The 56409-nt window shown below is 33.9% G+C and carries 63 protein-coding genes and 1 pseudogene (1 of these 64 cut by a window edge); 34 read left to right on the forward strand and 30 right to left on the reverse strand.

Annotated features, from left to right (window positions below; all coding sequences use genetic code 11):
* The first annotated feature begins 206 nt into the window (after positions 1-206).
* A complete protein-coding gene (locus FEZ18_RS10190; RefSeq protein WP_153268209.1) occupies positions 207-404 on the forward strand; it encodes a hypothetical protein in 198 nt (65 codons plus the stop codon).
* A 205-nt stretch (positions 405-609) separates the two neighbouring features.
* Here FEZ18_RS10190 and lysS read toward each other — a convergent pair whose 3' ends face one another.
* A complete protein-coding gene (lysS, locus tag FEZ18_RS10195) occupies positions 610-2301 on the reverse strand; it encodes a lysine--tRNA ligase (RefSeq protein WP_153268210.1) in 1692 nt (563 codons plus the stop codon).
* A gap of 361 nt (positions 2302-2662) precedes the next feature.
* Between lysS and FEZ18_RS10200 the strand changes: the two genes are divergently transcribed.
* From FEZ18_RS10200 to ureC, 10 genes are all read left to right on the forward strand, one after another.
* Positions 2663-2821 carry a YqaE/Pmp3 family membrane protein gene (locus tag FEZ18_RS10200; RefSeq protein WP_153268211.1) on the forward strand — a complete coding sequence of 53 codons (159 nt, stop codon included), beginning with the start codon at positions 2663-2665 and terminating at the stop codon, positions 2819-2821.
* Positions 2822-2927: 106 nt separating this feature from the next.
* Positions 2928-3653, forward strand: coding sequence for a lipoyl(octanoyl) transferase LipB (lipB, locus tag FEZ18_RS10205; protein WP_153268212.1), 726 nt, complete (start codon positions 2928-2930; stop codon positions 3651-3653).
* 519 nt (positions 3654-4172) lie between these two features.
* A complete protein-coding gene (locus FEZ18_RS10210; RefSeq protein ID WP_153268213.1) occupies positions 4173-4925 on the forward strand; it encodes a LytR/AlgR family response regulator transcription factor in 753 nt (250 codons plus the stop codon).
* Between the two features lie 558 nt (positions 4926-5483).
* Positions 5484-5855 carry a hypothetical protein gene (locus FEZ18_RS10215; protein ID WP_153268214.1) on the forward strand — a complete coding sequence of 124 codons (372 nt, stop codon included), beginning with the start codon at positions 5484-5486 and terminating at the stop codon, positions 5853-5855.
* Positions 5856-5954: 99 nt separating this feature from the next.
* Positions 5955-6311, forward strand: a complete 357-nt coding sequence (locus tag FEZ18_RS10220; protein ID WP_153268215.1) for a hydrogenase maturation nickel metallochaperone HypA — start codon at positions 5955-5957, stop codon at positions 6309-6311.
* Entirely contained in the window at positions 6298-7008 is a 711-nt protein-coding gene (gene hypB / locus FEZ18_RS10225; RefSeq protein ID WP_153268216.1) for a hydrogenase nickel incorporation protein HypB, read from the forward strand. Before FEZ18_RS10220 ends, hypB begins: the two co-directional genes overlap by 14 nt.
* An 8-nt stretch (positions 7009-7016) precedes the next feature.
* Positions 7017-7931, forward strand: coding sequence for an urea transporter (locus tag FEZ18_RS10230; RefSeq protein WP_153268217.1), 915 nt, complete (start codon positions 7017-7019; stop codon positions 7929-7931).
* 86 nt (positions 7932-8017) lie between these two features.
* Positions 8018-8320 (forward strand): urease subunit gamma, encoded by a 303-nt coding sequence (locus FEZ18_RS10235; protein ID WP_153268218.1) that lies wholly within the window; start codon positions 8018-8020, stop codon positions 8318-8320.
* A gap of 18 nt (positions 8321-8338) precedes the next feature.
* A complete protein-coding gene (locus FEZ18_RS10240) occupies positions 8339-8659 on the forward strand; it encodes an urease subunit beta (RefSeq protein ID WP_153268219.1) in 321 nt (106 codons plus the stop codon).
* A 22-nt stretch (positions 8660-8681) separates the two neighbouring features.
* Entirely contained in the window at positions 8682-10400 is a 1719-nt protein-coding gene (ureC, locus tag FEZ18_RS10245) for an urease subunit alpha (RefSeq protein ID WP_194269471.1), read from the forward strand.
* Positions 10401-11223: 823 nt separating this feature from the next.
* Here ureC and coaD read toward each other — a convergent pair.
* On the reverse strand, positions 11224-11679 hold the full coding sequence (coaD, locus tag FEZ18_RS10250) for a pantetheine-phosphate adenylyltransferase (protein WP_153268221.1): 456 nt from the start codon (positions 11677-11679) through the stop codon (positions 11224-11226).
* 100 nt (positions 11680-11779) lie between these two features.
* Positions 11780-12760 (reverse strand): D-alanine--D-alanine ligase, encoded by a 981-nt coding sequence (locus tag FEZ18_RS10255; RefSeq protein WP_153268222.1) that lies wholly within the window; start codon positions 12758-12760, stop codon positions 11780-11782.
* Between the two features lie 141 nt (positions 12761-12901).
* On the opposite strand from FEZ18_RS10255, the gene FEZ18_RS10260 reads away from it, so the two are divergent.
* The 4 genes from FEZ18_RS10260 to FEZ18_RS10275 all read left to right on the forward strand — a co-directional run bounded on the left by FEZ18_RS10260 (position 12902) and on the right by FEZ18_RS10275 (position 16856).
* Positions 12902-13462, forward strand: coding sequence for a PASTA domain-containing protein (locus tag FEZ18_RS10260; RefSeq protein ID WP_153268223.1), 561 nt, complete (start codon positions 12902-12904; stop codon positions 13460-13462).
* Positions 13463-13502: 40 nt separating this feature from the next.
* Positions 13503-14540 carry an RluA family pseudouridine synthase gene (locus tag FEZ18_RS10265; RefSeq protein WP_153268224.1) on the forward strand — a complete coding sequence of 346 codons (1038 nt, stop codon included), beginning with the start codon at positions 13503-13505 and terminating at the stop codon, positions 14538-14540.
* Positions 14541-15247: 707 nt separating this feature from the next.
* Entirely contained in the window at positions 15248-16006 is a 759-nt protein-coding gene (gene yaaA, locus FEZ18_RS10270; RefSeq protein ID WP_153268225.1) for a peroxide stress protein YaaA, read from the forward strand.
* Between the two features lie 121 nt (positions 16007-16127).
* The gene (locus tag FEZ18_RS10275; protein ID WP_153268226.1) at positions 16128-16856 is read left to right on the forward strand and encodes a hypothetical protein; all 729 of its coding nucleotides are present in this window, start codon (positions 16128-16130) and stop codon (positions 16854-16856) included.
* 4 nt (positions 16857-16860) lie between these two features.
* On the opposite strand, the gene FEZ18_RS10280 is transcribed toward FEZ18_RS10275, so the two are convergent.
* A complete protein-coding gene (locus FEZ18_RS10280) occupies positions 16861-16995 on the reverse strand; it encodes a 30S ribosomal protein THX (protein WP_153268227.1) in 135 nt (44 codons plus the stop codon).
* Positions 16996-17061: 66 nt separating this feature from the next.
* Between FEZ18_RS10280 and FEZ18_RS10285 the strand changes: the two genes are divergently transcribed.
* From FEZ18_RS10285 to FEZ18_RS10305, 5 genes and pseudogenes are all read left to right on the forward strand, one after another.
* Positions 17062-17742 (forward strand): uracil-DNA glycosylase family protein, encoded by a 681-nt coding sequence (locus tag FEZ18_RS10285; protein WP_153268228.1) that lies wholly within the window; start codon positions 17062-17064, stop codon positions 17740-17742.
* A 330-nt stretch (positions 17743-18072) separates the two neighbouring features.
* Entirely contained in the window at positions 18073-19359 is a 1287-nt protein-coding gene (locus FEZ18_RS10290; RefSeq protein ID WP_153268229.1) for a DEAD/DEAH box helicase, read from the forward strand.
* 50 nt (positions 19360-19409) lie between these two features.
* A pseudogene (locus FEZ18_RS14715) lies at positions 19410-19577 on the forward strand (DUF6500 family protein).
* Complete coding sequence (locus FEZ18_RS10300) at positions 19578-19787, forward strand: VF530 family DNA-binding protein (protein WP_153268230.1); 210 nt, start codon at positions 19578-19580, stop codon at positions 19785-19787. It begins immediately after the preceding pseudogene.
* Positions 19788-20031: 244 nt separating this feature from the next.
* Complete coding sequence (locus tag FEZ18_RS10305; protein ID WP_153268231.1) at positions 20032-20496, forward strand: hypothetical protein; 465 nt, start codon at positions 20032-20034, stop codon at positions 20494-20496.
* Positions 20497-21012: 516 nt separating this feature from the next.
* Here FEZ18_RS10305 and FEZ18_RS10310 read toward each other — a convergent pair.
* The 9 genes from FEZ18_RS10310 to FEZ18_RS10350 all read right to left on the reverse strand — a co-directional run bounded on the left by FEZ18_RS10310 (position 21013) and on the right by FEZ18_RS10350 (position 28815).
* Positions 21013-21465, reverse strand: a complete 453-nt coding sequence (locus tag FEZ18_RS10310) for a tRNA (cytidine(34)-2'-O)-methyltransferase (RefSeq protein ID WP_153268232.1) — start codon at positions 21463-21465, stop codon at positions 21013-21015.
* Positions 21465-22229, reverse strand: a complete 765-nt coding sequence (gene trpA, locus FEZ18_RS10315) for a tryptophan synthase subunit alpha (protein WP_153268233.1) — start codon at positions 22227-22229, stop codon at positions 21465-21467. The genes FEZ18_RS10310 and trpA overlap by 1 nt, the downstream gene beginning before the upstream one ends.
* 55 nt (positions 22230-22284) lie before the next feature.
* Entirely contained in the window at positions 22285-22569 is a 285-nt protein-coding gene (locus FEZ18_RS10320) for a GIY-YIG nuclease family protein (RefSeq protein WP_153268234.1), read from the reverse strand.
* Between the two features lie 44 nt (positions 22570-22613).
* Complete coding sequence (gene trpB, locus FEZ18_RS10325; RefSeq protein WP_153268235.1) at positions 22614-23795, reverse strand: tryptophan synthase subunit beta; 1182 nt, start codon at positions 23793-23795, stop codon at positions 22614-22616.
* Positions 23796-24040: 245 nt separating this feature from the next.
* Positions 24041-24724 carry a phosphoribosylanthranilate isomerase gene (locus FEZ18_RS10330; RefSeq protein WP_153268236.1) on the reverse strand — a complete coding sequence of 228 codons (684 nt, stop codon included), beginning with the start codon at positions 24722-24724 and terminating at the stop codon, positions 24041-24043.
* A gap of 111 nt (positions 24725-24835) precedes the next feature.
* The gene (gene trpC, locus FEZ18_RS10335) at positions 24836-25618 is read right to left on the reverse strand and encodes an indole-3-glycerol phosphate synthase TrpC (protein WP_153268237.1); all 783 of its coding nucleotides are present in this window, start codon (positions 25616-25618) and stop codon (positions 24836-24838) included.
* Between the two features lie 66 nt (positions 25619-25684).
* Positions 25685-26677 carry an anthranilate phosphoribosyltransferase gene (trpD, locus tag FEZ18_RS10340; RefSeq protein WP_153268238.1) on the reverse strand — a complete coding sequence of 331 codons (993 nt, stop codon included), beginning with the start codon at positions 26675-26677 and terminating at the stop codon, positions 25685-25687.
* 93 nt (positions 26678-26770) lie between these two features.
* Entirely contained in the window at positions 26771-27334 is a 564-nt protein-coding gene (locus tag FEZ18_RS10345) for an anthranilate synthase component II (protein ID WP_153268239.1), read from the reverse strand.
* 83 nt (positions 27335-27417) lie between these two features.
* Positions 27418-28815 carry an anthranilate synthase component I family protein gene (locus FEZ18_RS10350; protein WP_153268240.1) on the reverse strand — a complete coding sequence of 466 codons (1398 nt, stop codon included), beginning with the start codon at positions 28813-28815 and terminating at the stop codon, positions 27418-27420.
* A gap of 259 nt (positions 28816-29074) precedes the next feature.
* Between FEZ18_RS10350 and FEZ18_RS10355 the strand changes: the two genes are divergently transcribed.
* The 4 genes from FEZ18_RS10355 to FEZ18_RS10370 all read left to right on the forward strand — a co-directional run bounded on the left by FEZ18_RS10355 (position 29075) and on the right by FEZ18_RS10370 (position 31064).
* On the forward strand, positions 29075-29614 hold the full coding sequence (locus tag FEZ18_RS10355; RefSeq protein ID WP_153268241.1) for a TlpA disulfide reductase family protein: 540 nt from the start codon (positions 29075-29077) through the stop codon (positions 29612-29614).
* Between the two features lie 5 nt (positions 29615-29619).
* A complete protein-coding gene (locus tag FEZ18_RS10360) occupies positions 29620-30240 on the forward strand; it encodes a thioredoxin family protein (RefSeq protein WP_153268242.1) in 621 nt (206 codons plus the stop codon).
* Positions 30241-30341: 101 nt separating this feature from the next.
* A complete protein-coding gene (locus FEZ18_RS10365) occupies positions 30342-30659 on the forward strand; it encodes a rhodanese-like domain-containing protein (RefSeq protein ID WP_153268243.1) in 318 nt (105 codons plus the stop codon).
* Positions 30660-30668: 9 nt separating this feature from the next.
* Complete coding sequence (locus tag FEZ18_RS10370) at positions 30669-31064, forward strand: rhodanese-like domain-containing protein (protein ID WP_153268244.1); 396 nt, start codon at positions 30669-30671, stop codon at positions 31062-31064.
* A gap of 153 nt (positions 31065-31217) precedes the next feature.
* Here FEZ18_RS10370 and FEZ18_RS10375 read toward each other — a convergent pair whose 3' ends face one another.
* The 4 genes from FEZ18_RS10375 to FEZ18_RS10390 form a co-directional block, all read right to left on the reverse strand.
* Positions 31218-31487: a hypothetical protein gene (locus FEZ18_RS10375; RefSeq protein ID WP_153268245.1), complete on the reverse strand. Its 270-nt coding sequence runs from the start codon at positions 31485-31487 to the stop codon at positions 31218-31220.
* Positions 31488-31541: 54 nt separating this feature from the next.
* Complete coding sequence (locus tag FEZ18_RS10380) at positions 31542-33350, reverse strand: PspC domain-containing protein (protein ID WP_153268246.1); 1809 nt, start codon at positions 33348-33350, stop codon at positions 31542-31544.
* Positions 33343-33687: a PadR family transcriptional regulator gene (locus FEZ18_RS10385; protein ID WP_153268247.1), complete on the reverse strand. Its 345-nt coding sequence runs from the start codon at positions 33685-33687 to the stop codon at positions 33343-33345. The genes FEZ18_RS10380 and FEZ18_RS10385 overlap by 8 nt, the downstream gene beginning before the upstream one ends.
* A gap of 200 nt (positions 33688-33887) precedes the next feature.
* Positions 33888-34334, reverse strand: a complete 447-nt coding sequence (locus tag FEZ18_RS10390) for a DUF4870 domain-containing protein (protein ID WP_153268248.1) — start codon at positions 34332-34334, stop codon at positions 33888-33890.
* Positions 34335-34477: 143 nt separating this feature from the next.
* Here FEZ18_RS10390 and FEZ18_RS10395 point away from each other — a divergent pair, with 143 nt between their 5' ends.
* From FEZ18_RS10395 to FEZ18_RS14720, 3 genes are all read left to right on the forward strand, one after another.
* Positions 34478-34933, forward strand: coding sequence for a DUF4442 domain-containing protein (locus tag FEZ18_RS10395; RefSeq protein WP_153268249.1), 456 nt, complete (start codon positions 34478-34480; stop codon positions 34931-34933).
* A 150-nt stretch (positions 34934-35083) separates the two neighbouring features.
* Positions 35084-35884, forward strand: a complete 801-nt coding sequence (locus tag FEZ18_RS10400; protein WP_153268250.1) for a TIGR00266 family protein — start codon at positions 35084-35086, stop codon at positions 35882-35884.
* A gap of 121 nt (positions 35885-36005) precedes the next feature.
* On the forward strand, positions 36006-36203 hold the full coding sequence (locus FEZ18_RS14720; RefSeq protein ID WP_153268251.1) for a hypothetical protein: 198 nt from the start codon (positions 36006-36008) through the stop codon (positions 36201-36203).
* 24 nt (positions 36204-36227) lie between these two features.
* On the opposite strand, the gene FEZ18_RS10410 is transcribed toward FEZ18_RS14720, so the two are convergent.
* Positions 36228-37169 carry a LysR substrate-binding domain-containing protein gene (locus FEZ18_RS10410; RefSeq protein ID WP_153268252.1) on the reverse strand — a complete coding sequence of 314 codons (942 nt, stop codon included), beginning with the start codon at positions 37167-37169 and terminating at the stop codon, positions 36228-36230.
* Positions 37170-37273: 104 nt separating this feature from the next.
* On the opposite strand from FEZ18_RS10410, the gene FEZ18_RS10415 reads away from it, so the two are divergent.
* On the forward strand, positions 37274-37753 hold the full coding sequence (locus FEZ18_RS10415; protein WP_153268253.1) for a Dps family protein: 480 nt from the start codon (positions 37274-37276) through the stop codon (positions 37751-37753).
* Between the two features lie 107 nt (positions 37754-37860).
* Here the strand turns inward: FEZ18_RS10415 and FEZ18_RS10420 are convergent, their stop codons facing one another.
* The 5 genes from FEZ18_RS10420 to FEZ18_RS10440 form a co-directional block, all read right to left on the reverse strand.
* Entirely contained in the window at positions 37861-39192 is a 1332-nt protein-coding gene (locus FEZ18_RS10420; protein WP_153268254.1) for a DUF58 domain-containing protein, read from the reverse strand.
* Positions 39193-39340: 148 nt separating this feature from the next.
* On the reverse strand, positions 39341-40408 hold the full coding sequence (locus FEZ18_RS10425; RefSeq protein ID WP_153268255.1) for an AAA family ATPase: 1068 nt from the start codon (positions 40406-40408) through the stop codon (positions 39341-39343).
* Positions 40395-41615: a DUF4350 domain-containing protein gene (locus FEZ18_RS10430; RefSeq protein ID WP_153268256.1), complete on the reverse strand. Its 1221-nt coding sequence runs from the start codon at positions 41613-41615 to the stop codon at positions 40395-40397. The genes FEZ18_RS10425 and FEZ18_RS10430 overlap by 14 nt, the downstream gene beginning before the upstream one ends.
* Positions 41615-42322: a hypothetical protein gene (locus FEZ18_RS10435; protein WP_153268257.1), complete on the reverse strand. Its 708-nt coding sequence runs from the start codon at positions 42320-42322 to the stop codon at positions 41615-41617. The genes FEZ18_RS10430 and FEZ18_RS10435 overlap by 1 nt, the downstream gene beginning before the upstream one ends.
* Positions 42319-43308: a stage II sporulation protein M gene (locus FEZ18_RS10440; RefSeq protein ID WP_153268258.1), complete on the reverse strand. Its 990-nt coding sequence runs from the start codon at positions 43306-43308 to the stop codon at positions 42319-42321. Before FEZ18_RS10440 ends, FEZ18_RS10435 begins: the two co-directional genes overlap by 4 nt.
* 158 nt (positions 43309-43466) lie before the next feature.
* Between FEZ18_RS10440 and FEZ18_RS10445 the strand changes: the two genes are divergently transcribed.
* Positions 43467-44186 (forward strand): RDD family protein, encoded by a 720-nt coding sequence (locus FEZ18_RS10445; RefSeq protein WP_153268259.1) that lies wholly within the window; start codon positions 43467-43469, stop codon positions 44184-44186.
* 108 nt (positions 44187-44294) lie between these two features.
* Complete coding sequence (locus FEZ18_RS10450; protein WP_153268260.1) at positions 44295-44897, forward strand: trimeric intracellular cation channel family protein; 603 nt, start codon at positions 44295-44297, stop codon at positions 44895-44897.
* Positions 44898-45066: 169 nt separating this feature from the next.
* Here FEZ18_RS10450 and FEZ18_RS10455 read toward each other — a convergent pair whose 3' ends face one another.
* The 5 genes from FEZ18_RS10455 to FEZ18_RS10475 all read right to left on the reverse strand — a co-directional run bounded on the left by FEZ18_RS10455 (position 45067) and on the right by FEZ18_RS10475 (position 50753).
* Positions 45067-45639 carry a pseudouridine synthase gene (locus tag FEZ18_RS10455; protein WP_153268261.1) on the reverse strand — a complete coding sequence of 191 codons (573 nt, stop codon included), beginning with the start codon at positions 45637-45639 and terminating at the stop codon, positions 45067-45069.
* Positions 45640-45762: 123 nt separating this feature from the next.
* Positions 45763-48054 carry a type IA DNA topoisomerase gene (locus FEZ18_RS10460; RefSeq protein WP_153268262.1) on the reverse strand — a complete coding sequence of 764 codons (2292 nt, stop codon included), beginning with the start codon at positions 48052-48054 and terminating at the stop codon, positions 45763-45765.
* A gap of 382 nt (positions 48055-48436) precedes the next feature.
* Positions 48437-48985: a hypothetical protein gene (locus FEZ18_RS10465; protein ID WP_153268263.1), complete on the reverse strand. Its 549-nt coding sequence runs from the start codon at positions 48983-48985 to the stop codon at positions 48437-48439.
* 257 nt (positions 48986-49242) lie between these two features.
* Positions 49243-50049, reverse strand: a complete 807-nt coding sequence (locus FEZ18_RS10470) for a lysophospholipid acyltransferase family protein (RefSeq protein WP_153268264.1) — start codon at positions 50047-50049, stop codon at positions 49243-49245.
* 62 nt (positions 50050-50111) lie between these two features.
* Positions 50112-50753, reverse strand: coding sequence for an NUDIX hydrolase (locus FEZ18_RS10475; protein ID WP_153268265.1), 642 nt, complete (start codon positions 50751-50753; stop codon positions 50112-50114).
* A 5-nt stretch (positions 50754-50758) separates the two neighbouring features.
* On the opposite strand from FEZ18_RS10475, the gene FEZ18_RS10480 reads away from it, so the two are divergent.
* The 3 genes from FEZ18_RS10480 (at position 50759) to FEZ18_RS10490 (ending at position 54275) form a co-directional block, all read left to right on the forward strand.
* Positions 50759-51466, forward strand: coding sequence for a peptidylprolyl isomerase (locus tag FEZ18_RS10480; protein WP_153268266.1), 708 nt, complete (start codon positions 50759-50761; stop codon positions 51464-51466).
* A 159-nt stretch (positions 51467-51625) separates the two neighbouring features.
* Positions 51626-53785, forward strand: a complete 2160-nt coding sequence (locus tag FEZ18_RS10485) for a M3 family metallopeptidase (RefSeq protein ID WP_153268267.1) — start codon at positions 51626-51628, stop codon at positions 53783-53785.
* A gap of 178 nt (positions 53786-53963) precedes the next feature.
* Positions 53964-54275, forward strand: a complete 312-nt coding sequence (locus tag FEZ18_RS10490) for an HPF/RaiA family ribosome-associated protein (RefSeq protein ID WP_153268268.1) — start codon at positions 53964-53966, stop codon at positions 54273-54275.
* 229 nt (positions 54276-54504) lie between these two features.
* Here the strand turns inward: FEZ18_RS10490 and FEZ18_RS10495 are convergent, their stop codons facing one another.
* Positions 54505-55140, reverse strand: coding sequence for a hypothetical protein (locus FEZ18_RS10495; RefSeq protein WP_153268269.1), 636 nt, complete (start codon positions 55138-55140; stop codon positions 54505-54507).
* Between the two features lie 4 nt (positions 55141-55144).
* The gene (locus FEZ18_RS10500; protein WP_153268270.1) at positions 55145-55639 is read right to left on the reverse strand and encodes an RNA polymerase sigma factor; all 495 of its coding nucleotides are present in this window, start codon (positions 55637-55639) and stop codon (positions 55145-55147) included.
* A 679-nt stretch (positions 55640-56318) separates the two neighbouring features.
* Between FEZ18_RS10500 and FEZ18_RS10505 the strand changes: the two genes are divergently transcribed.
* A protein-coding gene (locus tag FEZ18_RS10505) for an energy transducer TonB (protein WP_153268271.1) crosses the window boundary here: on the forward strand, positions 56319-56409 show its 5' portion. The gene runs 635 nt beyond the window's last position; the window shows 91 of its 726 coding nt (coding positions 1-91); it begins with the start codon at positions 56319-56321; its stop codon lies off the right edge, out of view.

Genomic DNA, 56409 nt, shown 5'->3' on the forward strand with positions numbered 1-56409 from the left:
ATTCACGAACTCGTTATTTTACTATATATGGGCGTGAGCTAAAATCAAAGCATAGCCTGAGTTATGGTTTTATTTTATACCGAAATATGGGCGAAAAAGAACTGCGAATTTACGGTTTAATCGTTATGATATGAAAGAAACGAAGGATGATGATGCCGAAATGACCGTAAGACCAACCCTGTTGGAATCTTTGTTAAATGAAACTTATGCACTGGTTTATTTTAAAGGATGGTGAAGCGGTTTTAAATGGTGTGGTACGGTATATAGTTAAAAAGGGAGGGGAACAAAAGGCCTCGTATTTGGTTTATAAGTATCTGCCTTTAAAGCGTTTAGTTTTATTGGAATTAGACCGCTTAAACTCGATTTGCTTTATTAATTTAAATCAATTCTTAAAAAAAGCATAAATCATTGATTTTAAGCGTTAAAAGTTTCTAAAAGGTAAGGCTTGGTAGAGATTTTTGTTTTTAATTTGTACCAGTTAAGAATTGAGACTATTAACATAGTTTTCATAGAATTAGTTTAGTTAAGTTTGGTTAGTAAAAAAAGCCAGTAATTTTTAAAATTACTGGCTTTTTGTTTTAGTAAAACAGCGTTTATCTAACGAATTAATTATAAAATCTCAACCATTAAATCGTTGTCTATTTTTTCAACCTTAGCTAATTTGTTTTTAGTAAGTTCTTTAATGGTTTTGTCCCATTTTTTATTTGATAAGCCCGATTGAGTCTTTAAATCATTTAAAGTTAATTTCTCAGCTTCTTTTAATATTTTTAAAATAGCCTTGGCGTCGTCACTAATAGCAACAGATTTTTTTTCTGGTCGCATTTGTGGGAAAAACAGTACCTCTTGTATGGATTGATTATTGGTTAAAAACATAATTAAGCGATCCATACCAATTCCCATACCCGAGGTAGGTGGCATGCCGTACTCTAAAGCACGAAGAAAATCGTAGTCTATAAACTCAGTAGCTTCGTCGTCGCCTTTAGCAGCAAGTTTTAATTGGTCTTCAAAACGCTCACGCTGGTCAATAGGATCGTTTAATTCAGAATAGGCATTGGCAATTTCTTTACCGCAAACCATAAGTTCAAAACGTTCGGTTAATTCAGGATTATCACGATGTTCTTTACACAGTGGACTCATTTCTTTAGGGTAATCGGTTATAAAGGTGGGTTGAATGTAGTTGCCTTCACATTTCTCTCCAAAAATCTCGTCAATTAACTTGCCTTTACCCATGGTCTCATCGACTTCAACACCCAGTTCTATGGCCGCTTTTCTTATCTCGTCTTCGGTTTTTCCCGTGATATCGAATCCTGTAAAGTGTTTTATAGAATCGGCCATGGTAACTCTAGCATAAGGCGCTTTAAAATCGATTTCATGATCGCCAAATGTAGCTTTAGTCGTGCCGTTTACTGCAATAGCACAATGTTCTAATAAGGTTTCACAGAAATCCATCATCCAGTTGTAATCCTTATACGACACATATATTTCCATAGCGGTAAACTCTGGATTGTGCGTGCGATCCATACCTTCGTTTCTAAAGTTTTTCGAAAACTCGTAAACCCCATCAAAACCACCTACAATTAGCCGTTTTAAATACAGTTCGTTAGCAATTCGCATGTATAGCGGGATATCTAGAGCATTATGGTGTGTAACAAATGGACGTGCGGCCGCACCACCAGGAATGGGTTGTAAAATTGGTGTTTCAACCTCAAAATAACCAGCATCGTTAAAAAAGTTACGCATGGCATTAAACAATTTGGTTCGCTTAATAAAAACCTCTTTTACATGTGGGTTTACTACGAGATCTGCGTAACGTTGTCTGTAACGTTGTTCAGGATCGGTAAAGGCATCGTATATTTTTCCGTCTTTTTCTTTTGGTACAGGCAAGGGTTTTAAGGCTTTGCTGAGTAGCGTAAAATCTTTCACCTTTACTGTTTTTTCACCAACCTGTGTTGTAAATAGTTCGCCTTCAATCCCAATAAAATCACCAAAATCTAGAAGCTTTTTAAAAACATCGTTATATTTTGATTTGTCCTCATCTGGGCAAATTTCATCACGATTAAAATACACTTGTATACTACCTTCAGCATCTTGTAGTTGAGCAAAACTTGCCTTACCTTGCACTTTTACCTGCATGAGTCTTCCGGCAATAATTACCTTTTTATCTTCTTGAAACTGCTCTTTCACCTGTTTAGAGGTGTGGTTTACTGGATATAAATCTGCTGGATAGGGATTAATTCCTAATTCACGTAATTTTACTAACTTTTCTCTGCGTATAAGCTCCTGCTCTGATAATTGCGACATATTATAAATGCTATGTAAATTAAAAGTTGCAAAGGTACTATTAAAAGATTTCTTATAAAATTTATTTTTTTGTTGTTACTGCAAGAGCCATCCTATATATTACAGTCTTTAATTTTGGTTTTAAAAAAAATAATTTTCTCTGCTTTCCTTATAAGCGGCGGCCATTCGGGGTATTAAGACCTATTTGTTGCGACCTATAAATAGGAAGAAACGAAATACAGAGTTCTTTCTAATATTTAGGTTAAGCGTTTTAGTTAAAAGGTAAATGATGTTAGTCTGTAACAAAAAATATAATTTTACGTCAAATAACTAAAATCATCAATCATTCTGAAATGATATTCAGATATAAAATTAAAAACAAATGAGTTTCTGGAGAGCTTTATTATCTATTATTTGTCCGCCACTAGCTGTACTAGACAAAGGCTGTGGTTCTATTTTAATCACTTTTTTATTGTGGCTTTGCGGTTGGGTACCAGGCGTAATTGCCGCTTTGGTGATAAATAACAATCCTAAAAATTAATTTTTATTGAGAGCGATATCAATGTGGTTTCAAATTCAAAACTTTATTACGAAACTGTTGTTATTGCTTGTGTACCTATAAAAAAAATAGCTTAATTTTGCAGTCTATGAATAAAACAATAGAGCTTCAAGATTTAGGCTACAAAGACTATAAGGAAACTTGGGATTACCAAGAACAACTTTTTAAAGGTATTGTAGATGCTAAAATAAAAAACAGAAGGGAAGACGCTGGTTTAAAAACGACCAATTATTTTCTTTTTGTAGAGCATCCACACGTATATACTTTGGGTAAAAATGGAGATGCTTCAAATTTACTCTTAAGCACAGACCAATTAACCGAGAAAGGTGCATCATTTTATAAAATTAACCGAGGTGGTGATATTACTTATCACGGTCCTGGACAGGTTGTTGGTTATCCTATTTTAGATCTCGAGAATTTTTTTACAGATATACACAAATATCTGCGATTTCTAGAAGAGATTATAATCTTAACACTTGCAGAATACGGTTTAAAAGCCAGTCGAAGTCCTGGTGAAACAGGTGTTTGGTTAGATGTTAACACTCCGTTTGCACGCAAAATATGTGCAATGGGCGTTCGCGCGAGTCGTTGGGTAACGATGCATGGCTTTGCACTCAATGTGAATTCTAATTTAGGATACTTTGATAACATTATACCTTGCGGTATTCGCGGTAAGGCTGTAACTTCGTTAAATGTAGAATTGGGTGTTAGAGAGGTTTCAGTTCAAGAGGTGAAAGAAAAGTTAATTAAACATTTTATTGCGCTTTTTGAGGTTGATCATGTAGAAGGAAACCTTAAGGAGACGCACTTTTAGGGGTTTAAACGAATTGAGAAGAAGGTTGTTTTTTTGTGAACTAAACTATTTGGTTTTTATTAAAGTTTCGATTTTTAAAATTAAAAATAATACTACAAAAAATGACATCTATCATGTTTTAAAGCCTGATCCTTTAATACTTTTGTCAAGTTTTTTATTTCGATTAAATAAAGTGTTTTATTTGTACGGTTTAAATTTTAAAATTTTACCTTTAAGCATGTGATAGTGAGAACTACGAGTTTAAATCCATAACAATACTAAATGTGTTTTAATAAAACTATAAATGTTTGTATTAAGTATATAAATTGTAAAAAAAAACTTGGTGTTTGTAGGGTAGAATGTTTTATCTTGTTAACATTAGCTATACAGCACAAATAATATGAAGAATTCAATTATATTTACACAAAATTTAATTTTTGTAACAAGTTTTAAAAACACTAATATTTCAAGGCGCTTTTAAATAAAGACTTGAGGTTTTAGTAAATTTGATTAAGCACTAAATAAATAATATAGAATACAATGACTAATGCTGTAATTATTGATGATGATGAAGACAATATTAAACTCTTAAAACTCTTAATAAAGGGAAGTAATTTACCAGTAAATATTCTTGGCTGTTCAAGTACTAAACAAGAGGCTGTCGAATTGATAAATCAAAGCCATCCGAATCTTATTTTTATGGATATTAATTTGGATAAAGACAATACTGGTTTTGATGTGTTAGATGAGGCCGATCAATTTGATGCCAAAGTTATTTTCATTACCTCTCATGATAATTATGCAATTAAGGCTTTCGATTATAATGCCGTCGCTTATATTACCAAACCCATAGAGAAAATGGATCTCATCTTAGCTGTGAATAAAGCGGTTACAGAGATTAAAAAAGAAGAATTTACTCAAAGTAATCAAATAAAAAGCCTACGAGATGCTTTAAATCAGGAGTCTTTTCAAATTATTGCGGTCCCTACTGTAAAAGACATTGAGCTTATTAAGGTAAAGGATATTATTTATTTATCTTCAGATGGTGGCTACACAAATTTCTTTTTAAAAGGCGGTAAGCATATTGTGTCTTCAAAAAATCTCGCTAAATATGAGAAATTAATTCAAGGCAGTTTTTACAGAATACACGCTAAATACTTTGTGAATTTAAATTTTATCAATAAAATACACAAAGATTCTGGTGCGGCGTATTGCGAAATGGAGACAGGCGATTTATTGTCGGTATCGCAACGTAAATATCCAGACTTTATGAAGTTTTTAAATTTAAAATAGCACAGATTAGATTTTGAAGGTTATAGAGCAGCATAATTTTCAGTTTAAGAATACTGTCTAAATTGACGTTTAAAGCTCATGGTTGGTTGTAGTGTTTTTAGTTAAAATAATTCTTTGCTGGCATTAACTTTCACAACATCCTATTCCAGAGAATAAGTAAAGTTTGAGTTAAAACTCAAAATGGTCTTTTAATATTGGGGATATAGTTTTTTTATATATTGTCATTATTTAGTACACAAATTAACGCGAAGTAAACTATCATAAATGATGGACTTTGTGTAAGTATCTTTAACATATAATAATTAGGAGTTGGGGCATCATAACATTTTACCGCAAAACCAATCGTTTTTGTTGATTTTTATGCGAATTCAAACGTTTTCGTATCGGTTATGTTGTTTTTCGCTTCGGTTTTACTGGTTTAAGCTTCGTTTATTGCTTTGCTCTGGGTTAGTTCGTTATTATGTGTTATTTTTACACTGTAAAGAAAACAAAAGTCGATTAAAATGCGTGTTCTATTGAGCACGTTTAAATTTTTGATTAAATAGAAATATGATCAACGTGAATAACTTTAACGCTTCCTTAGTCTTTAAGACGATTTCTTTGGGGTTGATTGTGTTGGTTTCTTTTTACCCAATTATAGACGATAGAGTTGGGGAAAAGCAGTTTGATCAAGATGTTGTGGGCTTGTGGGTTTCAGAGCACGATTTTGTTTTTTATAGCTCGACATTAGAGGGTTCGAGTGCTTACGATTCTTTTGCTTACTCCAAGCAACTTGATAACTATTTTGTATCTACAACAAATAATAGTTCTAGTGTCTTTTCAATTAATTGTTCTAGTTTTATTGAGAGCACATTTGGTTTTTTAAAGACCCCTAAAGTTGGATTGTATATACTATATTCAACTCTAAAAATATCTCCTTTTATTATATAAATAGTTTATTTCCGTTTGGTGATGCTGGCGGAAAAGATTGACCTATTGGTTATATAAGTTTTGTTTTATAATTGAATCCCATTAATTATATCTATCTTAATGCACGAAATATATTTAATTCGAAATACTTTCGAAAGAATAGAGGAAGAGTTTCCAGAAAAGTTTAAAAGAGTTTCAGAAATACATTTAAAAGTTGGTTTGTTAAGTAATGTTCAGCCAATTTTAATTACCAATGCTTTTAAAGCGTTTGTAATGGAGTTTCCGGAATATTATAACACCCAGCTAATCGTAGATACTTTAGATGTCATAATAGAGTGCGAGTGTGGCGCAAAAACTGTAATTGAAAAAAACCGCTTTGTTTGTAAAAGCTGTAATAAGCCCTGTAGAAATATAATTCAGGGAGAAGAACTGTATATTAACGAAATTAAATTTAATAATAACAATGAATACAACTAAACCAAAATCATCCAAAATTACTGCTGGAAGTATCGATACCGAGAAGGTGTCTTTAAACTTATTAAGAGCAAACGATTTTGTAGCCGAAAAAATCAGAGAGCGTCTAAAAGACATCTTGGTTATTAATGTGTGTTCTTCTCCAGGTAGTGGGAAAACAACCTTAATGCAAAAAACGGGAGAATTGCTTAAGGGCAAGCTAAACATGTCTGTTTTAGTAGGTGACCCAGAAACAGATAGGGATGCTGTACGAATGAAGGAAGTGGGTATTGATGCTCTGCAAATTGTAACTGGTGGTATGTGCCACATTGAGTCTCAAATGGTTTTGCAGGCCATCGATGTTATCGACCTTGAAAACACCGATGTGTTATTTATTGAGAACGTGGGTAACTTAATGTGTCCATCGTCATTCGATTTAGGTGAGGATTACCGCGTAACACTTATATCTACCACGGAAGGTGATGATAAGCCTTTGAAGTATCCAAAAATGTTTTTAACGAGTGAATTAATGTTGGTATCTAAAACAGATTTATTACCATACTTACCATTCTCTGTTGAGGCTGTAACCAAAGATGCGAGAGACGTAAACCCAGACATTGAAGTTATGGAAATATCAACACTTAAAAACATAGGTCTAGATAATTGGATTAACTGGATTGAAGAAAAAGTAACCGAAAAAAAGAACAAAAACAATAAATAATTTTTTTTATGGACTTAGCTAAAATAATTAAAACAAGTTTTGTAGGAGTTGGGCAAATATTTTTACAAGACAACGGTTGGGCTGGATTATTAATTACAATTGGTATGTTTTTTAGCCATTGGACACTAGGGGTTACTTGTATATTAGGGGCGCTTGTGGGTACCCTAACGGCAAAAGCTTTTAAATACAAAGAAGATGATATCTTATTTGGTTTATACGGCTTTAATGGTAGTTTAGCTTACATGTGTGTATTCTTTACATTTGGATTGACTGAAGGTGACGCTGCAAATCCTTTACTTTGGGTTTTAGGTGCTGTTTCGGCAATTATTTCTACTGTAGTGATGAATCTTTTTGTTAGAAATGGTAAGGTAGCCTATACATTCCCGTTTGTTGTAACTTGTTGGTTTACTTGTTGGGGTGTTGCTCAATTAGGACTTTTCGGATTAGAACAAACTACACCAGCGCTTCCAGATTATACAGGTACTGTAGACGCTATTCAAGGACCGTTTTTTGCATGGGCAGAAGTTAACTTTGGAGCGAACTTTATTACCGGTATATTAATATTTTTAGGGATTGCGATTGCAAATCCTGCGGCAGCTATGTATTCTACAGCGGCGGCAACAGTAGGAGCTTTGTTTGCACATTATATCCTAGGAATTGATCCTAATGTTTTAGCTAATGGTATTTATGGGTTCTCTCCTATATTAGTAGCTTGTGCTTTTGTAGGACCAAGAATTGTAGACTTTATTTATGTTATTGTGGGTGTTCTACTAGCCGTGTTAATACATTATGCTTTTAGTCAGTTTATAGCAACATATACTATTGGTTTTATTGTAGGAAGCTGGATTATGCTTGTAGTAAAAGGCAATATCGAAAAAGCAAATATGGATACGTCTAAACTGGTAAGATACCTTAATCCATAAAAGCTTAAAAAATTGAAATGTTAAGTAGTTATACTTATGTTTATAAAGAAAATAAATTATTAATTATTAATTCTAAATTTTAAATTATGCATTTAGTACCAAGAGAATCAGAGAAATTACTACTTTACCTAGCAGGTACAGTAGCAGAAGACAGAAAAGCGAGAGGTTTAAAACTTAACCACCCAGAATCTGTAGCTTTTATCGCAAAACGTCTTATCGAAGGCGCACGCGACGGTAAATCAGTAGCAACCTTAATGCAAGAAGGAACTACTTATTTAAAGCGTAGTGACGTTATGGATGGAATTGCTGAGATGATACATGATGTACAAATCGAAGCAACTTTCCCTGACGGAACTAAGTTAGTAACTGTACACAATCCAATTTCTTAATCTTAAAAATCAAAAATTATGAGCGATAAAAAAAATTATGTTGTTCCTGGCGAGTATGTTTTCGCAAAAGGGGATATTGAGTTAAATGCTGGTAAAAAAGCGACTAAGCTTAAAGTTACCAACACAGGAGATAGACCTATTCAAGTAGGTTCGCACTTTCACTTCGGAGAGGCTAATAACGCTTTAGAATTCGATAGAAAAGCAGCAGCAGGAAAGAGATTAAACATTCCGGCTGGTTTATCAATTCGTTTTGAGCCAGGTGAAACTAACAATGATGTTGAAGTTATCCCATTTGGCGGTATCGGAAGAGTTAGAGGATTTAGCTTAAAAAAGAAGTAATTAATTTTAAAAATATAATATTATGACAAAAATATCAAGAAAGCAGTACGCTTCAATGTACGGTCCTACTGCCGGAGATAAAATTCGTTTAGGAGATAGTGCCTTATTTGCTGAAATTGAAAAAGATCTTACCGTTTACGGTGAAGAAAATAAGTTTGGTGGTGGAAAGACTATTAGAGATGGTATGGCACAGTCTGCTTCTCACACACGTGATGAAGGAGTGTTAGATTTAGTAATTACAAACGCTATTATTATTGATAGCTGGGGTATTATCAAGGCAGATATCGGTATCAAAGATGGTAAAATCTCTGGTATTGGTAAAGCTGGTAACCCAGATACCATGGATGGTGTTACTTCTGGTATGAATATTGGTGCTTCTACTGAAGCTTTAGGAGGTGAAGGTCATATCTTTACTGCTGGTGCAATTGATGCGCATATTCACTTTATCTGTCCACAATTAATCGATACGGCTTTATACGGTGGTATTACAACTATGATTGGTGGTGGTACAGGTCCAAACCACGGTACTTTAGCAACTACAGTTACTCCAGGTGCATGGCACATGGAAACTATGTTACAGTCTCTTGATGCTTTACCATTAAACTTCGGTTTATTCGGAAAAGGTAACTCGACTTCTGAAGCAGCTATTATCGAGCAAATTGAAGCAGGTGCTTTAGGTTTAAAACTTCACGAAGACTGGGGTTCTACGCCATCTGCAATCGATACTTGTTTAAGAATTGCCGATAAGTATGATGTTCAAGTAGCAATACATACTGATACATTAAACGAAGGAGGATACTTAGAAGATACTATCGAAGCTATCGGTGGTAGAACTATCCATACATTCCATACGGAAGGTGCTGGTGGTGGACACGCTCCTGATATAATCAGTATTTCTGGTTTACCAAACGTATTACCATCTTCTACTAACCCAACTAGACCATTTACAGTTAACACTGCAGATGAGCACTTAGATATGTTAATGGTATGTCACCACTTAGACAAGAACGTAAAGGAAGATGTTTCTTTTGCAGATTCTCGTATTCGTCCAGAAACTATTGCAGCAGAAGATATCTTACATGATATGGGAGTATTCTCTATGATGAGTTCAGATTCTCAAGCCATGGGTAGAGTTGGAGAAGTGGTTTGTCGTACTTGGCAAACTGCCGATAAGATGAAACAACAGTTTGGTTTCTTAGAAGAAGATAAAGGTAGCGGTAACGATAACTTTAGAATTAAGAGATACGTTGCTAAGTACACTATTAACCCGGCGATTTCTCACGGTATTAGTAACCACGTAGGTTCTATTGAGGCTGGTAAAATGGCAGATTTAGTAATGTGGAGACCAGACATGTTTGGTGCTAAACCAGAATTAATCATCAAAGGTGGTATGATTTTAGGTTCTAAGATGGGTGATGCTAACGCGTCTATTCCAACACCACAGCCTGTAATTTACAAGCCAATGTTTGGTTACTACGGTAAAGCTATGCAAGCGACTTCTGCATTATTCGTTTCTCAAATTTCTATCGAGAAAGGTATTGTTGAAAAATACGGTTTACAGAAGAAAGTTCTTCCAGTATTAAACTGTAGAGACCTTAGCAAAGCGGATATGGTACTTAACAGTGCTACACCACACATTGAGGTGAATCCAGAAACATACGAAGTTAAAGTTGATGGTAAAGCAATTACTTGTGAGCCTATCGATGTTGTGCCAATGGCTCAGAGATACTTCATGTTCTAATAACAGTTATCAATTTAATTGATAGAGTTTTAAAGCCATGTTGGTTGCTTGTAAAGAGTAACCAGCATGGTTTTTTTTATTAATCTAGATAGTAGATTTTATGCTGTTTTTAAAATGTAATCCTAATTTAATTTTGAAATGTCGTTTTGTTAATTCGGTATAAGATAGCTGTTTATTTGATTAAAAATACTGCTGTTTTTTTTGGGTTTGTAGCTTGATGCATTCCATGTAACTTTAATAACTATTTTTTTTGATAAAATGCGTGTTTTTGTGAATCGACCCCCTAAATTTATAGAACACTAAGAATTCAAATGTTGAAATGATATCTGCTTAGTTGTTAATTTTATAGTTTGGATGCCGTCTCCTGATTCTTTTAAATCAATATTGGCGGGTAACAAAGCCTATTGGCTTTTGGTGCTACAAATTATACTAAACTAAGCCTACCCATAATGTTCATGATATTCTTGTTTCGAAATACTCTGAGGAAAGGCAAATTATACCAATTTAGTTTTGAAATGTCGTATTATTAATTTGAATTATTTTTTGTTCAGATGAGATAGAAAATCAAAGCATAGCCTGAGTTATGGTTTTATTTTATACCGAAATATGGGCGAAAAAGAAACAAATTATATGCGGCATGACATGGCTAATTTGGTATAAAGTAAGTGTGTGCTAAAACTCGAGTTTGATATAATGTGAAGTATAGAGTTGTTTCCTTTTAAGTTATTAAACTTAGGGAATTTCAAATTTATACAAATCTGTGCAAAAATGTGAGGCCTCTTAAAATTTAGTGCTAGAATCGTATCGATACCATCCTCTTAATTTACTTCACTCTTACATTGTCTGGAACTAACTTCGTATAATCTCCGTTGTTTCTTATTACATCTCTAATAATGGATGATGAGATATAAGATGTTTTAGCGGAAGTTAACAAGAAAACGGTTTCAATTGGTGCTAAATCCCTATTGGTGTGCGCTATGGCCTTTTCAAATTCAAAGTCAGCAGGATTACGAAGACCGCGTAATATGAATTCCACATTAATATCTTTACAAAAGTCGACCGTCATCCCTTCGTAAGTCATCACTTTTATTTTAGGCTCATCGGCAAACGCATCTTTAATAAACTGTTTGCGTTCCTCTAAAGAGAACATGTATTTTTTATCTGCGTTTATACCTATAGCAACAATTATTTCGTCAAACAGGGTGATACCTCTTTTAATAATATCGTAGTGTCCTAAGGTGATGGGATCAAAAGATCCTGGGAATATGGCGCGTTTCATTGTTTATAAAGCCTTTACAGTTGTGAAAGGAGGGTTTTTAGTGATACTTAATATCAAATATACACTTTTCTATCATGAAAAGTGTTTTTCGATTTTATATTTAGTTTGAAAGAAGCGCAGTTTCAATGGCGTTTTCAAACAATTCTTCTAAGGTTATGCCTGCGGCTAAAGCTTGTTGGGGTAAAATACTCTCTTTAGTTAAACCAGGTACGGTATTTATTTCCAATAAGTGAGGCTCTCCATTTTTAAAAATATACTCGCTACGGCTAAAACCTTTCATTTTTAAAATTTCGTATACGTTTTTGGCTATTGTATTTACCTTTTTTTCTTGTTCTTTAGTTAATCTAGCCGGTGTGATTTCTTGAGATTCACCTAAATATTTTGCTTGGTAGTCGAAAAAATCATTGTCTGTAACTATTTCGGTTATTGGCAATACTTTTGTTTCTCCTCTGTAAGATATTACACCAACAGAAACCTCTATACCGTCTAAAAAAGATTCAATAATAATTTCATCATCTTCCTTAAAAGAATTTTGAATGGCACTTTGTAAGGTTTCTTTTTTATACACTTTGGTTATACCAAAACTACTGCCGGCTTTGTTTGCTTTAACAAAGCAGGGTAATCCCACTTTCTCTATTATAGCGTCTTCATTTATGGGGTCGCCTAGGTTGAGATAAAACGATTCGGCAGTTTTAATACCATAAGGTTTAAGCACGCTTAAGCAATCACGTTTATTAAAAGTCACAGCAGCTTGATACATACCACTACTCGTATGTGGCATATTTATCAATTCAAAATAACCTTGCATAAAGCCATCTTCTCCAGGCGATCCATGAATGGCGTTAAAGACACAATCGAAGGTGATTTTTCTGTTTTTCACGGTCACCGAGAAATCGTTTTTATCAATGGGGTATTCGTTATGATCTGTGTCGACATAAACCCACTTATCTTTAAAAATGTGTATTCTATAAGCGTTGTATTTTTCTGGGTTTAGGGTTTCGAAAACCACGTTTCCACTTTTTAATGAGATTTTGTATTCACTAGAAAATCCCCCCATAATTATGGCTATATTTTTTTTCATTGATGCTTAAATAAAATGTCCTTAAGACTAAAGTTTTATAATATACCGTTGGTAATAATAGTGAGGCTAAAATATCATATATATTGCGAAACAAAAAACAGTTCTGTTTTTATATCTTTGCGGTATTGAAAATTTTAAAAAATGAACCTATTTAAATTCTTAGTAAGTAAAGTATTTTTAAAGCAAATTGCCTTGGCTGTAGTGGCTACGGTTGTTTTAGTTTTTTTGGCTTTAAAATGGCTAAAATCTTCTACTAATCATGGCGATTTTGAAACCGTTCCTCAACTTACCGGAAAATCTATAAGTGTGGCCGAAATTGAACTAAAAGAAAACAATTTAGTCATGCAAATTCAAGATTCTGCAAATTTTAATCCAGAATATCCTAAGTTCTCTGTTATAGAACAAGAACCTCCAGTTGGTGCAAAGGTTAAAAAAGGTAGAAAAGTATACATCACGTTAAACCCTTCAGGCTTCAGAAAAGTTCGAGTTCCCGATTTGTTAGAAAGCACTTTGAGGCAAGCGAAACCAACATTAGAGGCTCTGGATTTTAAAGTAGGAAAATTAACGTATGTAGATAATATAGGTAAGGACATTGTACTGGGAATGAAACACAAAGGACAGACTATTTCGGCTGGTGATATGCTACCCAAAACAGAAACAATCGATTTAGTTTTAGGCAACGGCAGACAACCACAAAACTAATATGTAATTAAAACAGATCAATACGCATTGCTATATTAAAATGAAAGACTACACACCACAATTGCCCGACGAGGATAATTTATACGAACATTATGCTTTTACGGTAGATAAAGGGCAAACTCCCTTACGTATTGATAAATACCTAATGAATTTTGTTGAAAATGCCACTCGGAATAAAATTCAAGCCGCAGCAAAAAACGGCAGCATTTTTGTAAATGATAAAGCAGTAAAATCTAATTATAAAGTAAAACCTTTTGATGTTATAAGGGTTTTATTCACCCACCCACCTTTTGAAAACCTCTTGGTTGGAGAAGCTATGGATATTGATGTTGTCTTTGAAGATGACGAACTTTTAGTAGTTAATAAACCAGCAGGTATGGTGGTGCATCCTGGGCATGGTAATTATTCTGGAACCTTAATAAATGGGTTAATCTACAGATTTGATAACTTACCAAATAATTCAAGTGAGCGCCCAGGTTTAGTACACAGAATTGATAAAGATACTAGCGGACTTCTAGTGGTTGCTAAAACTGAAAAAGCCATGACTCATTTATCTTTACAGTTTGCCGAAAAAACGAGCGAGCGTGAGTATGTTGCTTTAGTTTGGGGTAATGTAACAGAAGATGAGGGTACCATTGAAGGTAATATTGGAAGACATCCCAAAAATCGATTACAAAACACCGTTTTTTATGGCGATGATGCCGAAAAAGGAAAACCCGCTGTAACACACTACAAAGTATTAGAACGTTTAGGTTACGTCACTTTAGTGTCTTGTAAATTAGAAACAGGGAGAACACACCAAATACGGGTTCATATGAAGCATATTGGGCATACCTTGTTTAATGATGTGCGCTATGGTGGCGAAAAAATACTAAAAGGAACCACGTTTACAAAATACAAACAGTTTGTAGATAATTGTTTTAAATTGTTGCCAAGACAAGCCTTACATGCCAAAACCTTAGGTTTTAAACACCCAAAAACAAATGAGTATATGCGCTTTGAAACTCCAATACCCCAAGATATGCAGTTGTGTATAGAGAAATGGAGAACCTATTCTAAGCATCAAGAAATGAGGTAATTTATTTAGACTGAATTTACCAGATCTAAAGCTTACGAATTCAAAACACCAAATGGCCTTTTACTTAATTGGCAGTTTATGCTTATGGAGCGTAGTTTATAAAACAAAGAAGAGACACATTGTTTTTCAAAATAACCTACTGCAAGCAGATTATGAGTGTTTTTCGAATTGATCATACCCCAAGAAAAATCTTAAAAACAAATATTATACTATTAAAGCTTTGGCTTACAGTTCTGGATATAAAAGTAAAAGTGCTTATAATAGGGCATTAAAAACATGACGGCGAAACCCCTTCAGAATATCGCATAGCCTGTAAACATTTAGCTCTATTTAAATATAACAAGAACCATTTCACGAAACTACGGGTATGTGCATCATACCATGCGAATTTAAGAGCTTAGAACTAAGGCTTGAAAATCAAATAAATAAGTAGAAAAAAACCTTGAGGTATGAGTTGTTTTTTAACTCATTTTCGTGATGTTGACATGTTCTATCCTAAGGGTTTAAAAAACAAGCTGAATAATGTTGAAAAGTATAAATGACTTTATAAAAGTGCTAGGTATTATCCTGGTTATAAAGTTTTTAACTATCAATTTCATTTATAAGTATATTATTAATAATTGTTAACTTCTATTTTTAATATGGATTAGTAATCGTAAATTTGAAATAAATTATAAAATATCTCTTAACGGACTAAAATTGGACTTATGAAACTTGTCTTATCTCCTGCAAAATCTTTAGATTTTGAAACAAAAATACCAATCGATTATGCGACACAGCCTTCTTTTTTGAAGCAAGCTGCACTTATAAATAAATCTTTAAAAGACGAATCGCCTAAAAGCTTATCAAAACTTATGAAGATTTCAGATAATTTAGGGCAATTGAATTATCAACGAAATCAAGACTGGCAGCTTCCGTTCACAAAAGATAATTCGCGTCAAGCCGTTTATGCCTTTAGCGGTGATGTGTATAGAGGCTTAGATGCCTATACCATTCCAAAAGATAAAATTGAAACACTACAAAACACCGTACGTATTCTTTCAGGTTTATATGGTTTATTAAAACCAACCGATTTAATACAACCGTACCGCTTAGAAATGGGCACAAAATACGCAGTAGGTAACAATAAGAACCTTTACGAATTTTGGAGAGACGATATTACCAAAGCATTAAATGAAGAATTGGAAGACGACGAGGTGTTTTTAAACTTAGCGAGCAACGAGTATTTTAAAGCGATTGATACCAAAAAGTTAAAAGTTCCTGTGATAACTGCTAATTTCAAAGATTTAAAAAATGGTGAATATAAAATCATAGCATTTTATGCCAAAGCAGCGCGCGGTTATATGGCCCGCTATATTGTAGATACCAATGCCAAAACTATAGACGATTTAAAAGGATTTAATTACGAAGGTTATAATTTTAGCGACCCCCTAAGCACAGAAACCGAACTTGTTTTTATAAGATAAATTCAAGAGGCAAAAGTACCTTAAAGGTCTTGATTATGTCGCTATATTAAGATAGTTTTACAAAAATTATAAAATTTTCGGAATCGGATTACTATTAAAACAACAACATCAATAAAATAAAATGTCTTACTACTTAATATTAGCGCTTCAAGGCTATTGTATCTATCATTTGTTAAAACATAGAAAGCAATACTATTGGATTTTTTTAATTGTTTTTATACCGGTTATTGGAAGCATTATTTATATCATCACACAGGTTTACAATAGACAAGATGTTAAGAAAGTAACCAGTGAAATCACAACCGTCGTAAATCCTACAAAAAGAATAAAGGATTTAGAAAAACAACTTGAGTTTTCAGAATCTTACCAAAATAGAGTTAATCTTGCCGATGCTTATTTAGAAAATAAAGATTATGATAGTGCGATTCCTTTGTACTTAAAGTCTATTGAAGGTAATCCTACCAATGATCTTTATGTTAAAAAGCAATTAATTGAGGCTTATTTTAATATTGAAGATTATAACAATGTGGTCGTTTATGCCAAAAAAATAGAGAAGCATCCCGAATTTAATAAGTCAAGGTCACAATTTATATACGGCTTAGCATTGGAAAAAATCGGTGATTTTGAGCAGGCAGAAGCCAATTTAAGAGCCATCGATATTCGCTATTCGTTTTATAACGAACGATTAATTTTGGCCAAATTTTTAATAGATAGAAATAAAGAAGCTGAAGCCAAAGGTATTTTAGAAGAAATTATAAGCGAGTCTCTACACATGACAAAACCCAATAGAGCCTTGTTTAATACCACCATACAAGAAGTAGAAAAGCTTTTAAAAAGCCTAAATAAGTGATGTTTTATTTAGGCTTGGCTTTATTACCAGCGCTAATTTTGCTTTCAACCGAAGGTTTCTTTTTAATTCGGGGTCTACGAGCACCAAAAGTGCCTCGATTTATTTTGCCGCGTTTTGTTTTTTTGTCACCTTTTCCCATAATAAAATTTATTTTTTGCTTAAATTTTAATATACTCAATTTTAACTTAAAAGCCTAAAAAAAAAGCTGTTTAAACACGAGCATCCATATAAACCATTTATTTATAAAGATACTACAAAATTAATAGTGGGTACCTTGCCACCGCCTCGCTTTTCTATTGGCGAGCTTCTAGAAAAGGATGTCGATTTTTGTTATGGGAGTTATTACAATTCATTATGGTTATTTATTGATAATATTCATGATTTAAATTTCCGTTATGATAATTCTATTGAAGCTGTCGAACAAAGAAAACATTTCTTAATAAAACATAAAATTGGAATTTGTGATATTGTAGAAAGTGCCGAACGTGAAAAGGTGGATGCCTCAGATTTAGGTTTGAAAAACATTAAATTACGCAATATTATTGGCTATTTAAATCAATATCCCAGGATTACCACCTTGTTGTTTACTGGCGGAAATAGCAAAAATGGTCCCGAGTATTTTTTTAGAAAGCACCTCAAAGATTACAATATTAAATTAGAATTGCTCAATAATGAAGTGCCTAGAGTCCATCAATTTAAATTACCAACCAACTTAAACCATAATGCACTCAAGGCCAGAACAATTAAAACGGTGTGCTTAACATCCAGCTCTGGAGCAGCAAATATTTCAATAAGCAGAATGCCTCTTTACAAACAGTTAAAAGCTACAAACCCTAAATTTAATACCTTCGATTTTAGAGTGATGCAGTATCGAGAGTTTCTTTAATACCAAATTAACCATGATGTCGCCTATAATTCGTTTACTCACATCTTTTTATTTTATAAATAGGTGTTCATGATGTGCTTCGCAGTTCTTTTTAGCCCATATAATAGTAAAATAACGAGTTCGTGAATCTGTGGTTTCTATCTCATCTGAACAAAAAAGAATCCAAATTAATCATACGACATGTCAAAATTAAATTGGTATAAAACGTTTTATAACGCACTATTTAAACTATAATCATTAAATAAGACGTACATTTGCGACTTAATTAGAAAGAGATGACCTATAATTTATCATCTCATAGACCCCTATTAGGGATACCAAAAATTTTATATGTCATTTAACGCTTTAGGCCTATCCGAAGCCTTGCTAAAAGCTATTAGCAAAAAAGGATACACATCTCCTAGTCCCATTCAACAAAAAGCCATTCCACCAATTTTAGAGGGGAAAGATGTTTTAGCATCGGCACAAACAGGAACTGGAAAAACGGCAGGATTTACATTACCTCTTTTACATATACTTTCTGAAAATTCGCAGGAAAGACGGCGAGCTATTCGTGCTTTAATATTAACACCCACACGCGAACTAGCAGCACAAGTGTATGCTAATGTTAAAGAATATAGTGAGTTTCTAGATTTAAGAAGCACCGTTATTTTTGGCGGCGTAAACCAAAAACCTCAAGTAGCAACCATTCGTCAAGGTGTTGATGTTTTGGTGGCAACTCCAGGCCGTTTATTAGATTTACAAAACCAAGGCTTATTGTCGTTAAAACATGTAGAAATTCTGGTTTTAGATGAGGCCGATAGAATGCTAGACATGGGTTTTTTACGTGATATTGAGCGTATAATGAAGCTAATGCCTACAAAACGTCAGAATTTGATGTTTTCGGCAACCTTTTCAAAAGATATTAGAAAACTGGCAAACGGTATTTTAAATCATCCCGTACGAGTTGAAGCCACCCCAGAGAATACCACAGTAGAGGCGATTAGCCAGAAAGTTTACCGGGTTGCAAAAGGTTTAAAAACGGATTTGATCATCAAATTAATTTCAGACGATAATTGGAAACAAGTATTGGTGTTTACACGAACTAAACACGGTGCGAATAAACTGTGTAAAAAAATGGTAAGTGCCGGTATTACGGCTGCTGCCATACATGGTAATAAAAGTCAAGGTGCAAGAACAAAGGCTTTAGCAGGTTTTAAAAGCGGCAGTGTTCGCGTTTTAGTGGCGACCGATATTGCTGCCCGCGGACTCGATATCCCATTATTACCACACGTTATAAATTTTGAATTGCCTAATATTTCTGAAGATTATGTACACCGTATTGGTAGAACAGGTAGAGCAGGAGCAAGCGGTCAAGCTATATCTTTAGTAAGCGCAGACGAAACTACGTTTTTACGCGATATTGAAAAATTGGTTGGTATGAAAATACCAGTAGAAATTGTTGAAGGTTTTGAACCCGATCCAAACGCATCGACAGTACCTATAAAGCCAGGACAGAACCGTTCTCAAAGACCTCGAAACAATAACAAATCTTCAAGTTCTAATAGAAAAAGGGATAATTCTAAAAAAAGACCAAGTCGCCAAACCACTAGAACGTCTAGCGACAGAAGGCATTAACCATGTAAAAGGCACTTAAAGACAAAATTATTGAAGTTTGTAATCGAAAAATAGACCAAAAAGGCTCAAACGTTGGTTTATCATTTTATGCTTTTTTTGCGAACAAGAATGATGATCCAGAATTGCTTATGGAAATGACCACATGGTAGATTTTAACTGAAAAGTTAGACCATTTTGAAAAAGCGGTAAAGATTAAGAAATTAGTGTCACGTTTATAAATGGAAACACAACCTAACAACCCATTACACGGTATAAAACTAGAGCAGATTATAAACGATTTGGTCGCGCATTACGGGTGGGAATATATGGGTTACACCATTAAAATTAAGTGTTTTACCGATAATCCTTCGGTAAAGTCGAGCTTAAAATTTTTGCGACGCACCCCTTGGGCCAGAACCAAAGTGGAAACTATGTATTTAAAGATGTAGAGGAGTAAAGCAAGGTGAACTATTAAGCATCTTATTTAAAAATCTTAATACAGCTTGTTTGACGGTCTTCTTGAAAAGTAGCGTGTAAAGAAACGCATACTTTTCCGATAAAAATAACGTTAATAAATGAGCGATACAATAATATTTGGCTCAGAATTAGCTATTTTTTATGTGCGTTGCTAGCCATAGTTATTTATATTTGTTTATTATTTTGTAAATTCACTTTATAAAACTGTTTTTCGAGATGGAATGTTTATCACATAATTCAGAAATTGTTAACACTTTTTCTAATATCAGAAGTTTTTCTTACCAAGAGAAGAAAACTCCTTTAATAGACGAAAAAAGAGTGAATTCAATTTTGGACGCTATTCTTGATTTTAAGAATAGTTTAAAAGAAAAGACCAATAAGATTTATAATATCAATGAAAAAATTGAAAAAATTACTTGGTTTAATGAGTTAGACGAAGAAAGTTTAATGCTTTTGAATGATTTAATTTCATCTGCTAAAGATTTAAGAACTTCTTTAATCCGACAATTTATTTCAATGAATTCTTTAAGAAGAAAAGGAATTGCTAAAGAAGAAATAAAAGATTTCAAAAATTCTATTGATGAATTAAAAGAGTCCTATGAGGATTTAGAATCTGTATTTTTCTTTCTTCCAGAAATGCCAGATTTTGTTGAAACTACTTCAAAACTTTCTCTTGTGTAGATATGGAATTGTATTCTTTACAAGATTTTAAGATTGAATTTGATAAATTAAAATCTAAAAAATCCTATAAAACAATAGAGCAAGAATCATCAATTATTTTTTTGGAAAATCAACGGACCAGCTTTGTTCTGGTGTACGATTAAATCACAGTATTGATGTTCCATATATAAAAAAGAGATTAGGTGGTCGTGGTGGTTTTAGATTTTACTTTTTATTAGTAATCAAAAATGATTCTCTATATTTAATGTTTGTCCATCCTAAAACGGGTTCTCTAGGTTCCGATAACATTACAGATGAGTCAAAAGTTTATTTATATAAAAAAGTTTTAGAGTGTATACAATCAGAAGATTTATATAAATTGTCTTTAGATGGCTCCAAAAAAACAATCAAATTCGATAAATTAGTTAGTGTAAGGTCATAATTATGGCCAATGGTTCGTAGATATGCATTGTTTTAATGACTTGTATCCAAAGTTAAACGAAGTTATCGTTTTTTTCTTACAATATCATACCTATCTTAATTCATCTTTTTTAACCCCTCATAAACCACAACACTCACGGCATTTGCTAAATTTAAGCTTCTAACATGGGTACTATACAATGGTATTTTATACAGTTTATCTGGATGCGTTTCGGTTAGCCATTTGGGTAAACCAACCGATTCTTTTCCAAATATTAAGAACATATTATCTTTAAAAGGAATATCCCAATGGTTTTTAGTGCCATGGCTGGACAAGAACGCAAAATTTTCATCTTTATTTATTTCGAAAAATTGCGCGATATTATCATAATAGGTGACCGACAAATGTTGCCAATAATCTAAACCAGCACGTTTTAACCTGGCATCGTCAATTTTAAAGCCAAAGGGTCTAACCAAGTGTAATTTTGAGCCCGATGCCAAGGCCAATCTACCAATATTACCCGTGTTATTTGGTATTTCGGGCTCTATTAAAACGATATTTAAAGCCATTAGTTTAAAATTGTTTCAACAAATTTATCAATACTATCAATGCCTTCTTTGGTAACATGCTTTACAAAAGCACTGCCAATAATAGCTCCTTTGGCGTATTGCGTAGCTTGTGTGAAGGTATCGTTGTTACTTATTCCAAAACCTATAATTTGAGGGTTTTTCAAATTCATTTCAGCAATACGTTTAAAATACTGTGTTTGTTCTTCACCAAAACCAGCTTGTGCGCCTGTGGTACTGGCACTGCTTACCATATAAATAAATCCGTTTGAAACCGAATCTATATATCTTATACGCTCTTCGGTGGTTTGTGGTGTTATTAAAAATACATTAATCAACCCGTATTTCTCGAAAACAGCTTGATACTTTTCATGGTAAACATCAACAGGTAAATCTGGAATTATTAAACCATCAATTCCGGTTTCTTGGCACTTTTTACAAAACGCTTCCACACCGTATTGAAGCATAGGGTTAAAATACCCCATAATGATTAAAGGGATACTCACCGTTTTTCGAATGTCTTTTAATTGATTAAAAAGCAGCTCACTGGTCATACCGTCTTTTAAAGCCTGTGTAGAGCTGGCTTGAATAGTGGGACCATCGGCCAACGGGTCGCTAAAAGGCAAGCCTATTTCTATCATGTCAACGCCGTTTTTCTCCAAATTCTGGATAATGGGAACCGTGTCGTTGGTGTTTGGATATCCTGCTGTAAAGTATATGGATAATAACTTTTTATCTTCTTGTAGTTTTTGATTTATTCTGTTCATTGTAAATGAATAGTTTTTTCACTCCCTCGAAGGAGGGAATCATTTAATGTTTGTTTTAAATATATTCTGATAGATCTTTCCAATCTGGATTCATATCCTTAATTAAATTCTCTTTCCATGCTCTATTCCATTTTTTTATTTGGCGTTCTCTTTTAATTGAATTGTTTACATATTTTGTCGTTTCAAAATAGACGAGTTTATACACATTATATCGACCTGTAAAAGTTTTTAAATTATTGTTTTTGTGTTGTTTTAATCTTTTTTTTAATTGTTTTGAACGACCTACATAAAGCACAGTATGGTTTTTATTTGTTAATATGTAAACGTAGTGTAAATCCACTTTGAATTAATAAGATTTCCGCCTTCGCGGAAATGAAAAACAAACTATATGTTAAAATACTCAATATAATTCTCTAAATCTTTATCGCCGCGACCCGATAAACTCACCACTACAATATCGTCTGGTTTAAAGGTTTTATGCTCGAAAATAGCCAAAGCGTGCGAACTTTCAATGGCCGGGATAATGCCTTCTAGTTTGCATAAATCCAGACCAGCCGTCATGGCATCATCGTCTGTAATAGCTATAAATTCGGCACGTCCAGTTTGGCATAAATGGGCATGCATGGGACCAACTCCAGGATAATCTAATCCTGCCGAAATGGAATAAGGCTCGGTTATTTGTCCGTCGTTAGTCTGCATCAGTAAGGTTTTACAACCGTGAATAATGCCTTCTTTGCCTAAAACCGATGTGGCTGCACTTTCGCCAGAATCGACACCTAAACCTGCGGCCTCCACAGCGATAATATTCACGTCTTTTTCGTGTAAATAGTGGTAAAAGGTACCAGCAGCGTTACTGCCACCGCCAATACAGGCCACAACATAATCTGGGTTTTCTCGACCTTCGTGTGCGTTTAATTGCCATTTAATTTCTTCTGAGATTACCGCTTGAAAGCGCGTTACCATATCTGGATAAGGGTGCGGACCAATGGCTGAGCCAATAATGTAATGCGTGTTTACAGGGTTGTTTATCCAATCGCGAATGGCTTCGTTGGTGGCGTCTTTTAAGGTGCGACTTCCAGACATGGCAGGCACTACTTTTGCGCCTAACATTTTCATTCTAGCCACGTTTGGCGCTTGTCGTGCAATATCGATTTCACCCATATAAACAATGCATTCAAGACCCATTAAGGCACAGACCGTGGCCGTTGCCACACCGTGTTGTCCAGCGCCGGTTTCGGCAATAATTCGGGTTTTACCCAAACGTTTTGCCATGAGGATTTGACCAATGGTGTTATTTATTTTGTGCGCCCCTGTATGGTTTAAATCTTCGCGTTTTAAATAAATCTTGGTGTTGTATTTTTCTGAAAGACGTTTTGCAAAATAGAGCGGTGAAGGCCTGCCCACATAGTCTTTTAGAAGTTTATCGAACTCTGCCTTAAAATCTGGTTCGGCCATGATTTTTAGATAGTTTTGGCGTAATTCTTCTACGTTTGGGTACAGCATTTCTGGTATGTATGCACCTCCAAATTCGCCGTAATAGCCTTTTTCGTTTACGTTATAATTCATTTTTTTTATTTTTTATTTATGTTCATTTTGCCTTGATGCAAAAAGAACCAAAAAATCATATCAATCTGAGGGAATTCCTGCGGAACATTCACTCTCGGAAATTCGTGCTTAAAGCTTCGCTTTGCATCTTCATTCCTTCGCTCACTATTCCTTCAGATTGATGATTCCGACGGTGTCGAAACTTGGGTATTGATTTTTTTGTTAAATTTATTTTTTATTTATGAGTTCTTTTACTTTTCTAAAATCTAAACTTGTTTGTTGTTTTTAAATGCTCTTAATTTCTCAATATCTTTTAATCCTGGTTCTATTTCAAATTTACTGTTTATATCGATAGCGTAACAATATTTTGAGGCTTTGCTTTGCTGAAAGGTCTTTAGATTTTCAATTTCTTCCAATCCTATACCACCACTTAAAAAATAGGGTTTTGTGGATGGGTAATTGTTTAAAACATTCCAATTGAAGGTGTAACCGTTGCCTCCTGGTAATTTTCCTTTGGTATCGAATAAAAAGTAATCGCAAACGACTTCAAAAGGTTTTAAAACATCAAAATTGAATTCGTCTTTAATTGAGAATACTTTGATGATTTCCAAATTTTCGTCATGGTGAGACTTTTTATGTAAGTCGTGTACATCTGGTTTTTGCGATGAGATGACGTCGTTGCTTTGCTCCTTGTAATGGCGTTTCAAGCTGTTACAATATTCTGGTGATTCATTGCCATGTAATTGAACGGCTTGTAACTGGTGCGTCTTTATTTTTTTTAAAACAAAATCTAATTCTGCATCAACAAAAACGCCTGTTTTTTTTATGGATTTTGGTATTTCTGGAATCTGATTTTTATCGAAATGCCTTGTCGATTTTTCGTAAAAAATAAAACCGAGATAATCGGGTTGCAATGCCGCAACTTGTTTAATATTATCTTGGTATTTCATGCCACAAATTTTAAGCCGGACCCTAGCCCTCTCCAAAGAAGCGGGAATTGATTGCGTTATATGTTGTTTCTTTTTATTCATAAGAGTAATAGTTTACCTCCTTTGGAGGAGTTAGAGGAGGCTTTTAATAAATTCTGTTGCGCTCGCTCCAGGATTATCTGTTTTCATAAAATTTTCACCGATTAAAAAACCTTGATAGCCGTAGGGCTTTAATTCTTTTATGGCTTCAATACTGCTAATCCCGCTCTCTGATACTTTTACAAAATCGTCTGGAATAAGTTTGCTTAAGCTTTTGCTTGTTTCTAGACTCAGCTCAAACGTTTTTAAATTTCTGTTGTTTACGCCCAACAGATCTAAACTTGGCATGATGGATTTTTGTAATTCTGCTTCGTTATGCACTTCTAGAAGCACATCGAGTTTTAAGCTTTTTGCTAATTCTGAAAATTGTTTTATTTCAGCCCTAGTTAAAATGGCAGCGATTAAAAGAATGGCATCTGCACCAAACGCTTTGGCTTCAAGTATTTGATACTCGTCGATAATAAATTCTTTTCGCAGCAATGGTAAGTTGCAATGTTCGCGAGCGGTAATCAAATCGTCTAAGGTGCCTCCAAAATAGATTTCATCGGTTAAAACAGACATCCCACACACGCCGGCAAGCTCGTAACCTATAGCAACATCTTTAACACTAGCCGTATTGTTAATTACTGATTTTGAAGGTGATTTTCTTTTAAATTCTGCAATAATACCAGTGTTACTAGACCTTAATTTTTTTGATAATGAAATGGTTTTATGATTAAAAAAAGGTGTGTTTTCAAATACCTCTATAGGGATTAATTGTTTTTTTAAATCCACTTCTTTGCGCTTATCGATTACTATTTTATCTAATATATTCATGGGTTTTAGTGTTTAATTTTTAATCATCAGCAATCTAAAATGACTGTTTTTTGACAACCAAAACGTTTAACGGCTTAACGCTATGAGTTTATCTAAACTGTTTTTTGCTTTTCCAGAAAGCAGCGATTCTTTTGCCAGCTCGAACCCTTCTTTATGACTTATTTGTTTTGTGGTGGCGATCGCTAAACCGGCATTGGCAAAAACAACATTGTTTTGTGCTTCAGTGCCTTTGCCGCTAATTATGTTTATAAATATTTTTGCAGCATCATCAATGGTGTTTCCTCCAAATATAGCGTCTTCTTGTATGGTTGCTACACCTAACTCTTCCGGTGCAAATAAGGTTTCCGATTGGTTAGAGATCACTTTGGTTTTTCCGGTGAGCGATATTTCATCATAGCCATCTAGAGCGTGTACAATGCTGTAGTTTTTATCTGTTTGCTGGTATAAATAGCCATATAAACGTTGTAACTCCAAATTAAAAACACCGACTACTTGGTTTTTAGGAAACGACGGATTTACCATAGGCCCCAACATATTAAAAAATGTTTTCACCCCTAATTCACGACGTATTGGCGCTACGTTTTTCATGGCTGGATGAAATAATGGTGCATGCAAAATGCAAATGCCTGCTTTATCGATAGTCTGTTTTAAGAAATCTTCGTCGCTAGAGAATTTAATGCCCAAATGTTCCATAACGTTTGATGAGCCGCAGGCAGAAGATACACCATAATTACCGTGTTTTGCTACTTTAATACCTGCCCCCGCAGCTACAAAAGAAGATAGTGTTGAGATGTTAAAGGTGTCTTTTCCGTCGCCTCCAGTACCGCATAAATCTATCGCATTAAAATCTTTTAAATCGATGGGGATACATAGTTCTAAAAGGGCCGCTCTAAAACCTTGAAGCTCTTCAAGTGTGATACTTCGCATCATGAAAACAGTAAGAAATGAAGCGATTTGGCTTTGGTTATACAAACCGTTAGATATGTTTACCAAAACTTGTTTAGCTTCTTCGCTAGAGATGTTTTCGTGGTTTATTAATCTATTTAGTAGTTGTTTCATAAATAAAACTATATTTTCATTGCCTCGAAGGAGGGAATCTTAATATTTTTAGATTCAATTTGTAATAGATTCCCATCTTAATGGGAATAAAAATTAATTGTCTATCCAATTTTTAAGCATTTGTTTTCCGTTTGGCGTCAATACCGATTCTGGATGGTATTGCACGCCTTTTACATCGAATATTCTGTGTCTTAACGACATGATTTGTCCGTTTTCATCAAAAGAAGTGGCTTCTAAACTATCTGGTAAGTTGGGGTGGACCACCCATGAGTGGTAACGGCCAACTTCTATATTTTTCTCTAAACCATCGAATAGAGATTCATCATCTACAGTAATGGTTGTTTTTGTGGAAACACCGTGATATACATCGTCTAAATTAATAAGCGCACCTCCAAATACTTCGGCAATGGCTTGTTGCCCTAAACACACGCCCAAGATGCTTTTAGTTGGGGCGTATTTTTCTATAATCGGTTTTAGTAAACCAGCCTCGTCTGGAATGCCTGGACCTGGTGATAGCAGTATTTTGTGAAAAGGTTCAACCTCTTCTAGGGTTAATTTGTCGTTTCTAATTACGGTAACATCACAGTTTAAATCTTCTAAGTAATGAACAAGATTGTATGTAAAACTATCGTAATTATCTATTACTAATACTCTCATAAAGTTTTATTTTTTGTTTCCGCGAATGCGGAAATCTTTTTAAATCATTCTTTTATTTCAAAAACAGCTTCAACTTTCTAACTCTATATGTCTTCAGCCAATTTAATAGCATGCGTTAGCGCGCCTAGTTTATTATATACTTCTTGTAATTCGTTTTCTGGATTCGATTTAGAGACTACTCCCGCACCGGCCTGCCAATGCAGATGGTGGTTTTTACTTAAAAAGGTTCGAATCATTATGGCGTGATTAAAATTGCCGTTAAAATCCATAAAACCAATAGCACCGCCATAAAAACCTCGACTTGTTTTTTCGTATTGCTCAATAAGTTGCATGGCACGATGTTTTGGCGCTCCGCTTAACGTACCTGCAGGAAAGGTATCTGCAACAACCTGCATGGTTGAGGTGTCTTTATGTTTTTGCCCCGTAACCTTACTTACCAAATGGATCACGTGCGAAAAAAACTGAACTTCGCGGTAAGTGTCTACGGTGACTTGACTTCCGTTGCGGCTTAAGTCGTTTCTTGCTAAATCTACTAGCATGACGTGTTCGGCATTTTCTTTATCGTCTTTGGCCAATTGTTTGGCTAATTCGGCATCTTTTAAATCGTTTCCTGTACGTTTAAAGGTGCCTGCAATGGGATGTATTTCGGCTTTGCCGTCACTTACAATAAGTTGGGCTTCGGGCGAGCTACCAAATATTTTAAAGTTGCCGTAATCGAAATAAAACAGATAAGGCGAGGGGTTTATGCTGCGTAAAGCACGATATACATTAAACTCGTCGCCTTTAAAGGCTTGAGTGAAGCTTTTTGAAAGAACCAATTGAAACACATCACCGCGGGCACAATGTTTTTTGGCCAATTCTACATTTTTTTTAAAGGCGTTGTCGGTTAAATTGGATGTTAGACTTCCTTTAGATTCAAAATTATAGGAGGCAAAATTTTTCGATTTTATGAGGTGGAAAATAGCATCAATATTACTCTCCTTATTAAAACAATGTGCAAAAATATAGGCCTCATTTTTAAAGTGATTTATCGCAATAATATTTTGATAAACTGCGTAATAAACATCGGGAATTTGTATGGCGTTTTCTTTTTTTGAAATTGTCACATCTTCAAAATATCTAACCGCATCGTAAGCCATATAACCAAATATGCCATTATTTATAAATTTAAAATCTTCGTTTGAATCGACTTTAAACTGTTTTGTGAATTGATGAATTTCATCAGAAACACAAACCGTGTCATCGATATTTTTGGACTTAGAACTGCCATCGGGAAACGTTTGAGAAATCGTTTCATTTTCTACCTTAATAGAGGCTATAGGGTTAAAGCAGATATACGAAAAACTGTTATCGTTGGCATGATAATCGCTACTTTCTAACAAAATACTGTTGGGGTATTTATCTCTAATTTTAAGATAAATACTTACCGGCGTAATGGTATCTGCCAATATTTTTTTATGATGTGTGGTGAGTTGATACATATTTTAAATTAAAAAAGGCTTGTCGTGAATGACAAGCCTTTTGGATATTTTATAAGTTTTAAATATACGAGGAGCTACTTCACGAACGTAAGTTTGAAAAGTTCCACCACCAAGTATTATTTAAAATTGTGTTCATAATTTCTTTTATGTTGTCAAATATAGAAATGAAATTAATAGTACACAAAACTTTAAATAACTTTTTTTAGTAATAATTTTAGAACTGCATTATCTCTAACAAAAATTGATTAATTTTATGTTTATGAAACTAAAAGCATTAATTATTGCCGTAGTATTAATTTCCAGTTGCAATACTAAAAATAAGAATATTGAGAGTTTAACTGAAAGTAACAAAGCCCAGGTAGTTAAAAATACCGCATATCAAGATTTAGAAGTTTTCGATTTTAAAGGTTTTGAGAAATTTTTAAATCGAAAAGACGACAAAATATACGTGATAAATTTTTGGGCCACCTGGTGTGCACCTTGCATAAAGGAACTACCATATTTTGAGCTCATAAACACAGAATATGGCGATAAAAACGTGGAAGTCATTTTGGTAAGCCTAGATTTTCCGCATTTATACGAATCTAAATTAAAGCCATTTATAAAGGAGAATCAATTGCACTCTAAAGTCATCGCTTTAGACGATGCCGATATGAATTCATGGATTCCTAAAGTGGATAAAAGTTGGTCTGGATCTATTCCCGCAACCCTTATTTATAAAAAGGATATGCGTAAATTTTTCGAACAAGCATTCGATTACAAAACACTTAAAGCAGAAGTTGCTAAATTCTTAAAATAAAAATTATGAGAAAAAGTATAAGTATTATAGTTTTAACAGTTACAGTTGCTTTTCTTACCGCGTTTTCAGTAGCTAATGTAAAACCTAACAAAGGCTATAGAATAGGAGATGTGGTTGAAGATTTTTCACTTCAAAATATAGATGGGGCGATGGTCTCGCTTGCAGATTACAAAAAGGCTAAGGGTTTTATTATTATTTTTACTTGCAATACTTGCCCGTATGCCGTGATGTACGAAGATAGAATTATAGCCTTAAACAAAAAATATGCACACAAGGGATATCCTGTAATTGCTATTATGCCTAATAATACCAGCTTAATGCCCGGAGATAGTTTTGATGCTATGAAGCAAAGAGCTCTAGATAAAGGTTTTACATTTCCGTATTTAATCGATTCTGAGCAGAAGGTCTACCCTAAGTTTGGAGCCACAAAAACACCTCATGTGTTTATTTTACAAAATAGAGATCAAGGACATACCCTTGAGTATATTGGAGCCATTGATGATAATTATAAGGATGCCAGAGCTGTAAAAATTAAATATGTTGAAAATGCTGTTGATGCTTTACTGGAAGGAAAAGCCGTTAAAACGACCGAAACCAAAGCTATTGGATGTTCAATAAAAGTGTAGTTTTTTTAAATAAACTACAATTATGAATGAGATAAGCTGTTTTTTTAATTCTTATTTAAACGAAAATATTAAATTTGTAACTACAAATTTAAATTTAAAAAATGGAAAATTTAAGTCAAGAAAAATGGGTGTCGCAAATCGAAGAAGATAAAGACGCGGTTATTATTGATGTAAGAACAGAAGACGAGGTAGCAGAGGGTATAATAGAAAATGCGATACATATTGATATTCATGGGGGGCAAGATTTTATTGATAAATTAGAGGCTTTAGATAAAAGTAAAAATTTTTATGTGTATTGTAGGTCTGGTAATAGAAGCGGGCAAGCCTGTAGCATTATGGTTCAACTAGGTTTTGTTAGGGCTTACAATCTTGAAGGTGGTATATTAGAGTGGGAAGGCAACCTTGTTGATTTAGACTAAGGTATAAAAATGAAAAAGGTATTACTTTTAATCGTTTTTTTTGGAGTTGGGTTTTACAGTTGTAATAAGTCGGCAAAAAGTGATGCGAAATTGTTGTCGCCAGCAGAATTGCAATTGCTTATGCAACAAGAGGGTGTTCAATTAATTGATTTACGTACACCAAAAGAGTTTCAATCGGGTTTTATCGAAAATGCTCAAAATATAGATTTTTTGTCCCCAACTTTCGAGCAAGAGTTATTAAAACTGGATAAAAATAAACCTTTAATTTTATATTGTCGCTCGGGGAGACGAAGCGCTAAAAGTTATAAGAAATGGTTTCAAGCGGGGTTTACAGAAATATACGATTTAGAAGGCGGCATTGTTAAATGGCGAAACGGTGGGTTTTTAATAAAAAACACACCGTGAATATTATTGCAGTATACGGCTAAGTTGTTTTAAATTTAAGAGAATATCCATAATAGGTTTTGTTGAGTACATACTAAAACCATCAGCTAAGAGTGGAGTTCGAATTTAAAAAAACAAACCGCATTTTTTATCGTTTAGTTTTGCCTGTTTTCGTTATTTCTTAGATTGTATTTCAGGTTCTTCTTGCGAAACTTCAATAGGAATATTGTTTTGATCCGCAGCTACAATTTCTTTGTTTTCTGTTAAAGATAGGTCTGAATCACGGTTGTTTTTTCGCAAATTTACCGAATCTCCAATAGTTTGTTTTTTAATTTCTATATTCTTTTTGTTAAGAAAACTAAAGTTTATCGGACTGTAGTAATTGCAAATAAAAAGGCTTAAGCTTAATACAATTGCAGCTATAATTTTGGCTAAAAATGTCATAATATTATTTTAATTATCGAATTAATGCGAGTTTTTTTTCGAAGTTGAATCGACTTAGTTGTTTTTCGATTTTATCGAAATACCGTCTTCGTCGATACTAACTTTAACGTCGTTACTATTGGCCTTTATTCCCGTATTGTCAATTTTTAAATGCGCGCTATCTACGGTAATTTGTATACCTTGTTCATTTAGTTTTAGCTTAGAGTTTTCATCATTTAAATCAATATTTATATCGAAATCCTTTTCTACAAGACAGTCTAAACACTCAATATCGTCGTTTAAAATTTTTAGATACTGGTTATTGTCATTATAGGTTATAAGTGTTCCTTTATGATTGGTATAGTAAAAAAAGGTCTTAGAATTCTCGTTACATTTTATTACGGATCCTTCAGGTAAAAACAAGGTGATTTCTATATCTTGATCACTATATTTATCATCATAATTTATCGTAAAAAACGAATCTAGAAGCAAGACATTATTTTTTAGATCATAATTATAATTTATGTTTTTAGCACGGCTAATGGCTTTGGCATAATCTCTGCCGTTGGCACTTTTATTAATAGCTATTTTAGCCAGCGAATCGGTTGTTGATTTTACAATAATGCTAATATCGGATGCATAAATAGTTTTGTTTCCGTGCTCGTCGCGAATAAGTTTAAAGGATTCATTTTGTCTATTATTAGCATTTTTATATAAATCGTTGCCTAGCATTTTTAAATGAAGCGTATCGTTTCTTGTAATTTGTAATGTTTTCTCTTCAATAATACGCTCATCAAAAGCGTGTTCACTAGCTTGTCTAATGCCTACAATAACCAATCCTATAATAGAAATTAGCCAGACACCCAACAAGGTGAATTTTGCAATGTTTCCTATAGATTTTAAATTGTTTATTAAAATTTTCAGGCCTAAATAAAACACGAAAAAGAATGGTACACCTACAGCAAAAAAGGTTAACAAAGATACGAGCCAAATAGGAGTATTTCCAGCATTTACAATATTAACAATATCAATACCAGGTAAGTGAAAAAGGTCTACAACCCCTAAAGATAATAGAGTAATTATTAACGCGATAAGTGTCGATGCGCCAACAATCATTAAAATCACCCCAATAAATTTGGCAAATATTTTAAAGAAAAACATTATAATATCTCCAATCGTATCGAAGAAACTTTTAGATGACGATTTAATTTTTTTTCCCTGTTTTTCAAAATCAACTTTTTTAGCAGCATCAGAAATAGAATCTGAAACGGTTTTCGCAGCGGCACCAACATGATCTGATACGTTTTCAAAACCGTCTTTAATTTTTTTTTCAATATTGCTAATGTTAACAGGTTCCCCGGTCATCATAATTTTCTCTGCCGTAGTTTTCGCTTCAGGTACTAAAATCCAAAGTAAAAGATAGAGAAGTAGTCCGGTTCCAAAGCCAAAGATTAAAACTATCCAAGCTAAACGTATCCATGAAGCATCTATTCCAAAATAGTGACCCAATCCAGCCGATACCCCACCAACATAAGAGTTATCAGGATCTCTAAATAGCTTTTTAGAAGTTCTTGTTTTTTTCTTATTTGCAGCTTGTGGTTCGTCATCAAAAATGGCATCATCTACCAAGTAATCTTCAGGTTGTCCCATAATGGCGATCACTTCATCGACTTCGCTCATGCCAATAACTTGCCTCTGGTCTTGTTTGCGCTCATTAAAAAGTTCGGCAATTCTAGCCTCAATGTCTGCAATAATTTCGTCTCTACCTTGAGAGTCTGTAAACGAACGTTTTATAGCCTCAAGATAGCGTTGTAGTTTTACATAGGCATCTTCATCGATATGAAAAAATAGACCTGCTAAATTTATGTTTACTGTTTTATTCATTTTCTGTTGTTTTTTGGCTTGTTACAATGGTTACAGCGTTGTGTAATTCGTTCCAGGTGGTGTTTAATTCCTTTAAAAATAATTTACCTTTATCGGTTAATCCGTAATATTTTCGTGGTGGGCCAGAGGTCGATTCTTCCCATCTGTAATGCAATAGACCTGCATTTTTAAGTCTAGTTAACAAAGGGTAAATAGTGCCTTCTACAACAAGCAATTTGGCGTTTTTTAAAGTGTTTAAAATTTCTGCAACATAGGCATCGTCGTCTTTTAAAACCGACAATATGCAGAATTCTAAAACGCCTTTACGCATTTGTGCTTTTGTGTTTTCTATCTTCATAATCTCATGCGTTTGATATGGTGAAACTGTTCATTTTTTTTGATTGATGTGATGATTTTTATTGATGAATTTTTGGGCGTTACCACAAGGGTCGGGCTTTTCGTTGCAAGTCCTCGCTCGTGCCTCGCTGTGGGCTTTTCTCTACAATCCCTAACGCGGGCCTATTTGCTGTTTTCAGAGTTTGCGGTGTTACCATAATGCTATTTTAAAAAGTTAATCGTTAAAGGGTATTGGTATAGTTCCCCATCTCTTGCTTTTAAACTGGCTATAACAATAAAAACAAGCTCTAAAATAAATCCAATTACTGCCAAAGCACCCAAGGCACCACCTATATAAAGCAATGGTGATGGCTTGCCAATATTAATACTAAAATCATAGAAGCCGTTAAAATCTATAAAATCTAATCCACTAAAAATTTTAAAAATAAAAAACGGAATAGTTAAGGTTCCTAAAATAATGGCATATAGTAAAATACTCATCTGGAAATTAATAGCTTGCTTGCCGTGCGCATCTATAAATTCAGATTTATCTTTGTTCACAACCCACAATACAATAGGACCAATAAAATTTCCAAACGGAATTATAAATCGGCTAAAGGTCGATAAATGTATAAAAGTAGCGATGTTTCTTTGATGCCTGTCTATCATGATTTTAAAAGGTATAATAGTTGCTTATACAAATATATGTCTTAAAGCAGGTACTTTGTTACGCATAGTACTGTAATTTAACATTAATTTAACATATTGATATATCAAATATTTTCGATATTTTTGAGTAAATTCAATTAATAATGAAGTTAACACCTAGTAAAATCAATAAGTTTAACATTTTTAAATTACCATCAGTTTTTTTAATGGGTGTTAGGGTTACCTCGATAACTAACCAAGCCTGTACTGTAACCGTAAAGCATAAATGGATCAATCAAAATCCATTTAAATCGCTGTTTTGGGCCGTTCAAGGTATGGCTGCAGAGCTCACTACTGGAGCCATAGTTATGGCGAAAATTGCCGAGAGCGGAAAAAAAATTTCTATGTTGGTTACCACTAATAATGCAACATTTACAAAAAAAGCAACGGGCAAAATTACATTTGTATGTAACGACGGGGCTTTAATAGATGCCGCCTTGCAAAAAACTATTGAGACCGGCGAGGGGCAAACCTTATGGATGCAATCTGTAGGTACCAATACTGATGGTGTTGTAGTTTCTACTTTTAATTTTGAGTGGAGTGTAAAACTAAAAAGCTAGTTTATTTGTTTTTGCCAATAGTTTTCTGTGCATTCACAGTTTCTGGTATTAGAATTTAAAGGACAGAGCATCTTTGTAAAATTTTAAAAGAAACTGTAACAAAAATTAAAACAAATCAACCTATAAACAAATCAATAAAAACAACACGATATGACAGCACACGAAGTCGACTACGCCATCTATGGCGAAGAAATGCAATATGTAGAAATTGAACTCGATCCGCAAGAAGGTATAGTAGCAGAGGTGGGAAGTTTTATGATGATGGACGACGGTATTAAAATGGAAACTATTTTTGGTGATGGTTCGCAAAAAGACTCTGGATTTTTAGGTAAAATTCTCGGCGCAGGAAAACGCATACTAACGGGTGAAAGCTTATTTATGACTGTTTTTTATAACGACCTAATGGGTAAACGCAAGGTGTCTTTTGCATCGCCGTATCCCGGAAAAATTATTCCAATTGATTTAACACAATTCGGCGGAAAATTCATTTGTCAAAAAGACGCCTTTCTGTGCGCAGCAAAAGGCGTAAGTGTAGGTATAGAGTTTTCTAAGAAGATCGGACGTGGTTTATTAGGAGGAGAGGGTTTCATTATGCAAAAACTTGAGGGAGACGGTATGGTTTTTGTTCATGCCGGTGGTACCATGGCTAAAAAAGAATTACAAGCAGGAGAAATACTTCGTGTTGATACGGGCTGTATTATAGGTTTCGACAAAACTATAGATTACGATATCGAGTTTGTAGGGGGTATTAAAAATACCATATTTGGTGGAGAGGGCTTGGTTTTTGCAAAACTTCGAGGTCCTGGAACCGTATACGTACAATCGTTACCATTTAGTAGGTTAGCTGGTCGTGTTTTAGCAGCAGCACCTCAAGGCGGTGGTAAAAACAAAGGCGAAGGTAGTGTTTTAGGAGGTTTGGGCGATTTATTAAATGGAGATAATAGATTTTAAGTTGTTAAAATTTCATTAAATTCAAAGGCCTAAAACAATTTTCGTCTATATTAGATGTTTAATAAATAACACAAAAACACAAATCTATTTTTAATTTTAACCTAAATTTTTAATTGTAATTATGGCAAGAGCAATGTTTGAGTATACTAAAACTATACTTAATAAAGTAAGTTTTGATACGTCGTTATTTTGCAAAGAAGTACAAAAGGCAGTAAATAGACTACTAGCCCACGAGCTTGAAGAACTCAAAGTTTTTATTCAATCTTTAGTGCAGCAAAAACCTGAGTTAAATCAATGTCTAATTTATTTAAAAGCATAGATAAAAAGCGACCTCGGTCGCTTTTTATTTTTTTGGTATAGGGCTAATTATATTGACATTTTGGAATGTAATGGCCCCGCGAATAATTCCAGATATTACTTCTTGTAGCACTTCAATAATATGTATTTTTAGTTCGTTTTTATGATAGATTAAACTCACTTCTCGCGCAGGAACTGGATCGACAAAATGATGTAAATTTTCGGTTTCTTTTTTGTTTATATCCAGAGTGTGTAAATAAGGTAAAAGCGTCATTCCTAAACCTTCATTAGATAATTTAATTAGCGTTTCTATACTACCGCTTTCTATTTGAAACTGTTCATTAGTTTGATCTTTAAACGTCTTACACAAATTAACAACACCATCTCTAAAACAATGACCATCTTCAAGCAATAACATATCGTTAATCTCTAAATCTGATATGTTTATTTTCTTTTTAGAATACAGTCTATGACTTTTAGGAATATAACATACAAAAGGCTCAAAATATAAAACACGCTCTTTAATTAATTCGTTTTCAAGAGGGGTTGCCGCAATAGCAGCATCTAAATGGCCGTCTTTGAGTTGCTCTATAATTTCTTCTGTAGTTAACTCTTCTATTTTTAATTTTACTTTTGGGTATTTTTTTATAAAAGTTTTTAAAAACATAGGTAATAAGGTAGGCATAATTGTGGGTATAATACCAAGCTTGAATTCACCACCAATAAAACCTTTTTGTTGATCTACAATATCTTGAATTCTGTAAGACTCATTAACTATAGTTCGCGCTTGAGTAACAATTTTTTTACCAATTGCCGTAAGTTCAATAGGCTTTTTGCTCCTGTCGAATATCTGTACTTCAAGCTGTTCTTCAAGCTTTTGAATTTGCATACTCAGCGTGGGTTGCGTTACAAAACATTTTTCTGCAGCTTTTGTAAAGTTTTGGTTTTCGGCTACAGCTAAAACATAATATAATTGTGTAATGGTCATTAGTATCAATTTAGATTATAAAAGTATTAAAAGTATCAATAATACTAATTAAATAATCGTAAATTATTAATTATGTTTGCGTATAAACAAAAAAACAAAATAAAATGGCATACAATAGTATAGGTTTAAAAACCTCAGAAACAAAAGATATCGCAGAAGATTTAAATGTTTTATTAGCAAATTTTCAAGTATATTATCAGAATTTAAGAGGCATACATTGGAATATTAGAGGTAAGCGTTTTTTTGATTTACATGTTAAATTTGAAGAACTATATACCGATGCTAATGTAAAGGTTGATGAAATAGCGGAGCGTATTTTAACCCTAGGTGGAGTGCCTTTGCATACCTTTGAAGATTATGCAGCAAAAGCCCAAGTGGTAGTTGGTAAAAACATTACTGAAGATGATAAGTCAGTGCGTTTAATTGTAGATTCTCTAACCGAACTTTTAAAAATTGAAAGAAATATTCTTGAAAAATCTGGCGATGCAAATGATGAAGGAACAAACTCTATGATGAGTGATTTTATTACCGAACAAGAAAAAACAGTTTGGATGATGAAGGCTTGGTTAAACGAAACCATGTAGTCTGTGTCCAGTATTTATAAGCTGTACGCTTTAAAATCTCAGATTAAAACTTTTAATCTGAGATTTTTTTTATGATACAATGTAGTTCTATTTAATACCAATTTATTTTAAAGCAATCCTCTCGCTTTAATTTCTAAATAGGTATTAATAGTATCGATAGTAAGGTTTTCTGGGGTAGTTAATATGGAATAGATGCCGTATTTTTTTAGTTCGTTGACGATTAAGCGTTTTTCAAAAGCAAATTTCTCTGCGATTACTTTATCGTAAACTTCTTGCACCGTATGTGCTTTGTTGTTAATTACGCTATCTAATTCGGTATTTTGAAAGAAAACAACCACTAATAAATGATTTTTGGAAATGGCTTTTAAGTATGGCAGTTGTCGGTTTAAACCATCTAGTGTTTCAAAATTGGTGTACATTAAAATTAGACTGCGCTGTGTGATATGACGTTTTATATGGCCATAAAGTTGGCCAAAATCACTTTCATGAAAATCGGTTTTAACCTTATATAGTGCTTCTAATATAAGTTGCATTTGCGAACTTCTTCGTTGTGCGACAACACTATTTTCTATGGTTTTAGAAAATGATAGTATACCAGCTTTATCGTGTTTTTTTAAAACTACATTGCTAATAACAAGGGTGGCATTAATGGCATAATCTAAAAGACTTAAACCGTTAAAAGGCATTTGCATAACCCGCCCTTTGTCTATAATGGAATAGACCGGTTGCGATTTTTCATCCTGAAATTGATTAACCATTAATTGATTCCGCTTAGCGGTAGCTTTCCAATTTATGGAGCGCAAATCGTCGCCTAAAACATAATCTTTTATTTGCTCAAATTCCATGGAATGACCTAAACGACGCACTTTTTTAAGTCCGAATTCTAGGGCATTCTGATTGATATTTAAAAGTTCAAATTTTTTTAATTGCTTAAAACTTGGGTAGGTTGGTACCATAGCACCTGTGTTAAAAGTATAACGCTTGGCCACTAATTTTAATACGGAAGCCGCATAAACGTTTAAACTGCCAAAATGATATTCGCCCCTTTCGATTGGTTTTAAATGGTATTGAAGTGCTTGCGATTTTTGCGCGGCAATAAGGGCTTTAATTTTAAAATCTCTAATTTGAAATTGCTCTGGTATCTCGTCGATTATTTCTAAATAAATGGCAAATGGATAGTGATTAATGAGATTTAAAATTACAGCATTTTGGTCGCCATTAGAAAATTTATCGGGTAACACTCGATGCGCTTTAATTTTATCTTTACCAATAAATATTACAAGAAAATCGATAACAAAAAACAAAATAAGCACTAAAATTGAAAGTTGCGCAATGCGAAATAGCAAAGGGACAAAATAACTTAACCCAAACAAAAAAACAGTGCCAATGCCTACGTAGAAAAACCGTGGTTGAATGTAAAAGGACTTAAGTATTTTCAAAATTTAGTTAAAATTTATTGGTTATTACACGGAGTTTCGCTGAGGTTTCACAGAGTTTAGCGGAGTTTAATCTCTGTGTGTCTCTGTGCAAACTCTGGGTGTCTTTGCGAAATACTTTACTTGCTGAGTTCTGCATATTACCAACTAATTAGCGAGGAATCTCAACTGTTTCAATAATTTGTCTAATAATTTGGGCACTCGAAACACCTTCCATCTCGCGCTCTGGAGTGACAATAACACGGTGGTGTAACACCGGGATCGCAGCGCGTTTTATATCTTCGGGTGTTACAAAATCTCGCCCACTCATGGCGGCAAAGGCTTTGCTAGATTTCAGGATTGCTATCGACGCTCTTGGCGATGCGCCTAAGTATAAAAACGGATTGCTACGAGTGGCCATAATAAGCTGAGCGATGTACTTTAACAAATGCTTTTCAACTAAAACTTGAGTAACTAATAGCTGATATTCTGAAATTTGTTTCGCCGTTAAAAAAGAAGAAATTGTTGCTGTTTTTTCGGTATCTCTCAGTTGATGTTCTCTAGATAGAATTTCAATTTCTTCATCTAATTCTGGGTAATCTACATTAATTTTAAATAAAAATCGATCTAATTGTGCTTCTGGCAAACGGTATGTCCCTTCTTGCTCTATAGGATTTTGAGTTGCTAAAACCATAAAAGGCGAATCTAATTTAAATTTTCTACCATCAATAGTTATTTGTTGTTCTTCCATCACTTCAAATAAAGCGGCTTGCGTTTTTGCAGGTGCTCGATTAATCTCGTCAATTAAAATCATATTAGAAAAAATAGGGCCTTTTTTAAACTCAAACTCTGAGGTTTTTAAATTAAAAATCGAGGTTCCTAAAATATCACTCGGCATTAAATCTGGTGTGAATTGAATACGATTAAAACCAACGCTTAAAGATTTCGCTAATAGTTTGGCGGTTATGGTTTTTGCAACCCCTGGTACCCCTTCAATAAGCGAATGACCTTTAGCTAAAAGTGATGCTATTAACATGTCTATCATGTCTTTTTGCCCAACAATAACTTTGCCCACCTCTTGTTTTATGTTTTCTACACTACTTTGCAATTCAGATAAATCCAAACGATTTTTAAATTGTAAGTCGTTTAAGTCTTCTGCGCTATTATTTTTAGTTGGCTCGGTTAAGGGCGTTTTAGGCAAATAATTTTTATGGTCTTTAGGGGCTTTATTGTCGTCCATGATTTTTTAAATTTAAGTTTTCAATGCGTTTGTTTAGCTCTATGAGGTCGGTTTCAAGAAAATCAGTTTTAGCTCGTAAGTTGTTTATATAATTCACAAGGCTTTTAATAGCTTTTCTGTTTTTTCCTGTTTTCGATGTTAATTTATCTACAAATACGTCATCTAAAACCGAGGTATTTATATTGTAAGTTGTTCTAATATGTTCTAAAAAGTAGGTTATTTTTTTGTCTACAAGGTTTTTGTGGTCTTGAGTTTCATAATATAAATTAGAAACAGTTTTAACAAAATTAAGCGTTGTGTTTTGCAAAGGATTTATAATTTTAATGATGCGTTGCCGGCGTTTTGCATTAAAAATTACAAATAAAATAGCGAAAATCAAGGCCGTGTACCAGGCCCATCTAAACGATAATTGCTCTAAAAACCAACTCAGGTTCGATTCTCTTTTAGCCGTTCTATTATATGGGGTTCTTATTTTCTCATGGGCATCAAAATATAGGTCGCTTTCGGGTAGGTAAGAAATAACACCTTCTACATATTTATAGCGGTTGGCTTTTAAAATATTGTAATTGGTAAATGCTTTAGGCTCTAAATGTAAAAATAAGTGACCTTTTCCAAAAGGGATCTGTATAAAATTTACCCGTTTATAATCAATTTTGGTATGTCCTAAGACCACATGATTTAACGTATCGAATGTACTAAAAAAATAATCACCTTCGTTTTTATCGATAATGATATCTTTAGCATTGCTGTATTTTAAAGACTGGTAAGATATGCTATCTTTTGTGTTTTTGGTAAATTCAATAGCTATATTTAAAGTGTCATGAATTTTTTGAGGGAAGTCGTAGTCTGATATAAAAAGCGTATTTCCTGAGCTTACAAAATCTAATAATTCATCTATAGACTCAGAGTCTAAATAGTTAGAATTTCCAATAATAATATAAGTACCTCGGGCAGTATGAGTACCCGAACTATCCCTAGAATTTACTTTTAGATAATTACTAGGTAGATGATAAACGGTTCTTACTTTGTTGTTTTTAAAAAGGTTAGGTAATTCTTTGTAAAACACACTCAAGCCATAGGGATGGTCGCTCTTTTCGTTAAAAGATTCTTGCCAATCTATCTTTCTTGTAGCTTCTACATTTAAAACTATGGCTGCGGTTATAACTAAAGCAGCAATAATGAAAAATAAAAGGATGATTTTTTTCATTATTTCAATAGGTTTAGAAGGCTTATAAAGCGCTGTTTGGCTTTGTTATATTGTTCTGTATTTACAGGAAATTCGCCATACCAAATGTAATTATAAAGATACGAGGTATAGGCGAATGAGGGCCCAAAAGGTTTCCCTTTTGTTTCGTTTACATACGCTGCGTTGGTTTTGTCATCTTCAAATTTAATGTGTTTTTTTAAGCTTAGTGTTTTTAAGAGTAATAAGTAATAATAGCGTATGGCGAGCCTAAAATTATTGTCGTTTTCAGCCTGACGGATTAAGGCACTAATATCGGTGTTTTCAATGTTTTCGGCGGTAATCTTTTCTCGATGCTGCAGAGCTTTATTAGGTTTAGTTGAAAATAAGCTTGAACGACCTTCATTGAGTAAGATATAAACTAAAATTAGGACGGCCAGAGCAAGTGCTAAGTAAAAGAACCACGACAAGAAATCTAGGTTAATATTAAAGTTATAGGAGGACTTTTTCTCATATTTATAGTCTTCGTAGGTTCCAGAACTCGAAGGGGTATGACTTTTATATGAGTCGCCTTCGTAATTAAATCTATTGCTGGAATAACGTGTCTTAAAATCGTCGTCAAATTGTCTCGTTAGTTCAGGATTCTGAGTATTAGAAACACTAAAACCATCCAACGTATTTAAAAAACATAAAAACACCAAAATAACCATATGTAGACGGGTAATTTTCAAGCGATAGTTGGGGTTAAAGTTGATATTTGGGTTATTGTTTTTTGTACTTTAAAGGGGTAAACTAAGTAGTAGTAGCTTATTATACCAAGGGTAGTTAGAATAATTCCAACCGATAACCAATTGGGCATAACATTAGAATAACGCGTAACGTAACCCTCCAAAAAACCGGCTACAAAGGTAAATGGGAAGGTACTTATTAAAATTTTAACGCCTGTTTTAGCACCCATTTTAAACGAGGTGTATCTAGAATGCGTACCTGGAAACAGAATGCTAGCGCCAAGTATTAAACCCGCGGCGCACTCGATAATAATAGCAAAAATCTCCATAGAACCATGAATCCAGATGCCGCGAACACTTTCCCAAAAAACACCTTTTTCGTAAAAAAAATACTGGAAAGACCCTAGCATAATACAGTTTTTAAACATGACGTAAAGCGTGCCAACACCACCAAAAACACCTAAAACAAAAGCCATTATTCCCACACGTAAATTGTTAACGGTAATGCCAATAAAACTGCCCCAATTACTACCGCTTTTATAAACGGCAACAGGATCGCCAGCCTCAATATTTTCTAAAGACATGTTTACGTAGTTATCGCCTAAAATGGAACGTATAAACTCCCCATCGTTGGCTGCCGAAATCACACCTATAAACGTAAATGCAAAAAATATAATAAAAGTGATATAAATAAACTTTTTGTATTGGTAGCAAACTAGGGGTACTTCGGTTTTCCAAAAATCAATAAATCGATTGGTGTTTTGGCGTTTGGTTTTATAAATTTTTTGAAAGGCCTTGGCCGCTAACTGGTTTAAATAACTGACTAGCTTGCTTTTTGGGTAATAAGTTTGGGCGTACGCCAAATCGTTAACCAATTGAATGTACTGCGAGGCGAGTTCGTCTGGATTTTTAAAGTTGTTATTAAACACAGCCTTTTCAAAACTCAACCATTTTTCCTTATTTTGCTTGATAAATGCAACTTCTCTCATATATTTCTTCTGTAAAAAACTAAATTTTGTATCAAAAAAATGACAAAATTCAGTTTCACTTCAGTAGTCAACTTTGTTAATCCATATCAATTTTTCTTTTGACTTTATAAATTTTCAAAAGAAAAAATTCACGTATTTTTGATAAATTAAAATATAAAATGTCAGAGTTACAAATTAACACGACCCAAAATGTCAAAATAAAATTTACTGCCGTAGGGGCGGGGGAGCGCTTGTTGGCATTTTTAATTGATTGGGCTATAAAAGTAGGTTATTTAATATTAATAAACAGATTTTTTGGTGCGTTTGATAATATGGATCAATGGTCGCAAATTGCCATTAATACCGTATTGAGTTTTCCTGTTATGTTTTATACTTTAGCCTTAGAATCAATGTTAGAAGGTCAAACCATAGGAAAACGCATTCTAAAAATTAAAGTCGTTAAAATTGATGGTTATCAAGCTTCTTTTGCAGATTATGTAATACGTTGGTTTTTTAGAATTGTAGATATTTATGTATTAGGTTTAGGTTTTTTTATAATATTATTTAGCAAAAAGCATCAACGCTTGGGCGATATGGTTGCGGGAACTGCCGTTATAACATTAAAAGACAACGTGAAAATAAGCCATACCATTTTAGAGAATTTAAAAGAAAACTATAAACCAAGCTATGCCAATGTTATAAAATTATCTGATAACGATGCACGTATTATAAAAGAAACTTTTCGCACGGCTAGAGCTTCTAAAGATTATCAAACCCTAATAAAATTAAGAAAAAAGATTGTTGAAGTGACCGACATTAAAACCATAAAACAAAACACAGATATCGAGTTTATTGCCGTTATTTTAAAAGATTACAACTATTACACCCAAAGTATGTGAGTAGAGCAGAAATGCTATGCTTTTAAAGTGCGTGAGTCTCTTCAATCGAACTAACTTCTGGAAAAAAATTATTTAATCACATTAACCCCCTTAATTAATTAAAAATACATGTTTCTAACCCTAGATATTATAGGAACCATCGCCTTTGCCATTTCTGGTGTACTTGTAGCGCTAAGTAAAAAAATGGATTTTTTTGGTATTTTAATCATCGCTTTTGTTACCGCAGTTGGTGGTGGTACGCTTCGCGACATTTTAATTGGTAATACACCCGTGGGATGGATGACTAATATGGTCTTTTCTTATACAATTATTGGTTCTTCAATTTTTGCTATTGTTATTAGAAATAAAATTAATTATTTAAGAACCTCACTTTTTCTGTTCGACACTATTGGCATTGGGTTATACACTGTGGTAGGTATTGAGAAAGGTTTAAACGCGGGACTAGACCCATTAATTTGCATAGCCTTAGGGACTATCTCGGCATGTTTTGGGGGTATTTTGCGCGATATTTTATGTAACGAAATCCCTGTTATATTCCGAAAAGAAATTTACGCCACGGCCTGTATACTAGGAGGCACCGTTTTTTTTGTACTTCGAGAATTTCCAATACAAGACGATATTATTTTTATAATTGCAGGTTCGGTTGTAATTTCTGCAAGATTATTGGCAGTAAAATTTAAAATTGCGTTGCCAAATATTTATAAAGATTAGAGTTATTTGGGCGTTACTTTTTGAGAAAAACAAAAAGTCAGGCTTTCCAATACAATCTTTTTAAAAAAGGAATCATACGAAACAAGAGGTGGTTTGTAAATTGCCAAGGTTCTGGATTTGGGTGCAGGTTATTTTTATCGGTTTTTAAAAAGGATTTCCATTTCAATCCTTAACGCAAAAACCCATCAACTTCAATAACATCACCAACTTGCATACTACCAATAAAATAATCACCAATTCTTACACGTACCAATCTTAAGGTTGGAAAACCCACGGCCGATGTCATTTTTCTAACTTGTCTAAATTTACCTTCATTTAAAGTGATAGAAACCCAAGAGGTGGGGCCGTGCCTAGCATCTCTAATTTTTTGTGATCGATTGGGTAAGTTTGGAATTTCATTTAGCTTATGGGCTTTGCAGGGTTTGGTTTTATATTTTTTACCATTAAATCCAATCTCTACTCCTTGTTTTAAAATGGCAATAGCTTCTTCTGTAATCATCCCATCAACAAGCGCATAATATTCTTTTTCTACTTTTTGGCTGTTTACAAAATCACTTGTTTTTCCATTGGTGGTAATAAACAATAAACCTTCCGATTTTTCATCTAAACGGCCAATAGCCATAGCATTTTCAGGAAAACCGTAAAGGCTTCCTAGAAACTTTTTAGATTGCTGTTTAGAGTCGTGACTTTTAAATTGACTTAAATACCCATAGGGTTTGTAGACTACAAAATGTCTGTGCATTGTTGTGCTATTTTGTTTAAACCATTTAACATGGTGTTGATGGATTTGTGATTTTAAGTTCCCATAAACTTAAAATTTGATAAAATAGGATTTCTCACTTTGTTCGAAATGGCAGTTGCTTATTTAAACGCTTTCATTTAAAATACGGTGCACTAATGCTTTGGTTGGTTTTTGATCCTTTATCTTTGCTCTAACGGCCTCAAAAGTCATTTTAAAATCGCATCCCGCTTTATAATCACTGCAACCGTAAGCGGTTTTTCCTTTAATAACGCTGCCTTTTTTACATTTTGGGCAAGGCAAGACATCTTGTTTTGTGGTTTTAACAGTTTGTTTGGGTTCTAATTTTAACTTAAATTCATCATCAAATCGCAATAAACCCTCAACCATTCCAGTCTCGGTTTTAAAGCCCTTCAAGTTAACTGTACAGCCTTTGTGAAGCAGTCTAATGATTTGCTTTTCAGATATTTTTTTGTTTGCAAAAGTGAAAGGCAACACAAAATTGCACCCCGCTTTATAAGCACTACAACCATAGGCCGTTTTTCCTTTTAAAAGCTGGCCATTTTTACATTTCGGACAAACCTCGGCAGTAATCCCAGCCTGTTTTTTAACAGTTGCTTTAGCGGTTCTGTTTTTTATCACAGCTTCTTGCGAAATATTGGCACGTTGGGTTTCGCTACGCACCTCGTAAACCAAAGCATCTACCATGCGTTTCATGTTTTTTATAAAAGCACCAGCACTAAAGGTCCCTTTTTCAATGTCTTTTAATTGCTTTTCCCATGAGCCTGTTAATTCGGCCGACTTCAATAATTCATTTTGTATAGTATCAATTAATTGAATGCCTGTAACCGTTGGAAGCACTTGCTTTTTGTTGCGTTTAATGTATTTTCTTTTAAAAAGTGTTTCAATAATATTGGCACGTGTGGAGGGGCGTCCAATACCATTCTCTTTCATTAAATCGCGTAATTCTTCATCGTCTACTTGTTTACCTGCCGTTTCCATGGCGCGTAATAATGAAGCTTCTGTAAACTGTTTAGGAGGTTTGGTCTCTTTTTCTAAAAATGTGGGTTCATGAGGTCCTTTTTCACCTTTTGTAAAGCTTGGTAAAATACCCGATTCTTTTTCTTTAGCATTGGGGTTTTCAAACACTAGGCGCCAACCTTTTTCTAAAATCTCTTTTCCCGTGGCTTTAAAAATTACTTGAGCCGCACTGCCTAAAACTGTGGTGTTAGACACCGTGCAATCATCATAAAACACCGCTATAAAACGTTTGGTTATTATATCGTAAACTTGTTGTTGGTTGTACTGTAAATTTATTTGAATGCCTGTTGGAATAATGGCATGGTGATCGGTTACTTTCTTGTCGTTAAAAACCCGAGTTGATTTTTTTATCTTTTTCCCTAAAAGCGGTTGTGTTAGTTTTGAATAATTTGTTAGTTTTTGAAGTATTCCAGGTACCTTGGGATAAATATCGTTTGGTAAAAACGTAGTATCCACTCTAGGATAGGTTACTACTTTTTGTTCGTATAGTTTTTGAACAATTTTTAAAGTATCATCGGCCGAAAACCCAAATTTGGTATTGCAATAGACTTGCAATCCCGTTAAATCGAAAAGTTTAGGCGCGTATTCTTTACCTTTCTTTTTGGTAATAGATTGAATTTCAAATTCACTTTCTTTTACTTTATTGGCTAGAGCCTCACCGTCTTCTTTTTTAAAAAAACGCCCATCTTCGTAACTAAAAAGGGTTTCGCGATAAAGGGTTTGTAGTTCCCAGTAGGGTTGAGGTTTAAAATTCTCAATGTCTTTAAACCGGTTTACAACCATGGCTAGCGTTGGTGTTTGTACACGACCAACCGAAAGCACCTGCTTATAACCACCGTGTTTTACTGTATATAAACGGGTGGCGTTCATACCTAATAACCAATCGCCAATGGCTCTAGAAAAGCCGGCATAGTATAAATTATCGTAATCTGTAGCGGGCTTTAAATTTTCAAATCCCTCTTTAATAGCTTCGGTGGTTAAAGAGGAAATCCACAAGCGTTGTACTTCGCCTTTATAATTGGCTTCATTCATTACCCAACGCTGGATAAGTTCGCCTTCTTGACCCGCATCTCCACAATTTATAACCACACTAGCTTTATCAAACAAAGCTTTTACAATGTTGAATTGCTTTTGTATTCCAGAATTAGAAACAACTTTAGTCTCAAATTTTTCGGGAAGCATGGGCAGATTGTTCAAATCCCAGCTTTTCCAATGGGGTTTGTAATCGTTGGGTTCTTTAAGCGTACATAAATGTCCAAAAGTGTAAGTTACCGCATAGCCATTGCCTTCGTAATAACCATCACGCTTCGTGTTTGCTCCTAAAACAGAGGCAATTTCTCTAGCAACACTGGGTTTTTCGGCAATACAAACTTTCATTACTTTTCTTTAAAAAGGAAGCTGCAAAATAGGAATTTTGAAATGGTTTTTAAAGTATAAATCAAGTCTTTTTTACCTATCATTATGTCGTTGTGCGTAATTGTTGGCACTTTGTTGTTTGTGCGTGTTATTTGTTACAGAATTTGTGTGGCGGGCTCACCATGTCTTATATTTTTAATTTGAAAAACAGGAGTTTATGGGAATTACAAGTAAGCCTATTTAAGAACTCACGGAGTTTATGAAAATTGGCAACTAATCGGTTTTAAACTATTGGTTTTAGCGCACCAAAGAGCATCTCATTTTTTGTAAAATAAGCTAATTTATTTGCAACAAATTACCTGAGTTTCTCTCTTAGTCACTTAATTTTCAAGGCTTAAAAACTTTAATTTTTAAGAACAATAGCTTTAAGTGGTTTTTTAAATTTCTTATAGGGCTCTGGTATTTCTTTGAAAGGCTCTAAAGAAAAGGTGAATGTACTATCGGCACTAAAAACCCAATAATTCCCTTCTAACTTGCCGTGTTCGGTTTTAATGTTATTTTGCGGGATATGATTTATTGAGAATTGCTTTTTTTCTGCGTCATACCAAATGCCCATGGCTCGTAAATCTTTTTCGTTCGAATAGCTGAGTTGTAAAACGGGCTTAGAATGGGATTCTAGGGCTGTTAAGTTGTGATTTTTTATTTTAAAATTATCTAATTCTTTTGCCCAAATCGATCTATGGTCTTTTAGATTTGTCAAGGAGTTCCATTGCTGTATTGTAAATAGCGAATCTTTTTCGGTTCGTATTATGCTAAACAAATCATTTTGTACTATTTTAATGTACTGTTCTTTTGGCGATACCGTGATTGTTGTTTTTTCCGCGTATATGCGGCCATCTTCAATACCGAAAAAAGTACATAAAGCGAAAAATAATATTTTAATTTGTTCCATAATTTAATGCTTGTGCTTATCCGTAAAGTGTTATAATCCCATAATTTGTAAGATATATTGTGACTGTTATTTCATTACTAAAAACAAATATCTATTTTTATTTAGCGGGACAGTTCACTATTGTGCTGCTATTTATTTCCTGCAGATTACGCCGACCTGCCGGCAGGTATCGAAGATTTTTTAATTTTTTGGCTAAACCGGATATGTATCTAAGGCTTTCGTAACATTTAAATACCCGCTTAGTGGGTGTTTAAATTCTATTCTTTTTTCCATTTTCGTTTTCTATTCAATGCTTCTTGGGCTTCTAGTTCTTTTTGCGGGATTACTTTTAAAAATGAGGGGTGCTGCTCGATGGCGTATTCTATTCTTTTTACTATATCGTCTGTGGTTTCATTGTCGTAATCAATATCTAAAGGCTCTTTAATCTCAAAGGTTTGAAGAATGTTTTTCTTTTTAACGCGCAGTCCTTTTTTATCGAACGAACGGCGAAATCCATCAATAACAATAGGTACAACAACAGGTTTGTAACGTTTTATTATGTGGGCTGTACCTTTACGAATGGGTTTAAAAGGCGTGGTTGTACCTTGTGGGAAGGTAATGACCCAGCCATCATCTAGAGCCTTACCAATATTAGAAATATCACTCATTTTAACCTGTCTATTAACCTCTTTGCCCTCGGCCCTCCAAGTGCGCTCGATACTAATAGAACCAACATAAGCTAATATTTTAGGTAAAAGACCTGCTTTCATGGTCTCTTTGGCAGCCACATAATAAATATTAAGTTTAGGGTTCCATATATAACCTACGTTTTTTATGGAGTCTTCACGACCACTTAAACTGGCATTAAATACATGAAACATGGCAACCACATCGGCAAAATAAGTTTGGTGGTTTGAAATGAATAATACGTTTTTATCCGGTAGGTTTCTAATAATTTCTGAACCTTCAATTTGCAGTTCATTAAATCCGCGAAAGCGTCTATGGGTTATAAGTCCGAATAGTCTTATAAGCCATTTTTTTACAAAAAGTATATGTCCGAATGGATTTTGTTTAAATAATCCCATAAATCACACGTCAAAAAAAAAATTGGTTAGTATAAGTGAGCAAATGTAGTAAATCTTATAAACTAGAGCAGTTGTTTTAACATGTCTTTAATTTCACTAAGCATCATAGCAGTAGCACCCCAAACTACATGATTGCTTAAATGAAAAGCAGGAACCTCTACGTTTTTGCTGTATGATGCTGATACTGTTTTAGTTATAATGCTTTTGTCGTCTAGAAAATGTTGTAAATCGACTTCTATAATTGCTTCGACCTCTTTCTCTTCTTTTATAAATATTGGTGTGGTTTGTGATACTCCCATAAAAGGTTGCACGTAAAAATTGCTAGGTGGAATATAAATTTCCGACAATTGTTTTACCACTTTTATATGTTGTCTAGGGACACCAATTTCTTCAAATGTTTCTCTAACTGCGGCATCTTGCAAGGATTTGTCTGTGTTTTCTAATCGGCCACCAGGAAATCCAATTTGTGCCGAATGCACGCCTTTATAAGTTTTTCTTAAAATTAAAACTAAAGTAGTATCCTTGTTTGCATTTGGATAAAATAATGCCAAAACACCTGCTTTTTTGGCGTTTTTGGTGGCCTTTTTTTGTTGTTGTAGCAACTCCTGACGAAACGGGGGCACCATTTTAAATTGAGAAGCTTCGGCTGGAAGCTGTATATTTTCTATTTTTGAAATGGATTTCAAAAAATCATCAAAATTCATTCTAAATGCGCTTTATATTTATTTTTTTGTTTGTAATGCTTTTTCTGAACTGTGAAGATAAACAATCTAAAAAGAAAATCATTACAGATACCACTGAAACAACTTCTGTTAAAAAAGAAAAAAAACCTATTATTTCAAACGAAAACAAGAGAAGATACCCAAAGTTAAACTCTAAAAATGCGATGTTTTTTTTTGAGGAATACGACAAGCAGCATAAGGAGAATAAAGTACGTCTGACAACTGATTTTGGCGCTATTGATATTTTACTATTTGAAGAAACTAAATTTCACAGAGCCAATTTTATTTTCTTAACAAAGCAGGGGTATTTTAAAGATACTCAGTTTTATCGTGCGATTGATAATTTTATCATTCAAGGTGGTAATAGTGACGATAAGAAAACAGGAAAAAAACGTTTTGATATCGGGAAGTATTTGTTGCCAAACGATACAAAACGTGGGTTTAAGCATGATAGAGGTGTCGTTTCAATGCCTAGCAGTGATATTGATAACCCTCATAAATTAGCCTCGCCCTATGAGTTTTTTATTGTGCAACAACGTGGTGGCGCTCATTTTTTAAATGGCGATTACACCATTTTTGGTAAAGTGATAAGAGGTATGGATGTGGTTGATAAAATCGCTGCAGTAGAGACCGATGAGGCCGACTGGCCGCTTCGCAATGTTTATATTCGCAATGCCGAGATAATTGACGAATAAGAATTTTTGGCAACCTAATAAACTACTTTTGTTTTCAAAATTCATTTTTCTGTTAAACCTATTGGCGTTTTAATAGCAAAAACATAGGCTTTTAACATAAAATTACAAAATTGATCTTTTTAATTTGATAACTTTCGCATCTTAAAATCTAACCCTAAAATGAAAACACAAAAATTAATTAAGCCTTTGGCAATTTGCATGATTTTATCTGTAATTAGCTGTAAAGACGAGGCAAAAAAGGATTCGGAAAACGATCTTTTAGCAAGTAACAATAATGTATTGCTTCAAGAATGGACAGGACCTTACGATGGTGTTCCAGCATTCGATAAAATGAATGTTAACGACATTAAAGAAGCCGTAGAAATTGGTATGGCTTTAAGCTTGGAAGATATCGATGCGATTGCAAACAATGCAGAAGCACCTACTTTCGAGAATACCATTGTAGAAATGGAACGTTCTGGAAAAGAACTCGATCGCGTGCTAACCTACTACGGTATTTTAAGCAGTAATATGAGTTCTCCAGAATTTCGAAAAGTGCGTGGTGAACTGGCTCCCAAACTTTCTGAATACAGTTCGAAAATTTCTCAAAACGAAAAATTATTTGAGCGTATCAAAACAGTTTATCAAGCTTCAAAAGATACACCTTTAGAAGCAGACCAACAGCGTGTGGTAGATTTGGTTTACAAACGTTTTGAGATGAATGGTGCAAATCTTGACGCTGAAAAAAAGAAACGTTATGCCGAAATAAACAAAGAACTATCTAGTCTTTATAACGATTTTTCTAACAACGTATTACACGACGAAGAAAACTATGTAACTTATTTAACCAAAGATCAATTAGGTGGTTTAAGTGATGGTTTTATCAAATCGGCCGCAAAAATTGCTAGTGATAAAGGTCAAGAAGGTAAATATGCCATTACCAATACGCGTTCTTCCATGGATCCGTTTTTAACCTATTCTACAGAGCGTGAATTACGTGAACAAGTTTGGAGAAACTACTATTCTCGTGGCGATAATAACGACGAGTATGATAATAAAGATATTATAGCCGAAATATTAAAACTTCGTAAAGAACGTGTGGGCTTGTTAGGTTACAATAATTATGCAGAATGGCGATTACAAGACCGCATGGCTAAAAATCCAGAAAACGCTATGGCTTTAATGGATGCTGTTTGGCCAGCAGCTATTGCTCGTGTAAAAGAGGAAGTTGCAGACATGCAAGCTTTAGCTAGTGAATTGGGTGATGATCTCAGCATTAAGCCTTGGGATTATAGGTATTATGCCGAAAAAGTTCGTCAAGCGAAATACGATTTAGATAGTGAGGAGGTTAAACAATACTTGCAATTAGATAAATTAACCGATGCTTTGTTTTATACTGCCGATCGTATTTTTAATTATAAATTCACCCCAGTAAAAGAAGGTAGTGTACCAGTATTCCATCCAGATGTGAAGGTTTGGGAAGTAACCGATAAAGATTCTGGAGCACATGTTGGACTGTGGTACCTAGATCCGTTTGCACGCGAAGGAAAACGTTCTGGAGCTTGGGCAACCACTTATAGAAGTCATACAACTTTTGATGGTAAAACAAATGTCTTGGCATCAAACAATTCTAACTTTGTAAAAGCGGCACCAGGAGAACCTGTTTTAGTATCTTGGGACGATGCCACTACGTTTTTCCACGAATTTGGTCACGCTTTACACTTTTATTCATCAAATGTTAAATACCCAACTTTAAATGGAGGGGTTCGCGACTATACCGAGTTTCAAAGTCAATTGTTAGAGCGTTGGTTGTCTACAGACGAGGTGATTAATAAATTTTTAGTTCATCATGAAACAGGGGAGCCAATGCCTGCAGATTTAGTGGCTAAAATTAAGAAAGCCGCTACCTTTAATCAAGGATTTGCCACTACAGAATATTTGGCATCTGCGATAATGGATATGAAATTACACCTAGCAGATCCAACAAATATTGATGTTGGTACATTCGAACGCGAAACTTTGGCGCAATTAAAGATGCCTGAAGAACTACCAATGCGACACAGAACACCGCATTTTGGTCATGTTTTTGCTGGAGAAGGGTATGCAACAGCCTATTACGGATATATGTGGGCCGATGTTTTAACAAGCGATGCCTCTGAAGCCTTTAGAGAGGCACCAGGCGGTTTTTATGACAAAGAACTAGCAGATAAATTAGTGAAGTATTTGTTCGCACCTAGAAATGCTATGGATCCTGCAGATGCCTTTAGAAAATTTAGAGGACGCGATGCTAAAATTGAAGCTTTACTTAGAGATAGAGGATTTCTAGCTACAAACAACTAGAAACTATTATTTTACACAAAGCGATAAAAGCCATACGATTTTGTATGGCTTTTGTTGTTTTACAAGCTAACAATTTGGTCCTTAAATTAGTTTTGGTTTTAGGGGTAAAGCTGATATTTATCAGTGCGTAGGTCTAAAACAGATGCTATATTTGAATATAATATAAAACCTAAGAATTATGAACTATACAGAGAATTTTGAAGGGATAAAGATAGATGTTCAAGCAGTCGATATTACCATAAGTGAAACCGTGCAACAAGAAGTTAGAGAGATTATTAGTAGACTAAAAAGAAATATTTCTGATGTAAATTTTGTAGATGTTTACTTTAGAGATAGCAAGGCAAAATCGACAAAAGCTAAAGAGGTAGGTATGAGATTTGGTATCCCTGGTAGAGATGCTTATGCATCCGATTCTGGAGACAATTGGATGGAACTCCTTAGTAATGTAGAAGAAAAACTTCGTCGCCAACTTGCAAAAGCATATCGGTAATAATTTGGTTTAATGCTGTATTTTACTCCAAACAAGTCGTCGAGACTATTTCATTTCCAATCAATTAAAAGATGTTCTATAAGAAGTTAATCCAGTTCTTATAGAACATCTTTTTTTATAAATCATTTAAGGAGATAATATTAGTCGGAATTAGATTAACAAATGTAGTGGACGCGTAATTTAAAGGAGATGATACTTTTTAAATATGCTTTAAAAGAGATATTTTAAATTACGACTCTATTTTTTTAAGCGCTTTGTAATTGGCGTTTAGACGCTTTAAAAGCAATCCATAAATAAGTTTGTAAAACAATTTTATAACGGCCAAAAGGATGAATAAAAGCAGAATCATAAAAAATACAAATACTAATATCATAGTTTCCTTACCAGCACCTGTGGTTTGCACGTTATCAAACAATATTTTTGAAGGATCGTTGTTTATAGTATGTATTATTTGAGCTATGGTGACAATAAAAACCAAAGCCAGATTGTAAATAACGTAGTATTTAATAATTTTTCGTGTTTTTAAGATGTTCTGCATCAGTGTTTTCACATTATCGGTTACAGATATGGCTCTGTAGGTTTTAAAAAGTAGATATATAAAAAGCAAAATAACCGCATAACTAAAAATTTCTAATACTAAGTAAGCTTGCTCGCTAAAAGAATCTATATTTTCATCATAAGCAAAAAATGGAAGGTTGTTTAGAACAATCCAAAACACAAGTTCTGCAATACTGATATAAAATAAAGTCTTTACTATAGAAGACGATTTTTTATGCAGCATAGCATAAATATCTTTAGCCGAAAATTGTTTATCTCCAGGCTGTGATTTATTCCAATCTTTTTTTAATAAATCTAAGTTATCCATGGTATTACGGATTTAGTAGGGTTTTAAGCTTGGCTTTAGTTCTATTCATTTTTACGCGTGCATTTACTTCACTTATGCCTAGAGTATCACTAATTTCCTTGTAATTTTTATCTTCTAAGTACAATAAAACCAATGCTTTTTCTATATCATTTAACTGATATATGGCTTGGTAGAGCGCCTTTAATTGCTGCTCTTCGGTATCGTCATAATCCTCTTGTTTTATTTTAAATTCAACATCTCCAAAATCTTGAGTGTTTATACGTCGTTTAGATTTTCTATAAAGGGTAATGGCTGTATTTAAAGCCACACGATACATCCACGTGCTAAACTTTGCATCGCCACGAAATTTAGGATAGGCCTTCCATAGCTGTATAGTTATCTCTTGAAATAAATCGTTGTGAGCATCGTAATTGTTGGTGTACAACCTACAAACTTTGTGTACAATGTTCTGATGCTTTTCCAACAACTCTACAAAACTATGTTTAAGGGCGTTATTCAATTTTACAGTTTAGTTACAAGGTTAGTATCACACAAATTAAAATTGTTACAGGAATTTAAAACAATATTTTATTCTCGTTGGAGGCATCACAAAAATAGATGATTTTATTATTAATACTTGCGCAGCATGAGCTATTAATACCAATTTAGTTTTGAAATGTCGTATTATTAATTTGAATTATTTTTTGTTCAGATGAGATAGAAATCGAAGATTCATGAACTCTTTATTTTACTATAATATGGGCGTGAGCTAAAATTAAAGCATAGCCTGAGTTATGGTTTTATTTTATACCGAAATATGAGCGAAAAAGAACTGCGAAGCACATCACGAACACCTAAAATAGAAAAGTGTGAGTAAACAAATTATATGCGGCATGACATGGCTAATTTGGTATAAATTAGTCTCCATACTGGACATGTCGAAATTATGCAGGATTAAAACATCTCATTTTTTTGCTTAAAAGATAACCATAAGCACAAATATTTACAGGATTTATGTTGTCGAAATCGCCAATAATTTAGTGTTTTAAACGTGTTTTTAAGAAGGAGATTATTTATTCAGCACTCTGTTTATAAGGTGTTTAGCTGGTGTGATAGCCAGATGGATTAGACATGATATATATCATTTTATTTTGTTTGAGTTATTAGTAATTTAAAGTCCAGTTTAAATACTTCAAGTCATGAAACCAAAGAAAAATCCCGAATTAGAAATAGGACGCAATAGTAGTTTATATTTTGCGATAGGTTTAAATATTATGTTGTTTTTAACTT

The sequence above is a fragment of the Oceanihabitans sp. IOP_32 genome (assembly GCF_009498295.1).
Lineage (GTDB): Bacteria > Bacteroidota > Bacteroidia > Flavobacteriales > Flavobacteriaceae > Wocania > Wocania indica.

Excerpts from the sequence above, each read along its gene's own strand:
- FEZ18_RS10190 (WP_153268209.1), top strand. The coding sequence starts at position 207 with ATGCACTGGTTTATTTTAAAGGATGGTGAAGCGGTTTTAAATGGTGTG.
- lysS (WP_153268210.1), bottom strand. The coding sequence starts at position 2,301 with ATGTCGCAATTATCAGAGCAGGAGCTTATACGCAGAGAAAAGTTAGTA.
- FEZ18_RS10200 (WP_153268211.1), top strand. The coding sequence starts at position 2,663 with ATGAGTTTCTGGAGAGCTTTATTATCTATTATTTGTCCGCCACTAGCT.
- lipB (WP_153268212.1), top strand. The coding sequence starts at position 2,928 with ATGAATAAAACAATAGAGCTTCAAGATTTAGGCTACAAAGACTATAAG.
- FEZ18_RS10210 (WP_153268213.1), top strand. The coding sequence starts at position 4,173 with ATGACTAATGCTGTAATTATTGATGATGATGAAGACAATATTAAACTC.
- FEZ18_RS10220 (WP_153268215.1), top strand. The coding sequence starts at position 5,955 with ATGCACGAAATATATTTAATTCGAAATACTTTCGAAAGAATAGAGGAA.
- hypB (WP_153268216.1), top strand. The coding sequence starts at position 6,298 with ATGAATACAACTAAACCAAAATCATCCAAAATTACTGCTGGAAGTATC.
- FEZ18_RS10230 (WP_153268217.1), top strand. The coding sequence starts at position 7,017 with ATGGACTTAGCTAAAATAATTAAAACAAGTTTTGTAGGAGTTGGGCAA.
- FEZ18_RS10235 (WP_153268218.1), top strand. The coding sequence starts at position 8,018 with ATGCATTTAGTACCAAGAGAATCAGAGAAATTACTACTTTACCTAGCA.
- FEZ18_RS10240 (WP_153268219.1), top strand. The coding sequence starts at position 8,339 with ATGAGCGATAAAAAAAATTATGTTGTTCCTGGCGAGTATGTTTTCGCA.
- ureC (WP_194269471.1), top strand. The coding sequence starts at position 8,682 with ATGACAAAAATATCAAGAAAGCAGTACGCTTCAATGTACGGTCCTACT.
- coaD (WP_153268221.1), bottom strand. The coding sequence starts at position 11,679 with ATGAAACGCGCCATATTCCCAGGATCTTTTGATCCCATCACCTTAGGA.
- FEZ18_RS10255 (WP_153268222.1), bottom strand. The coding sequence starts at position 12,760 with ATGAAAAAAAATATAGCCATAATTATGGGGGGATTTTCTAGTGAATAC.
- FEZ18_RS10260 (WP_153268223.1), top strand. The coding sequence starts at position 12,902 with ATGAACCTATTTAAATTCTTAGTAAGTAAAGTATTTTTAAAGCAAATT.
- FEZ18_RS10265 (WP_153268224.1), top strand. The coding sequence starts at position 13,503 with ATGAAAGACTACACACCACAATTGCCCGACGAGGATAATTTATACGAA.
- yaaA (WP_153268225.1), top strand. The coding sequence starts at position 15,248 with ATGAAACTTGTCTTATCTCCTGCAAAATCTTTAGATTTTGAAACAAAA.
- FEZ18_RS10275 (WP_153268226.1), top strand. The coding sequence starts at position 16,128 with ATGTCTTACTACTTAATATTAGCGCTTCAAGGCTATTGTATCTATCAT.
- FEZ18_RS10280 (WP_153268227.1), bottom strand. The coding sequence starts at position 16,995 with ATGGGAAAAGGTGACAAAAAAACAAAACGCGGCAAAATAAATCGAGGC.
- FEZ18_RS10290 (WP_153268229.1), top strand. The coding sequence starts at position 18,073 with ATGTCATTTAACGCTTTAGGCCTATCCGAAGCCTTGCTAAAAGCTATT.
- FEZ18_RS10300 (WP_153268230.1), top strand. The coding sequence starts at position 19,578 with ATGGAAACACAACCTAACAACCCATTACACGGTATAAAACTAGAGCAG.
- FEZ18_RS10305 (WP_153268231.1), top strand. The coding sequence starts at position 20,032 with ATGGAATGTTTATCACATAATTCAGAAATTGTTAACACTTTTTCTAAT.
- FEZ18_RS10310 (WP_153268232.1), bottom strand. The coding sequence starts at position 21,465 with ATGGCTTTAAATATCGTTTTAATAGAGCCCGAAATACCAAATAACACG.
- trpA (WP_153268233.1), bottom strand. The coding sequence starts at position 22,229 with ATGAACAGAATAAATCAAAAACTACAAGAAGATAAAAAGTTATTATCC.
- trpB (WP_153268235.1), bottom strand. The coding sequence starts at position 23,795 with ATGAATTATAACGTAAACGAAAAAGGCTATTACGGCGAATTTGGAGGT.
- FEZ18_RS10330 (WP_153268236.1), bottom strand. The coding sequence starts at position 24,724 with ATGAAATACCAAGATAATATTAAACAAGTTGCGGCATTGCAACCCGAT.
- trpC (WP_153268237.1), bottom strand. The coding sequence starts at position 25,618 with ATGAATATATTAGATAAAATAGTAATCGATAAGCGCAAAGAAGTGGAT.
- trpD (WP_153268238.1), bottom strand. The coding sequence starts at position 26,677 with ATGAAACAACTACTAAATAGATTAATAAACCACGAAAACATCTCTAGC.
- FEZ18_RS10345 (WP_153268239.1), bottom strand. The coding sequence starts at position 27,334 with ATGAGAGTATTAGTAATAGATAATTACGATAGTTTTACATACAATCTT.
- FEZ18_RS10350 (WP_153268240.1), bottom strand. The coding sequence starts at position 28,815 with ATGTATCAACTCACCACACATCATAAAAAAATATTGGCAGATACCATT.
- FEZ18_RS10355 (WP_153268241.1), top strand. The coding sequence starts at position 29,075 with ATGAAACTAAAAGCATTAATTATTGCCGTAGTATTAATTTCCAGTTGC.
- FEZ18_RS10360 (WP_153268242.1), top strand. The coding sequence starts at position 29,620 with ATGAGAAAAAGTATAAGTATTATAGTTTTAACAGTTACAGTTGCTTTT.
- FEZ18_RS10365 (WP_153268243.1), top strand. The coding sequence starts at position 30,342 with ATGGAAAATTTAAGTCAAGAAAAATGGGTGTCGCAAATCGAAGAAGAT.
- FEZ18_RS10370 (WP_153268244.1), top strand. The coding sequence starts at position 30,669 with ATGAAAAAGGTATTACTTTTAATCGTTTTTTTTGGAGTTGGGTTTTAC.
- FEZ18_RS10375 (WP_153268245.1), bottom strand. The coding sequence starts at position 31,487 with ATGACATTTTTAGCCAAAATTATAGCTGCAATTGTATTAAGCTTAAGC.
- FEZ18_RS10380 (WP_153268246.1), bottom strand. The coding sequence starts at position 33,350 with ATGAATAAAACAGTAAACATAAATTTAGCAGGTCTATTTTTTCATATC.
- FEZ18_RS10385 (WP_153268247.1), bottom strand. The coding sequence starts at position 33,687 with ATGAAGATAGAAAACACAAAAGCACAAATGCGTAAAGGCGTTTTAGAA.
- FEZ18_RS10390 (WP_153268248.1), bottom strand. The coding sequence starts at position 34,334 with ATGATAGACAGGCATCAAAGAAACATCGCTACTTTTATACATTTATCG.
- FEZ18_RS10395 (WP_153268249.1), top strand. The coding sequence starts at position 34,478 with ATGAAGTTAACACCTAGTAAAATCAATAAGTTTAACATTTTTAAATTA.
- FEZ18_RS10400 (WP_153268250.1), top strand. The coding sequence starts at position 35,084 with ATGACAGCACACGAAGTCGACTACGCCATCTATGGCGAAGAAATGCAA.
- FEZ18_RS14720 (WP_153268251.1), top strand. The coding sequence starts at position 36,006 with ATGGCAAGAGCAATGTTTGAGTATACTAAAACTATACTTAATAAAGTA.
- FEZ18_RS10410 (WP_153268252.1), bottom strand. The coding sequence starts at position 37,169 with ATGACCATTACACAATTATATTATGTTTTAGCTGTAGCCGAAAACCAA.
- FEZ18_RS10415 (WP_153268253.1), top strand. The coding sequence starts at position 37,274 with ATGGCATACAATAGTATAGGTTTAAAAACCTCAGAAACAAAAGATATC.
- FEZ18_RS10425 (WP_153268255.1), bottom strand. The coding sequence starts at position 40,408 with ATGGACGACAATAAAGCCCCTAAAGACCATAAAAATTATTTGCCTAAA.
- FEZ18_RS10430 (WP_153268256.1), bottom strand. The coding sequence starts at position 41,615 with ATGAAAAAAATCATCCTTTTATTTTTCATTATTGCTGCTTTAGTTATA.
- FEZ18_RS10440 (WP_153268258.1), bottom strand. The coding sequence starts at position 43,308 with ATGAGAGAAGTTGCATTTATCAAGCAAAATAAGGAAAAATGGTTGAGT.
- FEZ18_RS10445 (WP_153268259.1), top strand. The coding sequence starts at position 43,467 with ATGTCAGAGTTACAAATTAACACGACCCAAAATGTCAAAATAAAATTT.
- FEZ18_RS10450 (WP_153268260.1), top strand. The coding sequence starts at position 44,295 with ATGTTTCTAACCCTAGATATTATAGGAACCATCGCCTTTGCCATTTCT.
- FEZ18_RS10455 (WP_153268261.1), bottom strand. The coding sequence starts at position 45,639 with ATGCACAGACATTTTGTAGTCTACAAACCCTATGGGTATTTAAGTCAA.
- FEZ18_RS10460 (WP_153268262.1), bottom strand. The coding sequence starts at position 48,054 with ATGAAAGTTTGTATTGCCGAAAAACCCAGTGTTGCTAGAGAAATTGCC.
- FEZ18_RS10465 (WP_153268263.1), bottom strand. The coding sequence starts at position 48,985 with ATGGAACAAATTAAAATATTATTTTTCGCTTTATGTACTTTTTTCGGT.
- FEZ18_RS10470 (WP_153268264.1), bottom strand. The coding sequence starts at position 50,049 with ATGGGATTATTTAAACAAAATCCATTCGGACATATACTTTTTGTAAAA.
- FEZ18_RS10475 (WP_153268265.1), bottom strand. The coding sequence starts at position 50,753 with ATGAATTTTGATGATTTTTTGAAATCCATTTCAAAAATAGAAAATATA.
- FEZ18_RS10480 (WP_153268266.1), top strand. The coding sequence starts at position 50,759 with ATGCGCTTTATATTTATTTTTTTGTTTGTAATGCTTTTTCTGAACTGT.
- FEZ18_RS10485 (WP_153268267.1), top strand. The coding sequence starts at position 51,626 with ATGAAAACACAAAAATTAATTAAGCCTTTGGCAATTTGCATGATTTTA.
- FEZ18_RS10490 (WP_153268268.1), top strand. The coding sequence starts at position 53,964 with ATGAACTATACAGAGAATTTTGAAGGGATAAAGATAGATGTTCAAGCA.
- FEZ18_RS10495 (WP_153268269.1), bottom strand. The coding sequence starts at position 55,140 with ATGGATAACTTAGATTTATTAAAAAAAGATTGGAATAAATCACAGCCT.